This is a genomic window from Aequorivita sediminis (genome assembly GCF_032080575.2).
In the GTDB taxonomy this organism is placed as follows: Bacteria; Bacteroidota; Bacteroidia; order Flavobacteriales; family Flavobacteriaceae; genus Aequorivita; species Aequorivita sediminis.
Genome location: NZ_JAVLSO020000006.1, coordinates 1 through 57,671 on the forward strand (window position 1 = coordinate 1; position 57,671 = coordinate 57,671).

60 protein-coding genes, 1 tRNA gene and 2 pseudogenes (1 of these 63 running past the window's edge) are annotated in these 57,671 nt (G+C 34.1%); 29 read left to right on the forward strand and 34 right to left on the reverse strand.

Going from position 1 to position 57,671, the window contains the following annotated elements:
* On the forward strand, positions 1-1,199 hold a 1,199-nt coding region (locus RT250_RS10235; RefSeq protein WP_494337400.1), incomplete at its 5' end, for a TonB-dependent receptor.
* Here the strand turns inward: RT250_RS10235 and RT250_RS10240 are convergent.
* A complete protein-coding gene (locus tag RT250_RS10240) occupies positions 1,196-1,960 on the reverse strand; it encodes a lipopolysaccharide kinase InaA family protein (protein ID WP_313114597.1) in 765 nt (254 codons plus the stop codon). The two genes, RT250_RS10235 and RT250_RS10240, sit on opposite strands and share 4 nt — an antisense overlap.
* A gap of 156 nt (positions 1,961-2,116) precedes the next feature.
* Between RT250_RS10240 and RT250_RS10245 the strand changes: the two genes are divergently transcribed.
* Positions 2,117-3,190, forward strand: a complete 1,074-nt coding sequence (locus RT250_RS10245) for a glycosyltransferase family 9 protein (protein WP_313114599.1) — start codon at positions 2,117-2,119, stop codon at positions 3,188-3,190.
* Here the strand turns inward: RT250_RS10245 and RT250_RS10250 are convergent.
* Together RT250_RS10250 and RT250_RS10255 are read right to left on the reverse strand one after the other, a co-directional pair.
* Positions 3,187-4,035 (reverse strand): glycosyltransferase family 2 protein, encoded by an 849-nt coding sequence (locus RT250_RS10250; protein ID WP_313114750.1) that lies wholly within the window; start codon positions 4,033-4,035, stop codon positions 3,187-3,189. The genes RT250_RS10245 and RT250_RS10250 overlap by 4 nt on opposite strands.
* A gap of 18 nt (positions 4,036-4,053) precedes the next feature.
* A pseudogene (locus RT250_RS10255) lies at positions 4,054-4,872 on the reverse strand (glycosyltransferase family 2 protein); the annotation flags it as partial.
* A 150-nt stretch (positions 4,873-5,022) separates the two neighbouring features.
* On the opposite strand from RT250_RS10255, the gene RT250_RS10260 reads away from it, so the two are divergent.
* The 3 genes from RT250_RS10260 (at position 5,023) to RT250_RS10270 (ending at position 7,724) form a co-directional block, all read left to right on the forward strand.
* On the forward strand, positions 5,023-5,760 hold the full coding sequence (locus tag RT250_RS10260) for a glycosyltransferase family 2 protein (protein ID WP_313114600.1): 738 nt from the start codon (positions 5,023-5,025) through the stop codon (positions 5,758-5,760).
* Between the two features lie 62 nt (positions 5,761-5,822).
* On the forward strand, positions 5,823-6,584 hold the full coding sequence (locus RT250_RS10265; protein WP_313114602.1) for a glycosyltransferase family 2 protein: 762 nt from the start codon (positions 5,823-5,825) through the stop codon (positions 6,582-6,584).
* Between the two features lie 9 nt (positions 6,585-6,593).
* Positions 6,594-7,724, forward strand: coding sequence for a CDP-glycerol glycerophosphotransferase family protein (locus RT250_RS10270; protein WP_313114604.1), 1,131 nt, complete (start codon positions 6,594-6,596; stop codon positions 7,722-7,724).
* Here RT250_RS10270 and RT250_RS10275 read toward each other — a convergent pair.
* Positions 7,719-8,504, reverse strand: a complete 786-nt coding sequence (locus RT250_RS10275) for a glycosyltransferase family 2 protein (RefSeq protein WP_313114605.1) — start codon at positions 8,502-8,504, stop codon at positions 7,719-7,721. The two genes, RT250_RS10270 and RT250_RS10275, sit on opposite strands and share 6 nt — an antisense overlap.
* Before the next feature lie 123 nt (positions 8,505-8,627).
* Here RT250_RS10275 and RT250_RS10280 point away from each other — a divergent pair, with 123 nt between their 5' ends.
* The 5 genes from RT250_RS10280 (at position 8,628) to RT250_RS10300 (ending at position 13,469) form a co-directional block, all read left to right on the forward strand.
* Positions 8,628-9,194 (forward strand): L-threonylcarbamoyladenylate synthase, encoded by a 567-nt coding sequence (locus tag RT250_RS10280; RefSeq protein ID WP_313114607.1) that lies wholly within the window; start codon positions 8,628-8,630, stop codon positions 9,192-9,194.
* Between the two features lie 144 nt (positions 9,195-9,338).
* Positions 9,339-10,760 (forward strand): CCA tRNA nucleotidyltransferase, encoded by a 1,422-nt coding sequence (locus RT250_RS10285; protein ID WP_313114609.1) that lies wholly within the window; start codon positions 9,339-9,341, stop codon positions 10,758-10,760.
* A gap of 4 nt (positions 10,761-10,764) precedes the next feature.
* Positions 10,765-11,790, forward strand: a complete 1,026-nt coding sequence (locus tag RT250_RS10290) for a COX15/CtaA family protein (protein WP_313114610.1) — start codon at positions 10,765-10,767, stop codon at positions 11,788-11,790.
* Between the two features lie 29 nt (positions 11,791-11,819).
* Positions 11,820-12,341: an IS1096 element passenger TnpR family protein gene (locus RT250_RS10295; RefSeq protein WP_313114611.1), complete on the forward strand. Its 522-nt coding sequence runs from the start codon at positions 11,820-11,822 to the stop codon at positions 12,339-12,341.
* 69 nt (positions 12,342-12,410) lie between these two features.
* Positions 12,411-13,469, forward strand: coding sequence for a nucleoid-associated protein (locus tag RT250_RS10300; RefSeq protein WP_313114613.1), 1,059 nt, complete (start codon positions 12,411-12,413; stop codon positions 13,467-13,469).
* 119 nt (positions 13,470-13,588) lie between these two features.
* Here the strand turns inward: RT250_RS10300 and recQ are convergent, their stop codons facing one another.
* Positions 13,589-15,781, reverse strand: a complete 2,193-nt coding sequence (gene recQ / locus RT250_RS10305) for a DNA helicase RecQ (RefSeq protein ID WP_313114614.1) — start codon at positions 15,779-15,781, stop codon at positions 13,589-13,591.
* 197 nt (positions 15,782-15,978) lie between these two features.
* Between recQ and RT250_RS10310 the strand changes: the two genes are divergently transcribed.
* From RT250_RS10310 to RT250_RS10320, 3 genes are all read left to right on the forward strand, one after another.
* Positions 15,979-16,944, forward strand: a complete 966-nt coding sequence (locus RT250_RS10310) for a KpsF/GutQ family sugar-phosphate isomerase (protein ID WP_313114615.1) — start codon at positions 15,979-15,981, stop codon at positions 16,942-16,944.
* Positions 16,944-17,777: a twin-arginine translocase subunit TatC gene (gene tatC, locus RT250_RS10315; RefSeq protein ID WP_313114617.1), complete on the forward strand. Its 834-nt coding sequence runs from the start codon at positions 16,944-16,946 to the stop codon at positions 17,775-17,777. Before RT250_RS10310 ends, tatC begins: the two co-directional genes overlap by 1 nt.
* A 111-nt stretch (positions 17,778-17,888) precedes the next feature.
* Positions 17,889-18,236, forward strand: coding sequence for a carboxymuconolactone decarboxylase family protein (locus tag RT250_RS10320; RefSeq protein ID WP_313114618.1), 348 nt, complete (start codon positions 17,889-17,891; stop codon positions 18,234-18,236).
* A gap of 83 nt (positions 18,237-18,319) precedes the next feature.
* Here RT250_RS10320 and RT250_RS10325 read toward each other — a convergent pair whose 3' ends face one another.
* The gene (locus RT250_RS10325) at positions 18,320-19,165 is read right to left on the reverse strand and encodes a DUF2911 domain-containing protein (protein ID WP_313114620.1); all 846 of its coding nucleotides are present in this window, start codon (positions 19,163-19,165) and stop codon (positions 18,320-18,322) included.
* 325 nt (positions 19,166-19,490) lie between these two features.
* Between RT250_RS10325 and RT250_RS10330 the strand changes: the two genes are divergently transcribed.
* The 3 genes from RT250_RS10330 (at position 19,491) to RT250_RS10340 (ending at position 22,121) form a co-directional block, all read left to right on the forward strand.
* A complete protein-coding gene (locus tag RT250_RS10330; RefSeq protein ID WP_313114622.1) occupies positions 19,491-19,952 on the forward strand; it encodes an SRPBCC family protein in 462 nt (153 codons plus the stop codon).
* Between the two features lie 152 nt (positions 19,953-20,104).
* Positions 20,105-21,409, forward strand: a complete 1,305-nt coding sequence (locus RT250_RS10335) for a cryptochrome/photolyase family protein (RefSeq protein WP_313114623.1) — start codon at positions 20,105-20,107, stop codon at positions 21,407-21,409.
* A 124-nt stretch (positions 21,410-21,533) separates the two neighbouring features.
* A complete protein-coding gene (locus tag RT250_RS10340; protein WP_313114625.1) occupies positions 21,534-22,121 on the forward strand; it encodes a hypothetical protein in 588 nt (195 codons plus the stop codon).
* Here RT250_RS10340 and murA read toward each other — a convergent pair.
* From murA to RT250_RS10355, 3 genes are all read right to left on the reverse strand, one after another.
* Positions 22,118-23,434: a UDP-N-acetylglucosamine 1-carboxyvinyltransferase gene (murA, locus tag RT250_RS10345; protein ID WP_313114627.1), complete on the reverse strand. Its 1,317-nt coding sequence runs from the start codon at positions 23,432-23,434 to the stop codon at positions 22,118-22,120. The genes RT250_RS10340 and murA overlap by 4 nt on opposite strands.
* 17 nt (positions 23,435-23,451) lie before the next feature.
* Positions 23,452-24,111, reverse strand: coding sequence for a DUF4290 domain-containing protein (locus tag RT250_RS10350; protein WP_313114629.1), 660 nt, complete (start codon positions 24,109-24,111; stop codon positions 23,452-23,454).
* A 75-nt stretch (positions 24,112-24,186) separates the two neighbouring features.
* A complete protein-coding gene (locus tag RT250_RS10355; RefSeq protein ID WP_313114630.1) occupies positions 24,187-24,477 on the reverse strand; it encodes a DUF493 family protein in 291 nt (96 codons plus the stop codon).
* An 85-nt stretch (positions 24,478-24,562) separates the two neighbouring features.
* On the opposite strand from RT250_RS10355, the gene RT250_RS10360 reads away from it, so the two are divergent.
* From RT250_RS10360 to RT250_RS10380, 5 genes and pseudogenes are all read left to right on the forward strand, one after another.
* Positions 24,563-25,102 (forward strand): AAA family ATPase, encoded by a 540-nt coding sequence (locus RT250_RS10360; protein ID WP_313114631.1) that lies wholly within the window; start codon positions 24,563-24,565, stop codon positions 25,100-25,102.
* Between the two features lie 76 nt (positions 25,103-25,178).
* Positions 25,179-27,077: a RecQ family ATP-dependent DNA helicase gene (locus RT250_RS10365; RefSeq protein ID WP_313114633.1), complete on the forward strand. Its 1,899-nt coding sequence runs from the start codon at positions 25,179-25,181 to the stop codon at positions 27,075-27,077.
* Positions 27,078-27,183: 106 nt separating this feature from the next.
* Positions 27,184-28,134 carry a methionyl-tRNA formyltransferase gene (gene fmt / locus RT250_RS10370; RefSeq protein WP_313114635.1) on the forward strand — a complete coding sequence of 317 codons (951 nt, stop codon included), beginning with the start codon at positions 27,184-27,186 and terminating at the stop codon, positions 28,132-28,134.
* A 170-nt stretch (positions 28,135-28,304) separates the two neighbouring features.
* Positions 28,305-28,589 (forward strand): annotated as a pseudogene (locus tag RT250_RS10375) (HU family DNA-binding protein); the annotation flags it as partial.
* Between the two features lie 205 nt (positions 28,590-28,794).
* A complete protein-coding gene (locus RT250_RS10380) occupies positions 28,795-29,355 on the forward strand; it encodes a YqgE/AlgH family protein (protein WP_313114636.1) in 561 nt (186 codons plus the stop codon).
* Here RT250_RS10380 and RT250_RS10385 read toward each other — a convergent pair.
* Both RT250_RS10385 and RT250_RS10390 read right to left on the reverse strand, forming a co-directional pair.
* The gene (locus RT250_RS10385; protein WP_313114638.1) at positions 29,352-30,197 is read right to left on the reverse strand and encodes an aminotransferase class IV; all 846 of its coding nucleotides are present in this window, start codon (positions 30,195-30,197) and stop codon (positions 29,352-29,354) included. The two genes, RT250_RS10380 and RT250_RS10385, sit on opposite strands and share 4 nt — an antisense overlap.
* 55 nt (positions 30,198-30,252) lie before the next feature.
* Positions 30,253-30,639: an START-like domain-containing protein gene (locus RT250_RS10390; RefSeq protein ID WP_165148431.1), complete on the reverse strand. Its 387-nt coding sequence runs from the start codon at positions 30,637-30,639 to the stop codon at positions 30,253-30,255.
* A 289-nt stretch (positions 30,640-30,928) separates the two neighbouring features.
* On the opposite strand from RT250_RS10390, the gene RT250_RS10395 reads away from it, so the two are divergent.
* Both RT250_RS10395 and RT250_RS10400 read left to right on the forward strand, forming a co-directional pair.
* Positions 30,929-31,002 (forward strand) — tRNA-Met (locus tag RT250_RS10395).
* Between the two features lie 155 nt (positions 31,003-31,157).
* Positions 31,158-31,886 carry an SOS response-associated peptidase gene (locus RT250_RS10400; RefSeq protein ID WP_313114640.1) on the forward strand — a complete coding sequence of 243 codons (729 nt, stop codon included), beginning with the start codon at positions 31,158-31,160 and terminating at the stop codon, positions 31,884-31,886.
* Between the two features lie 22 nt (positions 31,887-31,908).
* Here RT250_RS10400 and RT250_RS10405 read toward each other — a convergent pair whose 3' ends face one another.
* A complete protein-coding gene (locus RT250_RS10405) occupies positions 31,909-32,643 on the reverse strand; it encodes a flavodoxin family protein (RefSeq protein ID WP_313114642.1) in 735 nt (244 codons plus the stop codon).
* Positions 32,644-32,946: 303 nt separating this feature from the next.
* A complete protein-coding gene (hisS, locus tag RT250_RS10410) occupies positions 32,947-34,314 on the reverse strand; it encodes a histidine--tRNA ligase (RefSeq protein ID WP_435373076.1) in 1,368 nt (455 codons plus the stop codon).
* 228 nt (positions 34,315-34,542) lie between these two features.
* Between hisS and RT250_RS10415 the strand changes: the two genes are divergently transcribed.
* Positions 34,543-35,784 carry an ABC transporter permease gene (locus tag RT250_RS10415; RefSeq protein WP_313114643.1) on the forward strand — a complete coding sequence of 414 codons (1,242 nt, stop codon included), beginning with the start codon at positions 34,543-34,545 and terminating at the stop codon, positions 35,782-35,784.
* Between the two features lie 75 nt (positions 35,785-35,859).
* Here the strand turns inward: RT250_RS10415 and RT250_RS10420 are convergent, their stop codons facing one another.
* The 8 genes from RT250_RS10420 to nadC form a co-directional block, all read right to left on the reverse strand.
* Positions 35,860-36,333, reverse strand: coding sequence for a DUF6495 family protein (locus RT250_RS10420; RefSeq protein WP_313114645.1), 474 nt, complete (start codon positions 36,331-36,333; stop codon positions 35,860-35,862).
* Positions 36,334-36,429: 96 nt separating this feature from the next.
* On the reverse strand, positions 36,430-36,882 hold the full coding sequence (gene rplI, locus RT250_RS10425; protein ID WP_139854929.1) for a 50S ribosomal protein L9: 453 nt from the start codon (positions 36,880-36,882) through the stop codon (positions 36,430-36,432).
* Positions 36,883-36,898: 16 nt separating this feature from the next.
* The gene (rpsR, locus tag RT250_RS10430) at positions 36,899-37,195 is read right to left on the reverse strand and encodes a 30S ribosomal protein S18 (protein ID WP_073216777.1); all 297 of its coding nucleotides are present in this window, start codon (positions 37,193-37,195) and stop codon (positions 36,899-36,901) included.
* A gap of 3 nt (positions 37,196-37,198) precedes the next feature.
* Positions 37,199-37,537, reverse strand: coding sequence for a 30S ribosomal protein S6 (gene rpsF / locus RT250_RS10435; protein ID WP_139854930.1), 339 nt, complete (start codon positions 37,535-37,537; stop codon positions 37,199-37,201).
* Between the two features lie 175 nt (positions 37,538-37,712).
* Entirely contained in the window at positions 37,713-40,163 is a 2,451-nt protein-coding gene (gene priA / locus RT250_RS10440; RefSeq protein WP_313114649.1) for a replication restart helicase PriA, read from the reverse strand.
* A gap of 88 nt (positions 40,164-40,251) precedes the next feature.
* The gene (locus tag RT250_RS10445; RefSeq protein WP_313114650.1) at positions 40,252-40,680 is read right to left on the reverse strand and encodes a DUF2147 domain-containing protein; all 429 of its coding nucleotides are present in this window, start codon (positions 40,678-40,680) and stop codon (positions 40,252-40,254) included.
* A gap of 18 nt (positions 40,681-40,698) precedes the next feature.
* The gene (locus RT250_RS10450) at positions 40,699-41,619 is read right to left on the reverse strand and encodes a YihY/virulence factor BrkB family protein (RefSeq protein WP_313114652.1); all 921 of its coding nucleotides are present in this window, start codon (positions 41,617-41,619) and stop codon (positions 40,699-40,701) included.
* On the reverse strand, positions 41,616-42,476 hold the full coding sequence (gene nadC / locus RT250_RS10455; protein WP_313114654.1) for a carboxylating nicotinate-nucleotide diphosphorylase: 861 nt from the start codon (positions 42,474-42,476) through the stop codon (positions 41,616-41,618). The genes RT250_RS10450 and nadC overlap by 4 nt, the downstream gene beginning before the upstream one ends.
* A 105-nt stretch (positions 42,477-42,581) precedes the next feature.
* Here nadC and rlmH point away from each other — a divergent pair, with 105 nt between their 5' ends.
* Positions 42,582-43,055 (forward strand): 23S rRNA (pseudouridine(1915)-N(3))-methyltransferase RlmH, encoded by a 474-nt coding sequence (rlmH, locus tag RT250_RS10460; RefSeq protein ID WP_313114655.1) that lies wholly within the window; start codon positions 42,582-42,584, stop codon positions 43,053-43,055.
* Between the two features lie 54 nt (positions 43,056-43,109).
* On the opposite strand, the gene RT250_RS10465 is transcribed toward rlmH, so the two are convergent.
* From RT250_RS10465 to udk, 6 genes are read right to left on the reverse strand one after another with little or no spacing between them, the layout of a single operon-like run.
* Entirely contained in the window at positions 43,110-43,418 is a 309-nt protein-coding gene (locus RT250_RS10465; RefSeq protein WP_313114657.1) for a DUF6122 family protein, read from the reverse strand.
* 21 nt (positions 43,419-43,439) lie between these two features.
* On the reverse strand, positions 43,440-43,793 hold the full coding sequence (locus tag RT250_RS10470; RefSeq protein ID WP_313114658.1) for a hypothetical protein: 354 nt from the start codon (positions 43,791-43,793) through the stop codon (positions 43,440-43,442).
* A gap of 44 nt (positions 43,794-43,837) precedes the next feature.
* Positions 43,838-45,976 carry a methylmalonyl-CoA mutase gene (gene scpA, locus RT250_RS10475; protein ID WP_313114660.1) on the reverse strand — a complete coding sequence of 713 codons (2,139 nt, stop codon included), beginning with the start codon at positions 45,974-45,976 and terminating at the stop codon, positions 43,838-43,840.
* Positions 45,969-47,378 carry a methylmalonyl-CoA mutase subunit beta gene (locus RT250_RS10480; protein ID WP_313114662.1) on the reverse strand — a complete coding sequence of 470 codons (1,410 nt, stop codon included), beginning with the start codon at positions 47,376-47,378 and terminating at the stop codon, positions 45,969-45,971. Before RT250_RS10480 ends, scpA begins: the two co-directional genes overlap by 8 nt.
* Entirely contained in the window at positions 47,375-47,707 is a 333-nt protein-coding gene (locus RT250_RS10485; RefSeq protein WP_313114663.1) for an FtsB family cell division protein, read from the reverse strand. The genes RT250_RS10480 and RT250_RS10485 overlap by 4 nt, the downstream gene beginning before the upstream one ends.
* Entirely contained in the window at positions 47,707-48,324 is a 618-nt protein-coding gene (gene udk / locus RT250_RS10490; RefSeq protein ID WP_313114664.1) for a uridine kinase, read from the reverse strand. Before udk ends, RT250_RS10485 begins: the two co-directional genes overlap by 1 nt.
* 203 nt (positions 48,325-48,527) lie before the next feature.
* Between udk and RT250_RS10495 the strand changes: the two genes are divergently transcribed.
* Positions 48,528-49,166, forward strand: coding sequence for a WbqC family protein (locus RT250_RS10495; RefSeq protein WP_313114665.1), 639 nt, complete (start codon positions 48,528-48,530; stop codon positions 49,164-49,166).
* A 4-nt stretch (positions 49,167-49,170) separates the two neighbouring features.
* Here the strand turns inward: RT250_RS10495 and RT250_RS10500 are convergent, their stop codons facing one another.
* From RT250_RS10500 to RT250_RS10530, 7 genes are all read right to left on the reverse strand, one after another.
* The gene (locus RT250_RS10500) at positions 49,171-50,187 is read right to left on the reverse strand and encodes an endonuclease/exonuclease/phosphatase family protein (protein WP_313114666.1); all 1,017 of its coding nucleotides are present in this window, start codon (positions 50,185-50,187) and stop codon (positions 49,171-49,173) included.
* A gap of 4 nt (positions 50,188-50,191) precedes the next feature.
* Positions 50,192-51,064: a rhomboid family intramembrane serine protease gene (locus tag RT250_RS10505; RefSeq protein WP_313114667.1), complete on the reverse strand. Its 873-nt coding sequence runs from the start codon at positions 51,062-51,064 to the stop codon at positions 50,192-50,194.
* Positions 51,065-51,066: 2 nt separating this feature from the next.
* Complete coding sequence (locus RT250_RS10510; protein WP_313114669.1) at positions 51,067-51,801, reverse strand: rhomboid family intramembrane serine protease; 735 nt, start codon at positions 51,799-51,801, stop codon at positions 51,067-51,069.
* Positions 51,802-51,893: 92 nt separating this feature from the next.
* Complete coding sequence (gene mutL / locus RT250_RS10515; protein WP_313114670.1) at positions 51,894-53,774, reverse strand: DNA mismatch repair endonuclease MutL; 1,881 nt, start codon at positions 53,772-53,774, stop codon at positions 51,894-51,896.
* Positions 53,775-53,780: 6 nt separating this feature from the next.
* A complete protein-coding gene (locus RT250_RS10520; RefSeq protein ID WP_139854947.1) occupies positions 53,781-54,065 on the reverse strand; it encodes a riboflavin synthase subunit beta in 285 nt (94 codons plus the stop codon).
* A 198-nt stretch (positions 54,066-54,263) separates the two neighbouring features.
* The gene (gene ribH, locus RT250_RS10525) at positions 54,264-54,761 is read right to left on the reverse strand and encodes a 6,7-dimethyl-8-ribityllumazine synthase (RefSeq protein WP_313114672.1); all 498 of its coding nucleotides are present in this window, start codon (positions 54,759-54,761) and stop codon (positions 54,264-54,266) included.
* Between the two features lie 3 nt (positions 54,762-54,764).
* Positions 54,765-55,529, reverse strand: coding sequence for a tetratricopeptide repeat protein (locus RT250_RS10530; protein ID WP_313114673.1), 765 nt, complete (start codon positions 55,527-55,529; stop codon positions 54,765-54,767).
* 289 nt (positions 55,530-55,818) lie between these two features.
* Here RT250_RS10530 and recF point away from each other — a divergent pair, with 289 nt between their 5' ends.
* The 3 genes in view from recF to RT250_RS10545 are tightly spaced (at most 58 nt apart) and all read left to right on the forward strand, a layout consistent with a single transcriptional unit that may run on beyond the window.
* Entirely contained in the window at positions 55,819-56,898 is a 1,080-nt protein-coding gene (gene recF, locus RT250_RS10535; RefSeq protein WP_313114674.1) for a DNA replication/repair protein RecF, read from the forward strand.
* Between the two features lie 12 nt (positions 56,899-56,910).
* The gene (locus RT250_RS10540) at positions 56,911-57,333 is read left to right on the forward strand and encodes a lipocalin-like domain-containing protein (protein ID WP_313114675.1); all 423 of its coding nucleotides are present in this window, start codon (positions 56,911-56,913) and stop codon (positions 57,331-57,333) included.
* 58 nt (positions 57,334-57,391) lie between these two features.
* Positions 57,392-57,671 carry the 5' portion of a DciA family protein gene (locus tag RT250_RS10545; RefSeq protein ID WP_313114676.1) on the forward strand. It continues 17 nt past the right edge of the window, so the window shows 280 of its 297 coding nt (coding positions 1-280); it begins with the start codon at positions 57,392-57,394; its stop codon lies off the right edge, out of view.

Here is a 57,671-nt window from a genome sequence, read left to right on the forward strand (position 1 = left end):
TGATCCTCAACTTTGAACACAAGGGAAATTTATCTATTGAAGATAACAATATTGAATACGGAATAAAATACACTCACGAAGATATACGCGACCGTGTAAATGAATACGAAATAATCGATTCGGCTGGGTTTTCAATTCGCCCACCTATCTTCCCTCCTAACAATCAACCATATTCTCCCGATACCTCGCCAATTGTTCCTTACACAAACGTAAGAGCAATGCATGAAACACAAATAGACCGCATCTCTGGTTATGCTCAATGGAGTAGAAAAACCACTCTCGGCAGCAGCGACCTTTGGTTAAATGCTGGAGTTCGTGCTCACAATTGGACGGTAAGCGGACAAAACATTACAAGCACTTCACAAACTGTATTTAGTCCGAGAGCACAAGTTTCCTTAAAACCAGATTGGGAAATGGATATGCTTTTCCGCCTTTCGGGAGGTATGTACCACCAACCGCCTTTTTATAGAGAGTTAAGAGATTCAACAGGAACAGTTCAGCCAGGAGTTAAGGCACAACAATCTATTCACATTGTATTTGGAAACGATTACAGTTTTAAAATGTGGGATCGTGCCTTCAGATTAAATTCTGAAGTATATTACAAGCATCTAGACAATGTTAATCCATATACGTTAGAAAACGTTCGTATTCGATATCGCGCAAACAACAGCGCTGTTGCTTATGCTTACGGTTTAGACCTACGTCTTGCAGGAGAATTTGTTCCTGGAACAGAAAGCTGGTTAAGTTTTGGATATTTAAAAACAGAAGAAAACATTAACGACAAAGGATATATTTTCCGTCCTACAGATCAACGTCTAAAGTTTGGTATGTTGTTTCAGGACTACGTAAAAGTTATTCCATCGCTAAAAATGTATCTTAACTTAACTTATAATACTGGACTCCCAGGAGGCTCTCCAAGTTATGCCGACCCTTATAACTATCAAACGCGATTACCAGATTATAAGCGTGCCGATATTGGGGTTAGCTACGTAATTGTAGATGACACAAAGTTAAGAGATAGCGGATGGTTAAGACCCTTCAAGGAGCTTTCGGTTGGAGCAGAAATTTTCAATATTTTCGATGTACAAAACTCAATTACAAATACTTTTGTGAGGGATGTCTATAGCAAACTTCAATACGCTATTCCGAATTACTTAACGCCGCGAATTTTTAATGTGAAGCTTTCAGCGAAGTTTTAAGCTCGAGAACGCTGCCCTTTACGCTTTCTCAGCTTTTTGCTGTTTTTCTTTTTCTGAAAATCACGACTGTACTTCAGCATAGATTCATAGGTTTCTGAAGTGCTTTTGTTGTAGAGTTTAGCATACTCGTAGGCCATAATCTTAACCATAGTTTTTGAAGGCCAGAGTCTGCGGAAGTTATTCATTCGCTTTTCAAAACTCATAGGTTCAAATCGCATTCTATTCAAATCAATTAAATAGAATTCGTATTTGTTATTTCCCACATCGGTAATTAAAGTATTCCCTGGGGAATGGTCTAAAAAGTTTACTCCGTTTTCGTGTAGTTTAAAAGTGAATTGGGTAAACTGTCGTAATATTTCTTCCCGATTTTCAAACTTTGGTTTATGAATTAAAACTCGAAAATCGAAATCGTAATCGAGGTGTTCACTTATGTAATAGCTCTGTTTTAATCCAAAAGAAAAAAACTCGATATATGCTACGGGTGTTGGCGTTCCAATTCCGAAGTTAGCTAGTTTAGAAGCGTATTCAAAAGAGCGTTTTGCTTTACTTTTTCTAAAGAATTGGTATATTATAGACTGAAAGAAATTAGGCGTTTTAAAACTCTTAATATTGAATACAACCCCATTTAATTCTATTTTTTTTATAACATTTCGCTCACCTTTGGTTACATACTCCCCTACTTTTTCAAAGTGATAGAGTGCGTCTTTCAACGCAGGTTGCAAGTGTGAATATTTTGGATTGATTACGAAATTCTCGCGCATTTTTAATATTTATACAGTCAAAAAAGGTATTTTGCGAAGGTAATTTAAAATCTTTATCCCTTGCTTATGCCGTGGGACTTTATACGAAAATACAAACTTTACTTTAAGACGATGTACAAAATTTAGCAAAGAAGAAGTCTAACAAAGTAATTCACTATGAAGAAAATTCTAATCATACAAAACAAACGAATTGGCGATGTGCTACTGAGCTCGGTAATTGCTAATAATATTAAAAAAGTATTTCCTGAAAGTGAAGTTTCCTTTTTGGCTTATGATTATACTATTGGCGTTCTTGAAAACAACCCAAATATCGATCGTATAATTTCAATTAACCAAAAAGAGCTGAAGCGTTTGCCAAAACTTTTTGAAACTGCTTTAAAAATTAGAGAGCAGAAATACGATATTATTTTCGATCCTTATGCTAAGTTTCAAAGTAGAATTATATGTTTAACAAGTAAAGCTCAGTACAGAGTTGGCTTTAAAAAAGCACATAAAAAACTAAAATTACCATTTTACACGCATCCAATAAATTTTAAAAAGAAAGCTACATTGCCTTGTGGAAGAGGGATTGAAGATAGAGTTAATTTAGTACATCAAGTTTTTCCATTGACAGAAACTGACTATATACCGAAAATACATTTAAGCGAAATAGAGAAATCTGAAAATAAATTACAAGATATTAAAGGACCTGTTATAATGATTGGTGTTTTAGGAAGCACGCCAAATAAATCTATGCCCTACGAGTATATGGTTGAGCTTATAGATTATGTTACCAAAAACTATAAGGCTACCATCCTTTTCAATTATGCACCCCATCAAAAAGAAGAAGCTTTAAAAATATATCAAATGTGTGCGAACAAGGAGAAGATAAATATGGAAATTTATGAACATAGCATACGTGGATTTGCCGTATTAATGAGCCAATGCGATATGCTCATTAGCAATGAAGGAGGCAGTGTTCATATAGCAAAAGCAGTAAAAAAACCAACTTTCACAATATATTCACCATATATAGATAAAGATGCTTGGAATAGTTTTGAAGATGAAGTATACCATCAATCTATTCATTTACTAGAAGAAGTTCCAGACCTATTTAAAAGCTTTACTCCAGAAGAAAGAAGGTCGATTGAGAAAGATCCTCAAGAGCTTTACAAGGAATTAAAACCTGAAATGATTCTCAAAAAGTTGAAGCCTTTTTTAGCGCATCACCTTTCTGATGTAAAAATCTAGTTAGTTTCTACTTTTTCTTTTAAAACGCTTTCAGGGGCATCAGTCTTTAGAATTCCGTATTTCGTCCAAACTCTTTTTTCTTGTTTTGTAATTCGTCTAATAGCTTTGTTTTTTACAAACATGTCTTTAGTAACATACCCTCGAGCGTGATCCAAATGTAAGGTTACTGTGCTATATCGAATTTGAAGAGGTTTTATTCCGTAGTTCATTAAGCGCTCGCCCATTTCACGGTCTTCTCCACCGTATTGCATACGCTCGTCGAATCCATTTACTGCAATTACATCCTTACGCCATCCAGAGGCATTATTCCCATCCCAAGTAGCGCTAGTAGGCGTAAATGTATTTAGAAAATCTTCTTTAAAACCGTATGAAGTAAGTTTATTTATTTTGAATGTTTTCTTCAGTCCTTGTTTTAACAACCATTTCGCATTAAAGCAACGCTGCAACTTTATGTCTTCACGGGTGATTTTTTTAGAAATACTCATGGTAAGTTTAAAGTAACCTGCAGATAGAAAACATCCTGGACGACTTAAGCCAAGGTGTGTAGAAACTAAATCGTTTCTTGGAATACAATCTCCATCCGTAAAAATTAGGTACTCCCCTTTTGAAGCTACAATTGCTTTATTGAGAATTTTTGTTTTTTGAAATCCGTGGTCTTCTTGCCAAACATGTTTAATTTTTAAAGGAGAATTCGCTTTAAAAGAATCTATCATTCTTTTGGTTTCTTCACCCGAACCATCGTCGGCAATAATTATTTCAAAATTCTTTTCTAGTTGCTGTTCAAATCCCCAAAGTGCTTTTTGTAACCAATCAGGCTGATTGTAGGTACTTACAATAACTGACACATAAGGCGAATCATCTTCATTTTTTACGATACCGTAATTTGTCCACCTTTTATTTTGATTACGTGTAACCTTACGTATTGCTAAATTCTTTTCAATTGATTCCTCATTTTTATACCCTCTTGGATGATCGAGATGTAAAACAACCGCATTGTAGCGAATCTGTTTACTTTTAATCCCGTAATTCATCAATCGCTCGCCAAGTTCACGATCCTGTCCGCCGTATTGCATACGTTCGTCAAAACCATTTATAGCAACTATATCTTTTTTCCACCCAGAAGCGTTATGTCCATTCCAACTAGCATTAGTAGGGGTTAAAGCATTTAAAACTTTAGCTTTTAAAGAACCAGAGTAAAGCTTATTGTTTTTAAACGAAGATTTTAATCCGTGTTTTTTAAGCCACTTAACATCAAAACATCTTTCCGTATAAATATCTTCTTTGGTAATTTTCTTTGAAATTTCCATTGGCAGCATAAAGTAACCACCCGATAGAAAATATCCCTCTTCGCGATATTTTACGTGTTGCTCTACAAAATCTTTCCGCGGAATACAGTCGCCGTCGCTCATAATAATATACTCCGTACTACATTGTTTAATGGCTTTATTGAGAATTTCAGATTTCTGAAAACCTTTGTCTTCATGCCAAACATGAACGATTGGATAGAAAACTTCTTCTTCCATTTTTTCTAGCAATAGACGCGTTTTATCATCTGAACCGTCATCTGCAATTACAACTTCAAACTGTCTATATGTTTGATTATTATAACCGTACAGCACTTTTGCCAACCATTCGGTAGAATTGTAAGTGCTAATTATTATGGAGGTGTTAAGCTGTTTCATTTATGCAAAGATAAAGTTATTTAGGAAGTTGGCGCACAAAACAAAAAGTAGTAATTTCGAAATGTATTTTAAATCTTTAGCTAAAATTAAAAAACAGCGATTTAACGAAGTATCAATTAATTATTTTTCGTGAAAATTTGCTTAAAAACTATGCCGAAATTAACTGTAATTATACCTACTTTCAATGAAGAAGCCTATCTTGAAGACGCTCTTTTTTCAGTAGCTTTTGCCGATGAAATAATTGTTGTAGATTCATATAGCACAGACAAAACTCCAGAAATAGCTAAGAAATATACTACTAAGTTTCTACAACGAAGGTTCGACAATTTTTCAAATCAGAAAAATTTCGCATTAAATGAAGCAACTGGAGATTGGGTTCTTTTTATTGATGCCGACGAGCGTGTAACACATTCTTTAGAAGCCGAAATTTTGGAAACTATAGAAAATCCAAAACACGGCGGATATAAAATTAATTTTCCGCATTTTTATATGAATCGTTTTCTCTATCATCACAGTGATGATGTATTGCGATTAGTAAAGCGGAAAGGAGCAAAATTTACAGGTTCGGTACACGAAAAATTACACTGTAGTGGAAGTGTAGGGAAATTAAAAAATAAAATGCTTCATTTTACCTACAAGGGACTGGATAATTATATTCAAAAAAAAGAATCGTACGCCTGGTTTCAGGCACAACAACTATTTGAAAAAGGGAAAAAAGCAACTTGGTTTCATCTCTTTATTAAACCTACTTATCGATTTTTTAGATCGTTTGTATTAAAGGGAGGCTTCCGAGACGGGGTGCCAGGACTTACCGTTGCTGCTGTAAATGCATACGGAGTTTTTGAAAGGTATGTAAAGTTAATGCTATTGCGAAAAGGAATACAATAATAGACATTGTAAGAAAGAAAGAAAGGTAAAAACATTATTTTTATACAAATTACATTTAGTTTTTGAAAAACACAGCAAAAATTTCAGCCATTGCCATAACGCTTAATGAAGCCCATAACATTGAAGCCTATTTAGATAGTCTTTGGTTTGCTGATGAAATCATTATTGTAGATTCATATAGTTCAGATGAAACAGTTTCTTTAGCGGAAAAACACCAGAAGGTTACAGTGTACCAAAGAAAATTTGATAACTTTTCGGCTCAAAAAAACTTTGCGATTTCAAAAGCAAAAAACGATTGGGTAACTTTTTTTGATTTAGACGAAGAGGTAACTCCAAAATTAGCTGACGAAATTGTTGAACTAGCGAAAAACCCAAAAGCAATAGCCTATTATGTAAAACGCGATTTCTATTTTATGGGAAAACGTATAAAGTACAGCGGTTTGCAAAACGATTATATCGTACGATTTTTCAACAAAAATCATTGTCAGTACAATTCCAATTTAGTTCACGAAACTTTAGAAACCGATGGTAGAACCGAAAATTTAAAACACAGCTTGCCACATCACACCTATAAATCCTTCGACGATTACACCGCAAAAATGCACAAATACAGTGCGTTACAAGCTAAAATGCTTTATAAAAAAGGAAAGAAACCTACTTACTATCACTTTCTTTTTAGGCCGTATTATCGTTTTTGGAATCAGTTTATATTTCGCTTGGGAATTCTCGACGGAAAAGAAGGGTTTATTTTAGCTTATGTGAGTGCATTTTCGGTATTTAAACGATATATTAATCTTTGGTTACTTTATAGAAAAATAGCTTAAAAAAAGCCTATGAGTCACAAAATAGCTATCATATTTCTAGATGAAATTCACCATGTTTATCATTTTGTAAGTGTAGCCGTAGAGCTTTCAAAAACCAATCAAGTACATATTCTCACCCATTCTGGAAAAAATACTTTTCTTCACGCTTCTCTTCAGAAACTTAATAATAAAAATGTAATAGTTGAAAAAATGCCAACTGCTGCCTTTAGAGAATTTACTGATAGGATAAAAGGCAGACAACTACCTAGAAAAGGCTTTTGGATAAAAAAACACAAAAAGTATATTCTCACTAATTTTGATGCTATAATCTTTACCGATTACTATCATAAATATCTCCTAAAAGCTAGAGAGGATCGCAATAAGCCAAAGTTTATATTTTTAGAGCACGGAACACCCGGAAGAGCTTACGCTTATAATAAAGACATCTTAGATTTTGATTTCCACTTACAATGTGGGAAATTTCACAATAAGTCTTTAAAAGAAAAGAAACTGCTTAATGATCAGTACAAAATTACAGGTTACCCAAAACTAGATGTGGTAAAATTGGATGACACCGAACGTATTTTTGCTAATAACAAACCGACAGTTTTATATAATCCACACTTTACTCCTCCCCTTTCGTCTTGGCATTTTATGGGACTCGAAATCTTGGAGTTTTTTTACAAATCGAAAGATTACAATTTAATTTTTGCGCCACATATTAATCTTTTCAATAAAGTTGGAGGTGATGATCCTGCCTTAATACCACAAAAATTCCGAACTGCAGAAAACATACATATAGATTTGGGAAGTGATAAAAGTGTAAACATGACCTACACAAAAACTGCCGACATTTACATGGGCGACGTCTCTAGTCAGGTGTACGAGTTTATGACTAATCCGCGCCCTTGTATATTTTTAAACCCTGATGACGTCGATTATAAAGATGATATTAATTATCGTTTTTGGCAGTGCGGTGATGTGATAAATTCTATTAATGAAATGAATGAAGCATTAAATAATTGCCATAAAATTCACCAGAAGAAATATAAGGCTGTACAAGAAACAATAAGTTCAGAAAACTACTACACAGAAGAAGGCTCTACTCCTTCAGAAAGAGCTGCTAGTGCGATTACAGAATTCTTAGACAAAACGTTATAAATACGAGTCTATCCCTTTTTCACACCATTTCACTTTATTTTCTTGTGTCTGTTTTTGTAGTGAATCATTTATTTCAAATCTACTTTGATCTTTAACTAAATGCCAAATGTGATAAACTATACCACCATACCTTAATCTTTTACCTAAAACGCCACTATTAAGCAATCTTATAGCCATTTCAGAATCTTCTCTTCCCCAGCCTTCAAAATTTTCATTATATCCATTAATTGCAATAAAATCTTTTCTCCAATAGGATAAATTACAACCTCTCAATTTTTTTGAAAGTATAGGGCTAGTTTTATAAAGCTCTGCTAAAACGGAAATTCGTAATGCTCGAGTTCGTTTTTTTATGCCTTTAGAAAAAAAGTTGAAATTTATTTTCTTCTCTTTAAAAAGTTTCTTTAAATATTTTTCCTGAATGTTTACCCGGCTTCCAAAGAGAAACTGTCCTCTTGCCGAGCGTGCAATGTGATCTTTAACAAAATCGGGATGCATTATACAGTCTCCATCAATTTGAATGATATAGTCTCCAGCAGCAGCAGCAATGGCCTTGTTCAAAATTTTGGATCTTCTAAAACCTTTATCCTCGTGCCAAACATGTTTAATTGTTGTTGCGGTTTTATTTTTATATGCCTCTATCAAATGCTTTGTTTCTTCTTTGGAGCCATCATCTGCTATCAAAATTTCAAAAGGTTGATAACTTTGCGCAGCAGCACTCTTTAAAACTAAATCCAATGCTTCGGGCCAGTTGTAGGTAGAAATAAGTAAGGAGGTTTTCATTTTTTGAGAGATTTCTTCAAAGATATATTTTTTACCAAAATTAGATAAGTTCAATTTTAATGAAATTAGACAAGGATAATGCTGCTTTTTTGAAGAACTTTGCAACCAAGCAAAATTTAGCAGATGAATATTAAAGATGAAACAAACAATGCCCTTTTAACGCTTAAAAAAGGAGGGCTTATTTTATATCCTACCGACACAGTTTGGGGAATAGGATGCGATGCTACAAATGCCGAGGCAGTAGAAAAAGTTTTTAAACTAAAGCAAAGAAATGATGATAAATCTTTGATTTGTTTAGTAAGCGATTTTAAAATGTTGAATGAATTTATAGAGGATGTTCCTGAAGTTGCTTACGATATTTTAAAATACGCTGCAAAGCCTACAACAATTATTTACGATGACCCTATTCGCATAGCTGAAAATATTATTGCTAAGGACAATACACTCGCCATACGAGTGGTTAAGGATGACTTTTGTAAAACCTTGATTAGAAAATTTCGCAAACCTATTGTATCTACTTCGGCAAATATTTCAGGAACCCCCACTCCTGGAACTTACTCCGAAATAGACCCTTTAATTTTGGAAGGCGTGGACTATGTTGTAAATTTACACCGCGAAAAAAAAACTGGAAAACCTTCGGCTATTATTAAGCTTGGAAATGATGGAAGTGTAAAGGTAATCCGTAAATAGAAATTGAAGTAAGACTAAAGAGAAACAAGAAAAAGAACAGCTAATCTAGCAAGGATTTATTACTTTGCTAGTTTAAACACTTAATTTTAAAAAATAGTATTTTTAAAAATGTTTACGCCTTTGCTTCTCTGCTAGATATAATAAATGGCAAAACAAACATACATATCGGCATTAGAGAATCCTATTTTTAGAACAATCTCTAAGGCTGCCTTAAATTTAAACCTTGAAACCTATGTTATTGGAGGTTACGTCCGCGATTTTATTTTAAAACGCGGTGAAGCCAAAGACATAGACATTGTAGCAGTTGGTAGTGGAATTGAACTAGCTGAAGAAGTAGCTAGACTCCTACCTGGTAAGCCCAAGGTATCGATATTTAAAACCTACGGTACTGCCATGTTAAAAAGTGGCGGAATAGAACTTGAATTTGTAGGAGCACGTAAAGAGTCTTATACAGAAGAAAGTAGAAATCCAGCAGTAGAAAACGGTACTCTTGAAGACGACCAAAACCGAAGGGATTTTACTATAAATGCCCTTGCGCTTAGCCTTGGCAATGAGAATTACGGTGAGCTTCTCGATCCTTTTAATGGAATTCAAGATCTTCAAAAAAAAATTATTAGAACTCCATTAAATCCCGATATTACATATAGCGACGATCCATTGCGAATGCTTCGTGCCATTCGATTTGCAACGCAATTAGATTTTGTTATTGAAAAAGAATCTTTGAATTCTATATCGAAAAATGCTGACCGGATTAAAATAATTTCTAAAGAGCGAGTGGTAGATGAAATTAATAAGATTTTACTTTCCGATGTACCTTCTAAAGGGTTTACGTTATTACATAAAACTGGGTTATTAAGCTATATTCTGCCTGAGCTAATGGCTTTACAAGGTATTGATGAGAAAGAAGGACAAACCCATAAAGACAACTTCTGGCATACCTTAGAAGTGGTAGATAACATTTCAAAAACCACAGACGATTTGTGGTTGCGTTGGGCTGCTTTACTACACGATATAGGGAAAGCCCCAACAAAAAAGTTTGACAAGAAAATAGGCTGGACCTTTCACGCACATGAATTTGTAGGTGCAAAAATGGTGTATAAACTTTTTAAACGCTTAAAAATGCCATTAAACGACAAGATGAAGTTTGTTCAGAAAATGGTTTTAATGAGTTCGCGTCCAATAGCTTTAGCAAGTGATGTTACCGATAGCGCTGTAAGAAGATTAATATTTGATGCTGGTGAATATGTGGAAGATTTAATGACGCTTTGCGAAGCAGATATTACCACCAAAAATCCTAAAAAGTTTAAGAAATACCACGCTAACTTTCAATTAGTTCGTGAAAAAATTGTGGAAGTTGAAGAGCGCGATCACGTTCGTAATTTTCAACCGCCCGTTTCTGGGGAAGAAATTATGGAGACTTTTAATTTAAAGCCTTCTCGTGAAATTGGAATTATAAAAGATGCAATTAAAGAAGCCATTCTAGAAGGTGAAATCCCTAATGAATATGAAGCTGCAAAAGCATTTATGCTAAAAAAAGGTGCAGATTTAGGCTTAAAAACAAGTTAAACTAATGTTCAGAAAATCGATTAAAGTTTCAATTGTACTAGTTTACCTAGTGATTATTGCTGGAGCAATGGTACGAATGACCGGCTCTGGAATGGGTTGCCCAGATTGGCCAAAATGTTTTGGGTATTATATTCCACCTACAGAAATTTCTGAATTAGAATGGGCACCCGAAAGAACATTTAAAAAAGGTCAGGTAATTATTCACAACGACGCCTTATACGTTGCAAAAGAAGATTTTACAACATCTAATCAATACACCGATTCTCATTGGGAATTATATACCAAGCACGACTATGCTACCTTTAACGTATGGCATACATGGATTGAATATGTAAACCGATTATTTGGAGCTTTATCCGGATTTGCAATTCTTGTAATGGCAATATTTTCACTTCGAAAATGGAAAACTAAAAAACAACTTACCATCTTATCCTGGGTTAGCGTTGGATTATTAATTTTTCAAGCCTGGTTAGGAGCTACAGTAGTTTACTCGGTACTCTCTCCAGTTAAAATTACCATTCATATGGTTATGGCCTTGGTTATTTTGGCAGTATTGCTTTATATCCTATATGCTTCTAAAGAAAAGCCTGTAAATTATTTCACTTCTAGAAGTTATAAATCACTTATTCTGTTTGCAGTAATCCTAACACTTATACAGGTAGTTTTAGGTACTCAGGTTCGTGAATTTGTTGATGAACGCGTAAAAGAAGTTGGATATAACGCTCCAGAATTGTGGTTGGAAAATCCGAGATTGGACTTTTATTTACATCGTTCGTTTTCAATATTAGTAGTTTTAATTAATCTATCATTGTGGTACTTTAATAGAAAAAGAAACTATGGATTAAAGTATTTGGATGCTCTAATATTATTAATTCTCGCTGAAGCATTTACTGGAATATTAATGTACTATTTTAACTTTCCTGTACTATCACAACCGCTACACCTAGTTATAGCAACATTACTCTTTGGAGTTCAATTTTATATTTTGTTGGAAGCATTTCTAACCAATAGAACGAGTAAAAGTTTGTAACTTTGCGCACTAATTTTTTTTTAGCTTAAATGGTTTACCGATTTAGAATTATACTAGACACCGAAGAAGATGTATTTAGAGACATCGAGATAGAAGCTTCTGCTACTTTAGAAGATTTCCACAATGCAATTACCCAATCTTTTGGATTTGACGGTCAAGAAATGGCTTCATTCTACACTAGCAATGAGTTTTGGGAAGAAGAAGAGGAAATTTCACTTTTTGATGTAAGTGACGAACCTGGCAGTATAAGAGTAATGGGCGATACTTATTTAGAAGATGTTGTAGATAAAGAGAACACTCGTTTGCTTTATGTTTACGACTTTCTAAATATGTGGACGTTTATGGTAGAATTAGCCGACATTGGAGAAGTTGAAACAGGACGAATTTATCCAAACCTAATGTACTCTCACGGTGAAGTACCAGCTGAGGCTCCTGAAAAAGAATTTACTTCTGAACCTATTGAAGGTGAAGATGACGATTTTTTTGACGACGATTTCGATTTAGATCCAGAAGACTACGACAGTCTGGATTTTGATGAAAACTGGAACTAGTTATTAGTAACAGCATATTACTCGTACAACACTTTTACATTCCTTAAATTTTAATATCTAATATTTTACATGATAAACCTTTTTTCTACTCATATTGCATCTCTTTCAATCCACCGAGTGGGTAACAAAAGCCGTGGAGAAGATATTTTTCTTTCTGACGAGCCTTATAAAATGGATGATGAAATTACCCCATTGTTAAAAGAGTTTTTCTTAAAGCCTTTTCGTGAAAAAGAAGAAAACTATTTTACGTTTTCGCACGAAGCCGATTTAGAGTTTCACGAATTGTATAACAACGCAAACAACATATTCAATAATCCAGAAAGCATACACGAAGAGAGTAAAAAAATTGCCACCTACTTATTTAATCAATCTGAGCATCCGCATATTAAAAGTGGTGAAGTTTACGTAGCTTATCTTGAAGGAGTACAGTTGGACAATGTGAAGATGGATGCTATTGGTGTTTTTAAAAGTGAATTGAAGCAAGATTTTCTTCAGTTTTTAGAAGAAGGAAATTCATTGGACGCAATGTTACAACAAGGTGTAAGTTTAAATAAACTTGACAAAGGTTGTATTATTTTCAATGCTAATAAGGAAGAAGGATACAAAATACTTTCAGTAGATAGCAACCGTTATGATGCGCGATATTGGTTAGAAAGTTTCCTAGGTGTAGAACCGCTAGCTGACGACAACTTCCACACAAAAAAATACTTGAAGTTCTGCCAAGACTTCGCCAAGGATGTTGTTTTACCAGCCGAAGATAAGAAGCAGGAAGTAATGTTTATGAACCGTGCGGTAAATCATTTTGCGAAAAATGACACTTTTGAAGAAACTGCTTTTATGAATGAAGTAATAGACAACCCTGATTTATTACCAGAATTCCGTCATTATAAATCTGAAAAAGCTCCTAAGTACAGTATCGAAGATTTAACAACCTTTCCTATTGCAAACACCGCTGTAACAGCAGCGAGAAAAAAAATTAAGAATATTATTAATCTCGATACCAACATACAAATAAAACTCGATTTCATAAACCCAGAAAGCGCAGATAAATTTGTTGAAAAAGGTTGGGATGAAGAAAAACAAATGTACTACTACTTAGTGTACTTTAATAAAGAACAGAAAGTATAGCTGTAGCTGAGCGATAAAATAAAAGAGCTTAACATTTAAATTTTAAATGTTAAGCTCTTTTTGCATTTAAACATTCCGTTAATACTGTTAACAAACGGAATGCTTTTATTCTAATTTGATTAGTTTCCTAACTCACTAATGAATTTTATACGATATAGTCTTAGTTCTTCTTCATCGTAATCTCCATCAAACTCATCCATAGCTGTTTTAATTTCATCGGTACTAGCTTCAAGGAAATAATCGTGGATTTCTTCTTGTTGATCTTCATCTAACACTTCATCAATCCAATAATCGATATTTAACTTTGTTCCACTATACACGATAGCCTCCATTTCTTTAATAAACTCAGGCATTTCAAGACCTTTTGCATCAGCAATATCTGGTAAAGAAAGTTTTCGATCTACGTTTTGAATGATATACAACTTAAGAGAGCTATTGCTACCTGTAGATTTTACAACGAAGTCTTCTGGTCTTATAATATCATTTTCTTCAACATAATCCTGAATTAGTTTTAAAAACGACTTCCCGTATTTCTTTGCCTTCCCTTCTCCTACCCCATGAACGTTGGATAATTCTTCTAATGTAATAGGATATTTTAAAGCCATATCTTCCAAAGATGGTTCTTGGAAAATTACAAATGGTGGCAACTCTAATTTATTAGCAACTTTTTTAAGTTCAGCCTTTAATAGTTTGAAAAGTGTATCATCTACTACATCTCCTCCTTGTTTAGCCGAAACTATAATATCGTCGTTAGCGTCTTTAAATGAATGATCTTCCGTCATCATAAAAGTTGTAGGAGACTTAATAAATTCCTTCCCGGCATCTGTAAGTTTGATTACACCGTAGGTTTCAATGTCTTTCTTTAGGTAACCAGCAACGAGTAGCTGACGCAATAACGCCATCCAATAAGCAGCGTCATGGTCTGCTCCCGATGCAAAATACTCTTGTGTATCTGTTCTATGCGATTTAATTAAGGCGTTTACTTTCCCAATCAAAACATTTACTACCTCTTTGCTCTTATACTGTTGATTAGATTTTAAAACAACCTCCAGAAGCTTTTTAGCTTCAGCCGTAGCTTCGTGTTTCTTTTTAGGATGACGCATATTATCATCCATCATTCCACCTTCCCCGGTTTCATTGTCAAATTCTTCTCCAAAGTAATGAAGTATAAATTTTCGTCTAGACATAGAAGTTTCGGCGAAACCTACTACTTCTTGTAGAAGTGCGTGTCCAATCTCCTGTTCGGCAACTGGTTTTCCACTCATAAACTTCTCTAGCTTTTCTATGTCTTTATAGCTATAGAAAGCTAAACAATGCCCTTCACCACCGTCGCGACCAGCGCGTCCAGTTTCTTGATAGTAGCTTTCGATACTCTTTGGTATATCGTTATGGATAACAAAGCGTACATCGGGTTTATCGATTCCCATTCCAAAAGCAATAGTCGCAACAACCACGTCTACATCTTCCATCAAGAACATATCTTGATGTTTTACACGTGTTTTTCCATCGAGTCCTGCGTGATATGGAACAGCTTTAATACCATTCACCTGTAAAGCTTGGGCGAGTTCCTCAACTCTTTTACGGCTTAAGCAGTAAATAATTCCACTTTTACCTTCGTTCTGTTTTACAAAACGAATAATATCCGCATCAACATTTTTCGTTTTTGGACGGATTTCATAGTATAAATTTGGACGGTTAAAAGAAGCTTTAAACGTATTCGCATCCTGCATCGATAAGTTCTTTAGAATGTCTTCTTGTACTTTTGGAGTAGCAGTTGCCGTAAGACCGATAATAGGAATATCGTTTCCTATACGAGTAATAATACTTTTAAGATTTCTATATTCAGGCCTAAAATCGTGTCCCCATTCACTTATACAATGCGCTTCATCAATAGCTAAAAATGAAATTTTTTGAGTTTGAAGAAAATCAACATATTCATCTTTAGTTAGCGATTCGGGAGCAACATAAAGCAGTTTAGTAATTCCACTTGCAATATCACTTTTAACTTGTTTTACTTCAGTTTTATTAAGCGATGAATTTAATACGTGCGCTATCCCATCTTCTGATGATAAGGCACGCAATGCATCAACTTGATTTTTCATAAGTGCTATAAGTGGGGAAACAACTATAGCTGTTCCTTCCTGCATAAGTGCTGGAAGTTGATAGCAGAGGGATTTACCTCCACCTGTTGGCATAATTACAAAAGTATTATTGCCTTCTAAGATGCTTTTAATAACATCTTCTTGCAAACCTTTAAATTGAGAAAATCCAAAATATTTCTTTAAGTCTGCGTAAATGTCATAATCTACCACGTCATAATAGTTTTAGGGAGTAATTCAGTTTTAATCAACATTTAGATTATATTATCAATAACAGTTGTAATTTTGTAACCAAAATAAGCAACTGTACCTTTTTTGTTAACTCAAGATTAAAAATACTAAATTAGATTTTTTTATATTTAAATATACTAATAATATGTACAGTTACAAACATTCAAAAGCATTAAGTTTTGAACAAAACAAGTAGAATAATTTCAATTGCGAAGAATACTATTGAAACTGAGAGCAAAGCAATTGCAAATCTCGCTCATTTAGTAAACGAAGAATTTGCCGGAGCTGTTGAATATATTTTTAATTCTGAAGGTAGGGTAATTGTTACCGGAATAGGCAAAAGTGCAAATATTGCAACAAAAATTGTTGCTACTTTAAACTCCACTGGTACACCTGCTATTTTTATGCATGCCGCCGATGCTATTCACGGCGATCTAGGTACAATTAAACACGACGATACTGTAATCTGTATTTCTAAAAGTGGAAACACTCCTGAAATAAAAGTTTTAGTACCTTTAATAAAGGCTGCACAAAATAGACTTATAGCCATTACAGGGAATCCAGAATCTTTTTTAGGACAGCAAGCAGACTTTATTTTGAATGCTTATGTAGAAAAAGAAGCTTGTCCTAACAACCTTGCTCCTACTACTAGCACTACTGCGCAATTGGTAATTGGGGATGCTTTAGCCATGTGTCTATTAGATTTAAAAGGATTTTCAAGCAAAGATTTTGCAAGATTTCACCCAGGTGGGTCCTTGGGCAAGCAGTTGTACTTACGAGTAAGCAATCTCACTTCACTAAACGAAAAGCCTCAAGTAGCTCCCGATACCGATGTAAAACAGGTGATTGTAGAAATATCTGAGAAAATGCTTGGTGTGACAGCAGTTATTGAAAACGATAAGATTGTAGGAATAATTACTGACGGAGATTTGCGTAGAATGTTAACTAAAGCAGATACCTTTGCAGGATTAACCGCAAAAGATATTATGACTAATAATCCTAAGGTAATAGACAATAATGCTATGGCAGTTGAAGCGATGGAAATGATGGAGAAATTTGGAATCACGCAAATTATCGCTGAAGAAGATGGAAAATATAGCGGGATCGTACATATTCATAATCTTACTAAAGAGGGTATTATTTAATGAAGAAAATAGCTTCCCCCGAAAAAGAAATGTCCTTTTTGGACCATCTAGAAGAATTACGTTGGCACCTAGTGCGCTCTACTATGGCAGTAGTCTTAGTTGGAATCCTTGCCTTTATTTTTAAGAATTTTATATTCGACACATTAATATTTGGACCTTCAAAGCCAAGTTTTTTTACCTATCGTATATTTTGTGATTTTTCTCAAAAGCTAGGAATGGACGCCTTTTGTTTTGATGAAATGCCTTTTAGAATTCAGAGTAGAACTATGGCTGGACAGTTCTCGGCTCATATGTGGACATCCATTTACGCCGGAATTATAATTGCCTTTCCATACATACTTTATGAATTTTGGAAGTTTATTAGCCCTGGTTTAAAAGAAAAGGAACGAAAGTCCAGTCGTGGGTTTATTGTAATTGCATCTATACTTTTCTTTATCGGTGTTTTGTTTGGTTACTACATTATTACACCGCTTTCAATTAATTTCTTAGGAAATTATCAAGTAAGTGATAGGGTTTTTAACGACTTCGATCTAGATAGTTATATCTCGTTGGTTCGTACTTCTGTATTGGCTTCAGGAATAGTATTTGAGTTGCCAATTATAATGTACATCTTAACAAAGATTGGCCTAGTAACTCCTGAAATTCTTCGCAAATACCGAAAATTCGCATTGGTCATTGTGTTAGTCCTTTCAGCGGTAATAACTCCTCCAGACATTGTTAGCCAGATTATTGTGGCTATCCCAATTCTAATACTCTATGAAGTTAGTATCTATATTTCAAAAATTGTAGTTAGAAATCAAGAAAGGGAATTGAAAAAAATGAAAAATGCTTAAATGCAAACCGAAAATGTTAAGTTGCAATAGTATAAATAGCTGCGTTTCAATTGACAACTAAACCGCATTTTGAGTATTAATAGAACTAAGTTTTAAATGAAAATAACAGCTATGGAAAAAAATATTGTTGAAGAGTTTAACGTCTACCGCGAAAAGATGAATCAAAAAATGCTTGAAGATAATAACAAAATCATCAAGCGTATTTTTAATTTGGATACCAATGCATTTGCAGAAGGTGCACTCCCAAAGAAAACAAAAGAACTCCTAGGCCTAGGAAACTCATTAGTACTGCGTTGCGATGACTGTGTACGGTATCATCTAGAAGAATGTCATAAACTCGGTCTTACAAAAGAAGAAGTTGTTGAAGGGATGAGCATTTCACTTTTAATTGGTGGAACTATAGTAATTCCTCATTTACGAAGAGCTTACGAATATTGGGAAGCTCTTGGGGCTAAATAAATACTAAACCAATTAAATATATACTAAAAGAGGCTGTCTAATATAGACAGCCTCTTTTAATAGGTTTAAGTAATTAAATAAGATTATTTACCTTCCCATTCCTTTATAGACTTTTCATTCATTTTTACATAATCGTCATTTCCAGCCGCTTTAGACATTTTAAGTGATTGTTTAGCAGCTTCAATCGCTCCCTTTTTATCACCTGCAGCTGCGTAAATAAGAGCTTTCTGACGGATTTGATAGTACTTAGGGTCTTTATTCATTTCAAACGACTTATCAATCCAATTTTTAGCTTTATTGATGTCTTTTCCTTCTGTTAAATAGTAAACAGCGGCAGCGTAATAATCATTAGAACTAGGACCGCTCATTGCGCGTTCAATATTTGCTGTAACAGCTTTATCAGTAAACAATTTAATTGGTACTCCTACATAAGTATCGGCCCAAAGAATTCCTAATACTACAGAATCATTTGTAAGATTGTCAAACGTCATTGTTAACGTTTCAATTTTTACAGGCATTGGATAAGCTGGAACTGAAACCTTTGCAGCTACTTTCTTATCATCCCATTTTTCAGGTAATCCCCAGTTGTTCGAATCGCTGTAGAAGTAAACCTCCCAATTTGTAGCACTTGGCTTTGCATATACTGCATACGAACCAGCATCAAGGTTTTTTCCTCCTATTTCAACAGCATCACTAAACGTAATTTTTGTATTTGTATTGGCTCCTACACGCCACATTTTATTGTGAGGCACCAAATCGCCAAAAATTGTTCTACCTCTCATAGAAGGTCTAGAATATTCTAATGTAATATCTGTAAGTCCTACTTTTTGTTCAATTTTTTGAAACGGACTCGGTTGTGGAGTTTCTATTTGTGCTTGAATACTTGCAGTTAGCATTAAAACAGAAAAAAGTAAAATTATCTTTTTCATCTCTATTGGTTTTTGGGTGTTTATTTACTTACGAAGGTACAGTTTGAATACCTTCTTTAAAGTTAATAAAAACTTAAAAAACCTAGAAACACAACACAGACAAATCTAAGTTATACAATAGACAACCACTAAGTGTTAAATTTTTGTTTAACCTTTTTATTACAATTTAAAACAAGGTAATTTTAAAGAAAAAATTGAGCTATGTTGAAAATATTAAGAAATAAAATAAAAGTTAAGTCGAAATATAAAGCTTTAGATGTGGACACTTACAGATTACTGTCAATGAATAAGAAACTTACAATCAAAAGAAGTAGATAAATCTTTGATGAAAATTTATACCCTTCGAGCAAAACAAAAGTTACCTATATCTGTCGATGAAGCCTGGGCGTTTCTTTCAAACCCTAGGAATTTAAAAGTTATTACCCCCGATTATATGGGCTTTTATATTCTGTCCGGATCGGAAAGACCTATGTTTGCCGGACAAATAATTGAGTATATAGTAACGCCTATTTTAAATATCAAAACTAAGTGGGTAACCGAGATTACACATGTAGTGGATCGCGAATATTTTGTAGATGAACAACGGTTTGGTCCGTATTCACTTTGGCATCATAAGCATTTTATTAAAGAAATTGAAGGCGGAATTGAAATGGAAGATTTACTTCATTATAAACTTCCTTTTGGATTTCTTGGACAACTAGCTCATCCACTGTTAATTAAACCGAAACTAGACGAAATATTCGAATATCGAAAAAATAAATTACACGAGCTTTTCGGTACCTTATAATACTGAAAATAAACATTTTGAAGGAAAGACAAGTATTAGGATATTTTTTAAAATTAATTAATTTAGTTAGTAAAAGTCAACTTTCAGACAATTTATATAGCTCTTTATTAAAACTTGACGAAAAAACTATAACCTTAAATACTAATTAAGATTTGACAGAAAAAGTAAATATATTTTGGTTTCGAAGAGATTTAAGGTTACAAGACAACACGGGTTTTCATAAAGCTCTAAACGGGAAGTTTCCAGTACTTCCAATCTTTATATTTGATTCAGAAATAATAAGCGAACTTCCAAAAAACGATGCCCGCATCACATTTATATTTCAAACCCTTCAAAGTTTGCGTGAGGAATTACAAAAGCACGGGAGTAGTTTAGCAATATATCACGGAAAAACCAAAGACGTTTTCCAAGAAATAATTTCAACATTTGAGATTCAAAATGTAATTACAAATCACGATTATGAACCCTACGCGAGAGCGCGCGACCAGCATATAGAAAAATTTCTAAACCATAACAAGATCGAATTTTACACTTTTAAAGATCAGGTGATTTTTGAAAAGAGTGAAATTGTTAAAAGTGACGGTACTCCTTACCTCGTTTATACGCCATATATGAAAAAATGGAAAGCGCAGTTTAATGTGGAGTTTAAAGGTGAAATATTAAATTCAAAAAAATACTTTAAAAATTTATACAAAAATTCACGTTTACCGAATCTATCTTTAGATGATATCGGATTTGAGAAGTCTACAATCAAACCCCCAGATTACTCCCTTACTCCTTTAACTATTCAGCAATATGAAAATAAAAGAGACTTCCCAGCCGAAGATGCTACTTCGCGTTTAGGAATCTATTTGCGATTTGGAACGGTTAGTATTAGAGAGGTAATGAAGAAAGCTACAGCTGAGAATAATGAAGTTTTTTGGCAAGAACTAATTTGGCGTGAATTTTTTATGCAAATTTTATGGCACTTTCCTGAAACGGTAGACAATGCCTTTAAAAAGAAATACGACAGAATCGAATGGAGAAACAATGAAGTTGAATTTCGAGTTTGGCAAGAAGGGAAGACTGGCTATCCCTTGGTAGATGCTGGCATGCGGCAGTTAAATACTACTGGTTATATGCACAACCGCGTAAGGATGGTGGTAGCGAGTTTTTTATGTAAACACCTCTTGATAGATTGGCGTTGGGGAGAAGCATATTTTGCCGAGAAATTATTGGATTACGAACTTTCTAGCAATGTGGGTAATTGGCAGTGGGCAGCGGGTTGCGGTGTAGATGCCGCACCTTACTTTAGAATTTTTAACCCTACAACACAAATTGAAAAATACGATAAGGATTACAAGTATATTAAAAAGTATATTTCCGAAATTGAAACTGCTAGATACCCTGAGAAAATAGTTGATCATAAGGAAGCTAGAGAAAGATGTTTAAAAGTGTATAAAGCCGCAATTTCCTAATTTTCACTCCCTAAAATTTTTTCATTTGTTAAAAAAAAGGTAAATCAAGCCTAATTTTGTGCAATTCTACACAATTTTGCTACTCTTGTGCAGTTATTGAAGGCAAGCAAACAAACTTAAAGACATGAAAAAAATTTTATTATTAACTATCCCTCTATTTCTATTTACCATAAGCGCTAATGCTCAGGATTCTGTACAAATTGAAAAAAACACCCTTAACAACCAAATGACTGATGCCTTTGATAAAAGTAATAGTTATCAAGAGTATAAGGTTATTAAAAAAACCCAACTAGCAACACTAAAGAGAAACATTTTAGATTCTGTTTCTACGTTAGAACAAAAAATCATAGGTTTAGAAAGTGAAATAAAAAATCAGAACAGTGAGATTGATTCCCTAACTCAAAACTTAAAACAAACACAAGAAAATTTAGCAGCTTCTAAAGAAAAGGAGGACGGTATCGAATTATTTGGAATACTTACTTCGAAAACTACTTATAATACCATTATGTGGTCTATTATAGGGATTTTGCTTTTAGTCTCAGGCTTTTTATTCTACAGATTCTTAAACAGCCACAAAATCACTAAGGCAGCTCAATTAAAAATGGCTGAAATAGAAATTGAATTAGAAGATAACCGTAGAAATAGCTTAGAACGCGAGCAAAAATTACGTAGAAAACTTCAAGACGAAATCAACAAGAACAGGAAAGTTTAATTACTTTCCGTTCTTGTTATTTTAGCTCCAATAGCTCTTAGCCTTTCATCAATATTTTCGTAACCTCGATCTATTTGTTCGATGTTGTGAATAATACTTGTGCCTTGTGCAGAAAGCGCGGCAATTAACAATGAGATTCCTGCGCGTATATCTGGCGAAACCATTGTAGTTGCCTTTAAATTAGACTGGAAGTTATGCCCAATTACTGTTGCACGATGTGGGTCGCAAAGAATAATTTTAGCCCCCATATCTATTAATTTATCTACAAAGAACAGACGGCTTTCAAACATCTTTTGATGAATAAGTACACTTCCTTTAGCCTGAGTACAAATTACAAGTACGATACTCAATAAATCTGGCGTAAATCCTGGCCAAGGCGCATCGGCTACTGTAAGTATAGAACCGTCTATATAGCCTTGAATTTCGTATTCTTCTTGCGATGGGATATGGATATCATCCCCTACTTTATTTAACGTAATACCAAGCTTGCGGAAGGTTTCAGGGATAAGCCCTAAATTTTCCCAACTTACATTTTTAATAGTAATTTCACTTCGTGTCATTGCCGCAAGACCAATCCAACTTCCTATCTCGATCATATCTGGTAAAACACGATGATTACATCCACCAAGTTTTTCAACCCCTTCAATTTCTAGTAAGTTTGAACCAACACCTTTAATCTTAGCTCCCATCGAGATAAGCATCTTACAAAGTTGTTGGATATAAGGTTCACAAGCAGCGTTGTAAATTGTAGTTGTCCCTTCAACCAAAACTGCAGCCATTATAATATTTGCAGTGCCAGTAACTGAAGCTTGGTCTAAAAGCATATAAGCTCCTTTTAAACCCTCTGGAGCTTCTACTCCATAAAAGCGCTCTTCTCTATTGTATCTAAATTTTGCGCCTAATTTAATAAACCCTTCAAAGTGGGTATCTAATCTTCTTCTTCCTATTTTATCGCCACCAGGTCGCGGAATATAGCCTTTTCCAAATCTAGCCAATAACGGACCTACAATCATAATAGAACCACGAAGAGAGCTCCCCTCTTGCTTAAAAAGTTCAGATTCTAGGTATTCAAGGTCAATTTCATCTGCAATAAATGAATATTTCCCTTCATCAAGTTTTTCAACTTTTACACCTAAATTCCCAAGTATTTGAATAAGCTTATTAACATCAAGAATATCTGGAATATTTTCAATAACTACCTTTTCAGGAGTTAATAATACTGCACAAAGAATTTGTAAGGCTTCATTTTTGGCACCTTGAGGGGTTATTTCGCCCTTTAGTTTATGCCCGCCTTCTATTTGGAAACTACCCATAAATAAAGATTGGAAATTTAGTGACGCTTTCGATTGCGATTGTTAGAATTGGATTTGTAGTTTTTCTTATTTGAACTTGAAGATGAATAGCGTTTTTTAACCTTAAGTAAGTTTGAAGCATCGCTTAAGTCTTCATCACTATTTTTGAGATTGATTTTCCCTCCTGATAGCTCAAAAAGGTGTCCGAAAATCACATCATCTTCAACAGTGTCTTTATTCCAATTAAGGAAACACTTTTTCATGTGGTTAGCGATGGTTAAAATTAAACCATCCTTTTTATCACCATCTTCCCAGCTATTGGCAACATCTATCATCCTTTTTATATTATTTCCATAAAAACGGTATTTTGGATGATTCTGTGGATAACTCAAAGGATCAGGTCTTTCCAATAATTCTTCTCTTGAAGGAATTGGATATGGAGAATCAACATCTAATTTAAAATCAGACATTATAAAAAGTTGATCCCACAGCATCGGTTGAAAGTCGGGAACATCGCGAAGGTGTGGGTTTAAATTACCCATAACAGCAATAATACTTTTTGCCATTTTATTGCGTTCATCTTTATCTTCAGTAGCAATAGCCTGATCGACCATTTTTTGTATATGGCGACCGTATTCAGGTATTATTAATTTTGGACGCTCTGTATTATACTCTATCTGTGAAACTTCTTGTATCAAATTTTTAATATTAGGGGAGAGAATTATTATACTTGGAAAGATTGAAAAATCATTTCACTTGCAAATTACTAAAAATTAAAGTGAAATTACACCTTCAACCTTAGAAACTTCAAGATATTTTTCTACAACTTCTTCTGGTGAAGACATTGTAACCCTTACCGATATACTTGTATAGGTGCCTTTTGAAGAATCTCTAGTGTTAATTACTGCATCAGTTTTATCAAAAACCGCACGTATTTCTGCTATCTTTTCAAGATCTGCAGGCACTACAAATTTATAGAGGTATGGAGAAGGCCAAGCAGTGTCTCCTTTAAGTTGGTCCTTTAAACGTTCGTAAAACTCTGTAGTCTTTTTATCTTGACTCATTTATATAGTAAGTAGTTGGGTGAACTGCAAAGATACACTTTCACCACAAATAATTATTTACTTACTTTGTATAAAATTATAACTTTTGAAAACAAGACGAATTGTAATTACTGGCGGGCCAGGGTCGGGAAAAACCTCTTTGATTAAGTATTTAGAAGATAAGGGGTATAAAGTAAAAGAGGAAATCTCCAGAGAAGTTACACTTCAAGCTCAAAAAGAGGGTATTGACCAACTTTTTTTGGAAAAACCGATACTATTTAGCCAAAAACTGCTAGAAGGAAGATTAAAGCAATATTTGGAAGGTAATATCTGTGTTGCCGAAATCCTTTTCTACGATCGCGGTATGCCAGATGTTACCGCCTATATGGATTTTGTAAATACCGAATATCCTGAATATTTCTCAAAAACCTGTATGGAACACAGATACGACGAAGTTTTTGTATTACCACCTTGGAAACAAATCTATAAACAAGACAACGAACGGTATGAGTCTTTTGACCAAGCCGAAAAAATATTTCATTTTCTAAAAAAAGGTTACACTAATTTCGGTTATAAAATCCATGAAGTACCAGTAGGGTCAATTGAAGATCGCGCTCACTACATACTTAGAAGTTTAAACGAATAGGTAAATATTCTAAACTTCTTATACCTTATATATATAAATAGTTTTTTTAACTTAGTAAATAATAATCTTCATCAATTTGACAAATGTCCACGACATCTTAAACAAATATTGGGGTTATACTTCCTTTAGACCAAAACAGGAAGATATAATTAATTCCGTAATTAACGGAAGGGATACTGTGGCTTTATTACCTACTGGCGGAGGAAAATCTATTTGCTTCCAAGCTCCCGCCATTGCCATGAGTGGCATATGCATAGTGGTTTCCCCATTGGTAGCACTAATAGGCGATCAAGTAAATTCACTAAAAAAACGCGGCATAAAAGCATTAAACCTAACTGGTGGAATTTCATTTTCTGAATTGAATACACTTTTGGATAATGCCTTATATGGAAAATATAAGTTTCTATACCTTTCTCCTGAAAGACTTCAACAGGAAGTAGTTCAAAATTACATTCGGCAAATGAATGTAAATCTTATTGCTATTGATGAAGCACACTGTATATCGCAATGGGGAAATGATTTTAGACCTGCTTACAAAAATATAACAATTCTACGTGAGATACATCCATTAACTCCAATCATTGCCCTTACTGCAACAGCAACAACCGAGGTTTTAGAAGACACTATAGCAGAACTAAAACTCGAACAGCCAGAAATTTTTAAAAACTCTTTTGTAAGAAAAAACCTTTCTTATCAGGTATATAAAGAAGAAGACAAACTCTACAAGGCCGAGCAGTTTTTAAAGGAAAATACTGGCTCCGCCATTGTATACGTAAGAAACCGAAAAGGCACCATTGAAATAAGCGAACAGCTAAACAGCTTAGGAATTTCTTCAACGTATTACCACGGTGGAGTTTCCACTAAAGAAAAAGCTAAAAAACTTCAATCTTGGCAAGGAGGTGAAATTTCTACTATGGTTGCCACCAATGCATTTGGAATGGGTATAGACCAACCTAATGTTCGCTTTGTAATACACTTACAAATCCCAGAAAGCATTGAAAGCTATTTTCAAGAAGCAGGTCGCGCGGGACGAGATGGTAAGCTTGCAACGGCAGTTTTACTCTATAATGATTCCGATAAAATTCAAGTACAAAAACAATTTATCGAATCGCTTCCTACGGCAACAGATTTAAAAAAGATATATCGAAAACTAAATAATTTTTTCCAGATTTCTTATGGAGAAGGCGAATTTACAAAGCACAACTTTGAGTTTTCGGAATTCTGTAAAACCTATGCTATCAATTCTCTTCTTGCGTATAATGCTCTTAACAATTTAGATCGATTAGGGGTTATTCAATTATCTCAAGAATTTGGACGAAAATCTACCATTCAGTTTTTAATTTCTTCAGAGCGTTTGTTAAGTTATTTTGAAAAAGACATCACGGCTTCAATAATAGGTAAAACGATTTTAAGGATTTACGGTGGAGTTTTTGAAATGCCCACTTCAATTAATTTAGAACTTATCTCTTCAAAAACAGGGCAATCTATTGAAACTATTATTTCTACTTTAAAAAAGTTAGAACGCGATCAAGTGGTAGAATTGTCTTTACAAATTACCGATGCTACCCTCACTTTCCTCGTTCCAAGAGAAGATGATAAAACCATTAATGTAATTTCACGGGATGTGGAATCATTAAATAGAAAAAAGACCGCTCAAGTAAATTCGATTTTAAGTTATATAAACAACACAAAAACCTGTAGGAGTGTTCAATTGGTAAAATACTTTGGAGAAACAACCTCAGAAGATTGTGGCATTTGTTCCAATTGTAATGTCTCATCGCCACAAGTATCTCACAAAGAATTAAAAAACATTGCTGTACAAATACTAGCCTTGCTTGAAGCAAATGATTTAAGTTCGCGTGAAATTACAGAAAAACTTAATTTTGCAGAAGACACCGTATTAAAAGTAATCCGAATCTTACTGGATGCTGAAAAAATAAAAGTGAGTATAAAAAACGAATTTTACATAGCTTAAGATTGATTTTATAATTAAAGTGTCTAGCGCGTCCGTATAACAGTTTTTTTTTAGAAAGCTCAACTAAATTTTATTACAATATTAAACTTATTATAAAGATTTAAAAATGCCAAAAGATTTAAGAATAGTATTTATGGGAACTCCCGATTTTGCTGTGGGAGTTCTAAAAGAAATGGTTGAAGCAGGAAGAAATATCGTGGGTGTAATTACCGCAGCAGATAAACCTGCCGGCAGAGGAAGAAAACTAATGGGGTCGGCAGTAAAAAATTATGCCGTTTCCAAAGGATTAAAAATTTTGCAACCAACTAACTTAAAAGACAAAGCCTTTTTAAACGAACTTGAAGGGTTACAAGCAAATCTTCAAGTGGTGGTTGCTTTCAGAATGCTTCCAAAAGTTGTATGGCAAATGCCTGAATTGGGCACTTTCAATCTACACGCATCACTTTTACCACAATACAGAGGAGCTGCACCAATTAACTGGGCAATTATTAATGGTGAGAAAAAAACAGGAGTAACCACCTTCTTTATAGATGAAAAAATCGACACTGGAGCAATAATAGCAAATACGGAAGTTGCTATTGTAGATGATGAAAACGCCGAATCCCTCCACGACAAATTAATGGAAGTAGGAGGCAAACTAGTTTTAGAAACGCTTACCTTAATAGCGAGTGGAAAAGTAGATCCAAAAATTCAATCCAACAATAGCAATCTTAGAGAGGCGCCAAAGCTCACACCAGAGAACACTCGAATAGATTGGAACAAACCAGGAAAAGAAATTGAAGCATTTATTAGAGGTCTTTCCCCCTATCCTGTTGCTTGGTCTGTATTACACAATAATAATGAAGAGCTAAAAGCTAAGATATACTCAGCCAAATACGAAAAAGCAGATCACAATCAAGAAGCCGGAGAAATTGAAACCACAAAAAAGGAAATAAAAGTTGCTTGTACTGATGGCTATATTTTAGTAACGGAATTACAACTTCCTGGAAAAAGAAAAATGGATAGTTCGGCACTTTTAAATGGTTATTCATTCGATGTAAACTCAAAACTGTTGTAAACCCTTGTAAACACTGAATTGATTAAATTTTACTTAAAAACAATCAAGTTTATTAACAATCAGTCAAAGTTATTAACAATATAGTGGATTTACTGCGTGGTTACTTGCTTGAACGGATAATCCTTTTAAATTTGTAGAGCAATTAATCGAAGTTTAACCAACAATTTAATTTAAAAAAAATTATGAATAAATCTGATTTAATCGATGCAATGGCAGAAGATGCCGGAATCACTAAAGCTGCTGCTAAGAAATCTTTAGAATCTTTCTTAGAAAATGTTCAAAACTCACTTAAGAAAGGTAACCGTGTATCTCTTGTAGGATTCGGTTCTTGGTCAGTTTCAAAAAGAGCTGCTAGAGAAGGAAGAAACCCTCAAACAGGAAAAACCATCAAAATTGCTGCTAAAAATGTAGTGAAATTTAAAGCTGGTTCTGATTTACAAAATAGCGTAAATTAATTGTAAAAAATACTTTACAAAATTGAAAACCTTCTTATCAATCAAATTGTTAAGAAGGTTTTTTTATTGGTCTGATTTATAGTTTATTACAAATTACTTCTATTTTAAGAATATCGATGAATTAATCGTAATTATACTTTGGTTTGATTAAATTTTTGGCATTCTTAAATTAATTACTTAGCTTTAATAATCCAAACAAGAACTAATGACCATACTTAAACCCGAAAAAGGCCATCTTTTAATTGCCGAACCATCTATAATTGGTGACGTTTCATTTAATCGTTCTGTCGTTTTATTGGCAGAGTACAATGAAACGGGTTCTGTAGGTTTTATTCTTAACAAACCATTAAAACATAAACTTAGAGACTTTATTCCAGAAGTTAAATCTAAACTAACAGTTTACAATGGCGGTCCAGTAGAACAAGACAACCTCTATTTTATTCATAGCATACCAGATATTATACCTGAAAGTATTGAGATTTCTAATGGTATTTATTGGGGTGGCGATTTTAATGCAATCTTAGATTTACTAAAAGAAGATAAATTAAACGAAAATCAAATACGTTTCTTTTTAGGATATTCAGGATGGGAAGCGGATCAATTAGACCAAGAATTAGAAGTGCATAGCTGGGTAGTAGTTCCAAATACGTATAACAATGAGATAATAGGAAAAACCAAAGCTAACTTTTGGAAACAAAAAATGATCGAACTTGGAGGCGATTATGTTTTATGGTCTAACGCTCCAGAAAACCCTACTTACAACTAACTATTTGTTACCAAAGCATTCAATTTTTGCAATAAAACTTTTGCAACTTTATCTTCAAAAATCTTTTCTTTATATCTAGATACAGGTACAACCCCCTGAATAACATTTGTTATAAAAATTTCGTCTGCGTTATGTAAATCCACGACCGAAATTGAAGTTTCTTTTATCAAATATTCTGTGTAGCTTTTTACAATAGCAATAATCTGCTTTCGCATTATTCCATTCAAACATCCTTCTTGAATTGGGGGAGTTATAATAATTTTCCCTAATACGATAAATAAATTACCATTTAAAGCCTCTACCACATTATTCTTTTCGTTTAGAAGAAAACAGTTATCAAAACCATTTTCCTTAGCAAAAATACTACCTAAAACATTAATTAACCTGTTATTCGATTTTAAAGTGGAAAGCTCTCCAGAAGAAACTAAGTGATTATCATAAGCCCCTATTTTATACGCTGCAATATTGGATGGATACGTTAGTGAAGCTAAAGTTTCAACCATAATTGCATATTCAACCTCATTGGTAAAAGGAGTGTATTTTCCTCCAGTCTTACGCCAAATTAATAGCTTTACTCTATACGAAGAATTTAAAGATGTCTGGGCAGTTATAGTTCTTAAAATTTCTCGTTTTAGAAAGTTGCTAGAAAAATTCTCTGAACTTTCCATTTTCAGAATTTTCAATGACGTTTTTAAACGTAAATAATGGTCTTCCCAAAAGTAAATTTTGCCGTTTCCATAACGCATAGTTTCAAAAACAGCGTCACCATAGTGCAAACCTCTATTATTTATTGTAATAGTTGCATTTTGCTCTTTTACTATTTGGCCATTTAAGTTTATCATATAAAAAACCGCCTTAGTTATAAGACGGTTCTAAAATAATATATTTATTGCGGTTTTAAGCAGATCCTAAAATCTGTTTAAGGTTTGACACCATATTTTCCCAAAGCATTTTCCCTTCTTCTATTTCATCTTCTTCAGCGTAATCTGTTATCATAAGCGAGACGTCTTTAGTGATTTCGTCAACTTGTATTCTAAGTTCGAAATAAAACTCCTCCCCTTCATCTTCCAACCATCTAAATTTGATGCGTTCTGGGCTTTTCTTGCTTAGTAACTTAGCTTTCTCCTCGCTACCTTCCCAAATAAAAGTATAGAATTCCCCACGTGAATTTACGTTATCTGCATACCATTCTGATAACCCAGATGGTGTTGAAATATATTGATATAATAAAGATGGAGATACCTGTATTGGGAATTCCATTTCATATTTAATTTTGTCATCCATAGCACTATATTTGTTGCTGCCCAATATATATATATTAATTATAATCCCGAAATATTCTGTTTAAAAATTTTATGAGATTAAGTTAGAAAAAAAATGAAATAAATTTAAGATAAAATTTGCGTCAGTTTATTTTGTTACTATCTTTGCAGCCGCTTAGCCCTTTTGGCTATAGCAAATTTAGATTAAGATTATAAAATGGCGAGGTAGCTCTCCCGATAGCTATCGGGAGGTAAGAGCGTCGAAAAGGAAAAGTTTTGATTGAAACTTACTTTAATTTTTTTTTAAAAATGGCGAGGTAGCTCAGCTGGTTAGAGCGTCGGATTCATAACCCGGAGGCCTCGGGTTCAAGTCCCGATCTCGCTACAGAGGTTAATTCTCAAATTAAAACGGTTAGGTTTATTCCTAACCGTTTTTTTATGCAATCAACTTTTAAATTTAGTACTTTAGAGCACAGAGTTAGATACGATTTGTAACAAACTAGCCTTAATGATAATCCTTAAAACCACACCTATCTATAAATGTGCTATGAAACCGCTCTCACCAAAAAGAAAAAGGAAGTAAAAGAGAACTTTAACAAAGACTTTGCTAATCCCGAACAATATGAGATTTACTACCATCGTTCTGGATTTACTCATCCCAATCTTCAAATCGTAAAAATGAATGAACCCAACACTATTTACCCGGCTGAATGGGGATATGTACCAAGTTGGGGAATGAGAGATATCACAGCGTTTAGAAAAAAATACAACACCTTAAATATAAAGTCTGAAACCCTATTTCAAGGGGTATCAAAAGAAGCAGCATTTGAAAACCGCTGCCTAATTATAGCCGATGGATTTTTTGAGCCGCACAAAACTGCAGGAAATTCTATTCCCTACTTCTGTTATATCCCAACCGACAAATATGCAGATAATCGTGATTTGTTTGTATTTGGAGGGATTTATTCTAGTATAGACGATGATACAAATCAATATACCTGCTCCATACTTACTATGGAAGCAAATTCCTTTTTTTCTGAGGTTCACAATATCAAAAAAAGACAACCGCTGGTACTTGATGAAGGATTGTACGACGAATGGTTTAATCCTGATTTAAATGAAGGAAATGTATTAGAATTAATCAAAAATGGCTTTACCTCAAAAGAATTTAAGGCTCATCCTATAAGCCCAGATCTTTATAAGCGGAATTTAAACACAAACAAACCCAATATTATCGAGGAGGTTCCGCCTCCAAATCTTTTGTTTTAATAAAATTTTATTTTTTATAATCCTAGCGATATTCAGGGTTCTCAAACTCCCAACGTGCTCCATCATCCCAATCATTTCTAGAATTCCCATAGTTTGAGTAACCGTTATTTGATTTTAACATTGAAGCTAAGTGAAGTATATTATAAGTCATAAAAGTAGTATTCCTATTGGTAAAATCGCTTTTAAAACCCACGGGGTGCTTTAATTCTTTTCCCTGCCATTCGGTATCTCCATAGCTAGGTCCAGGACCTACCTCCCCTATCCATCCACAGTCAGCTTGTGGCGGTATAGAATACCCTATATGCTGAAGTGAATACAATATTCCCATTGCACAATGTTTTATGCCATCTTCGTTACCAGTAACAACACACCCACCTACTTTTCCGTAAAACAAATATTGACCTTTATCGTTGGTTTGACCACTCATAGCGTAAAGTCTTTCAATAAGTTTTTGTGCAACTGAAGATTTTTCTCCCAACCATATTGGGGTACCTACGATAAGAATATCTGCATTAATAATTCTTTTAAATAATTTTGGCCAGTCATCTCTATCCCAATTATGTTCCGTCATATCGGGATATACTCCAGAAGCAACTTCAAAATCTACCAATCGAATTTCATCTATTTTTACCTTTTCTTTCGTCATGATTTGTTTAGAAACATTTAATAAAGAATCCGTATGGCTTGGTTCTGGAGATTTTTTTAGTGTACAATTTACATAAATTGCACTCAAATTGGTGAAGTCTGGAGATTTCATAAAACAGTTTTAATTAATTCTGTTATAAGTTACAACATGTTTTTCAAATTGGCGTGATATCGTAGAAATTCCGCTGTCTAAAATTATAGATGACATTCAAACTATAATAAAATATTGTTAAGAAATCCTACTAGCAAAAGTATTCGTCATAAAATATAAATTAGATAGTTATCAATGAGTTTTACTAGTAATTATTACACCTAACCTTCAACACTTTCAACTACTAAATTTATAAAAACCAAAAATCCCGCTGAATAAAATTTCAGAGGGATTTTTAATATATCTACATAAAGTAGTAGTAATCTATTCTGCTAAAAAACTTTCTAGCTCTGAATAATTCATCATAGTTTGTTCTCCAGTTTTCATATTTTTAAGCGTAAAGGCTTCGGCTTGCATTTCCTTTTCACCTGCTAAGATTGTAAATGGAATATTGCGCTTATCGGCGTAGCCCATCTGTTTCCCCATTTTTGCCGAATCTGGATACAGCTCAGCTTTTACATTAGCATCACGCAATTTTAAAATTGTTTTCATGGCGTACAACGCTTCTTTTTCACCGAAATTTAGGAAGAGCGCTCTACTATTTTCAGAAATGGTTTCTGGAAAAAGATTTAACTCTTCAAGCACAAGATAAGTTCTATCTAAACCAAAAGAAATTCCCATCCCACTCATATCTTTTAAGCCAAATATCCCGGTAAGATCGTCATATCTGCCGCCACCGCCTATACTTCCCATTTTCACTTCTTTGGGAGCAGCTACTTCTAAAATAGCACCTGTGTAATAGTTTAGACCACGCGCTAAGGTTACATCTATTTGCAATGAAGCAGACTTTAAACCAAGCGATTCTATATTTTTAGTGATAAACTGTAGTTCTTCCACCCCTTGCATTCCTGTTTTAGATTCAGAAAGCATTTCGCTTAAAGATTTTAAGTTATTATCATTATTTCCTGAGAATGAAAATAAAGGTTGCAATTTGTCTAAGGCTTCTTCCGTAATTCCTTTTTCACGCATTTCCTTTTTCACGCCTTCCTCGCCAATTTTGTCAAGTTTATCTAAAGCCACTGTGAAATCTATCAGTTTATCTTCTGCACCAATAGTTTCAGCGATTCCGCTTAAAACCTTACGATTGTTTATTTTTATGGTTACTCCCTTTAGTCCAAGTTTGGTATAAACAGCATCATACATCTGCACAAATTCCACTTCCTGCCAAAGCGATTTTGAACCTACAACATCTGCATCGCATTGGTAAAATTCGCGGAATCGTCCTTTTTGTGGTCTATCTGCACGCCATACAGGTTGAATTTGATAACGTTTAAAAGGAAAAGTAATTTCGTTTTGATGTTGAACCACATAGCGAGCAAAAGGAACTGTAAGATCATAACGCAGGGCTTTTTCAGAAATCTTAGCAGTCATTTTAGCACTATTTTTTTCAGTGTAAAGCGCGTCATCTACTTTGGAAAGATAATCTCCACTATTAAGAATTTTAAAAATTAAACGATCCCCTTCTTCTCCGTATTTCCCCATTAAGGTGTTACTGTTTTCAAATGAAGGGGTTTCAATAGGCTGAAAACCATAAAGAGAAAATGTTTCTTTTATAGTATTAAATATATAGTTACGTTTAGATACTTCTTCAGGAGAAAAATCGCGTGTACCTTTTGGAATAGTCGGTTTCAAAATAGATTTTAGATTTTAGATTTTAAAAAAAGAGAAGAGAGGAGAGATAAAAGAATAAAGAGAAAGATGCTGAGAATTTCAAACAGACAACCAAACTCATAACTTATAACTCATAACTCATAACTCATAACTCATAACTCATAACTCATAACTTAAAGAAGCAAATATCTTAAATAATAGTAACTTTATCCAACTTTTGCCGTCTAATGAGAAACTCAAACTAAAAATATGTTTTCACTCTTTTGGGAAAATGTTCGAATTGCACTTGGCTCTATTAAAGGGCAACTGCTTAGAACTATATTAACTATCGTAATTATCGGCATCGGGATTTGGGCTCTTGTAGGTATTTTAAGTGCCGTAAAAGCACTAGAAAATACTATATCGGGCAACTTCGCCTCTATGGGTGCCAATACTTTTAATATTCAACGATACGAATTTGAAGTACAAAGTAATAGAAGCGGCGAACGCGAAAAAGTAAATCCTATAATTAGCTATAACAATGTGCGTGAGTTTTTAAATAAATATGAATTCCCACAAACAAAAACTTCACTTTCATTTTTAGGTACTGCCGGCGCCGAGGTGAAATTTGGCTCAGAAAAAACTGATCCTGAAGTAAAGGTTTACGGTATAAATGAACATTATCTTGAAACCTCTGGTACTGAAATAGAAAAAGGAAGAAATTTCACATATTTTGATGTCGAAAACAATAATAAGGTGTGTATAATAGGCTCCGATTTTATGAAAAGTCTTTTTAAGAACGAAAACCCTATTAATAAAACAATAAGCATACGCGGGGTTAAGTTTAAAGTTATAGGGTTACTAGAATCTAAGGGATCTACCTTTGGTAATAATCAAGATTTAAGGGTTTTAATTCCCGTTCAAGTTGCTCGAAGTATGTACACTCAACCTAACATTAATTACAATATTAGTGTAATGGTTGGCGACAAACAGTATATGGAAGCGGCACAAGACGAAGCTATAATTACCTTCAGAAACATACGCGGACTTAGTCCGGTAGAAGAAAATAACTTCGGTCTTGAGCGCAGTGACGACTTAATAAATAGAATTGCAACTATGACCGGGTATTTAGAAATTGCCGCTTGGATAATTAGCATTATCACGATCTTAGGATCTTCAATAGCTCTTATGAATATTATGCTAGTATCTGTTACCGAGCGTACTCGAGAAATTGGTGTCCGCAAGGCATTAGGAGCAAAACGATCTACAATTTCTACACAGTTTTTTATGGAAACTATAGTAATTGGTCAGTTTGGAAGTATTCTCGGGATTATTCTCGGAATCCTAACGGGATATGGATTTGCAAAAGCTTTCGATTTCGATTTTACCTTACCTTGGACGGCAATGATTTGGGCTACAATAATAACTTTTATAGTAGCTGTTATTGCAGGCTCCTACCCTGCCACAAAAGCTGCACGTTTAGATCCTATTGAGAGTTTAAGGTATGAATAAGTAAAACCATAAAATAAGAAAAGCCCCAAATCTCAAAATTAAACTTTTGAAAGTTGGGGCTTTTTAATCTGAAAATTATTCTTTTAACAGATCGCTAAAATAAGTATAAAGTTCACCTTTTGTAATAACAGCACCTTGCTGAATTAGAATAAAAATATCTTTATTTCTATCTTCTTTAATTGCTTTAGTAGATGTGTACAAGCTTACAGCATCGTCGTGTAAATTTTGCTGAAGCCACTTGTAGCCGTAATCGGTTGTAATATCAATCTCTTCCTTATCAATTTTTATTGCGATAAGCTCCATAAAAGCTTCGGTAATATGAAAAAGCATTAATTGCTTAGGTGAAATGTGCTCTAGGTATTTAACTTTTTTAAGCACACCTTCCCATATTAAGTCGCTAAAAACATCTAACTCTTCTTCAGCTACTTCAGGTTTTTCAACTTTTAACTTAGCCCATTCGTCTGCAGTAATAGACTGAGTAGCTAGAAAGTTGATAAACTCTTGGTGTAATTCTTCAAATTGTTCTTTTGTTAATCTGGCGTATTTCATTTTTGGTGTCTGTTATCTTTTGTAATTGAAAACCTATTTCCAAATAAAAAGCCTTCCTCAAATTGAGAAAGGCTTTTTTTTATTCAATTGAATAAATTATTTTGCTTCCGCAACAACCTCAAATGCGAAGTTGCTAATCACATCTCTGTGGAAACGAATAGTTGCCTCGTAAGGTCCTGTACGCTTAATAGCTCCACCAGCAATCATGATGAATTTCTTCTCGATAGATACACCTGCTTTTTCAAGTGCTTCTGCAAGATCAGCATTGTTTACTGAACCGAATAATTTATCACCTTCCCCAGTTTTGGCAGAGATTTTAATTTCAAGTCCGTTTAATTTCTCAGCCTGTGTTTTTGCTTCATCAACTATTTTCTGTTCTTTAAAAGCGCGTTGCTTTAAAGTTTCAGCAAGTACTTTTTTAGCTGAAGGAGTAGCAAGTACTGCATGTCCTTGAGGTATCAAGTAGTTTCTTCCGTAGCCGTTCTTAACAGTTACAATATCATCTGCAAAACCCAGATTTTCTACGTCATTCTTTAATATAAGTTCCATAATACGTTCTGGTTTTTTATTTTAATAGATCGGTTACATATGGCATAAGTGCCAAGTGGCGTGCTCTTTTAACTGCAACTGCAACTTTTCTTTGGTACTTCAATGAAGTTCCAGTAAGTCTTCTTGGTAAAATTTTACCTTGTTCGTTTACAAATCTTAATAAGAAATCTGCATCTTTATAGTCAACGTATTTAATACCTGACCTTTTAAACATACAATACTTCTTAGTCTTGTTTGTTTCTATATTAAGCGGAGTAAGATATCTGATCTCTCCGTCTTTTTTTCCTTTTGCTTGTTGTTGTAATGTTGCCATAATTTAAGCTGATTTTTTATTGCGATTTCTTCTCTTTTCTGCCCAAGCAATTGCGTGCTTATCAAGGCTTACAGTAAGGTAACGCATAAAACGCTCATCCCTTTTGAATTCAGTTTCCAATTCGTTTACAGTATCACCTTCTACAGTGTACTCAAACAGGTGGTAAAACCCACTTTTTTTCTTTTGAATTGGGTAAGCAAGTTTCTTCAAGCCCCAATTTTCTTTGGATATCATCTTAGCACCTTTAGAAACAAGAAAATCTTCGTATTTCTTTACTGTCTCCTTTATCTGATCTTCAGATAAAACGGGATTTAAGATGAAAACAGTTTCGTAATGATTCATAAAAAATCTATTAAAATTATTATTAAAACTCCTTGACTTCCTGCCAAAGAGGGTGCAAAAGTAATACATTATTTGGTTTAATCAAACCTATTTTTAAATAGAATTTAAAGAAATGCTTAATAAATCCTCAAATGTTCAATACTAAAGTTTTTACACGCTCCACATATTTCACATTTTAATAATTATCTACATCTATATTAATACGTACACTTGAAAAATCCTTAATCGTATTAAAACTTCGCTGTACGTCACTAATATATTTCTTACTTCTATCTAAAGACTGGTCCTTCGGTATTTTAATAAGAATATTTATAATATACATATTCTTAATCCTACCAATTGGTGGGGGTTCAGGACCTAAAACATTTTCCTTAAACGGTACTTGTAACGCTTGAGCAAACCAAGCAGAAGCTTTTTGAACTTTTTTTAAATTCTTGTCTTTAAAAACAAGTTTTATAGTTCTATAATATGGAGGATATTTAAAATTGTATCGCTCTTCTAGTTGTTCCTTAAACATCCCGGCATAATCATTAACGCTAACTTGCTTTAAAATTTGATGATACGGATTGTACGTTTGTATTAAAACTTTACCTCTTTTTTGGGTGCGCCCTGCCCTACCCGACACTTGTTGAAGTAATTGAAAACTACGTTCATGAGCTCTAAAATCTGGGAAGTTTAAAAGATTATCTGCATTCATCACCCCTACCAAACCTATATTTCTAAAATCTAACCCTTTTGCCAGCATTTGAGTACCCACCAAAATATCTATTTCCTCGTTTTCTAGTGCTTCAATAAGTTTTGAATAAGCGTGTTTCCCCCTGGTAGTATCTTGATCCATCCGGGCGATTTTGTGTTTCGGGAAAAGTGGTTTTAATTCGTTTTCAACTTGTTCGGTTCCAAAACCTTTAGTATCTAGCGTTTCACTTCCACAAGCTATACAACTAAGCATCATCGCTATTTTGTATCCGCAATAATGGCAACGCAGCTGATTTTTATATTGATGAAACGTTAAACTTACATCGCAATTGGGGCATTGAGGAGAAACACCACAAGTTGTACACTCTACCACCGGGGAATAACCTCTTCTATTCTGAAAAAGAATAACCTGCTCCCCGTTTTCTAATGTTTCGCGCATTTCTTCTAGCATTCTATCACTAAAATGCCCCGTCATTTGCTTTTTACGGCCTTTCTCCTTTATATCTACCAATTCAATTTCAGGCATTAGCGCATTTCCAAAACGCTTTTTTAGAGTTACCAAACCGAATTTTCCTGTTTTAGCATTGTAATAGCTTTCCAATGACGGCGTTGCAGAACCCATCAAAACCTTTGCTTTGTGAAGTTTTGCTAATACTATAGAGCTGTCTCGAGCGTTGTACCGTGGTGAAGGGCTATATTGCTTAAATGATGGTTCGTGCTCCTCGTCTACTATTATGAATCCTAGATTTTTAAAAGGTAAAAATAAGGATGAACGTGCACCAATAACCACTTGTGCTTTTGGCTTTTCATTTATAACATTATTCCAAACCTCAACCCTTTCATTCACTGAAAATTTTGAATGGTAAACAGATATTTTCTCTCCGAAATATTTTTGAAGTCGAGTAATTAATTGAGTAGTCAAGGCAATTTCAGGTAGCATATATAAAACCTGCTTTCCCGTAGCTACCATTTGTTCAATTAAACGAACATAAATTTCAGTTTTCCCACTAGAAGTCACCCCGTGAAGTAATACAACATCTTTTTCAGTAAAAGTAGTTTTAATCTCCTGATAGGCTTTTGTTTGTGCTTTGTTTAACTCCTTAATATCTGTGGTTGCTTCACCAGAAAACTCTATCCTATCTTTTTGAATAAAATATTCCTCTAAAACTCCTTTATCGATAAGCGATTTTAAAGTGGAGGCCGAGGCATTACTTTTCTTTTGAAGCGCTGTAGTTGTAATTGGTTTTTTTGTCTGACTACTCAGTACAAATAAATTCATAAGCACTTCGCGTTGTTTTGGAGCACGATTCATCGAATCTAAAAGATGACGTAAATTCTCTTCAGAAGTATATTCAGGTGAAAGCTTTACATAGCGAACAAGCTTTGGGGTGTATTGCTCGTAAACGGTTTCTTCAACATCAACAACTTTTTTATCTATTAATTTATTAATAACAGAAACCACATTTTTCTTATCGAGTATAGCGCGGACTTCACTAATATGTAATGATGTTTGGTTCTGAAGGGCTTCAAACACTAAAAACTCGTTATCTGTTAGTGACTTTTCATTGACACTAATATCGGCAGAAAGTTTAATCATTGTTTCGCTTTCCAATAAAAAAGCACTTGGTAAAGCAGCCTTAATGACCTCCCCTATTGAACACATATAATATTTCGCAATCCACTCCCAGTGCTTTAATTGATAAGGTGTAATAATTGGAGTTTCATCTAAAATATGATCTATAGACTTGGTTTCGTAGCCTACTGGAGCTTGATCGTGAACTTGATAAACAATTCCCGTAAAAACTTTCGACTTTCCAAATGGGATTGCTACACGCATACCCGGTTGTAGAAAAGCCGCTTCATCCTTATTAACACTATAGGTGAAGGTTTGTTTTAAAGGAATAGGAAGAATGACATCTATATAAAACAAGTTGAAAAATTATTTGATTAATAATTGCTTTGAAGCCACAAAAAAGGCCACCAAAATGGTGGCCTAAAGATACTGTTTTTATGATTTTTTAATTTACTCTAGACCAAGTTTGTGTTCTTCCTAAAAGTGAAAAACCAACATAGCCACGTACGTCAAGCTTATTTGCTCCATTTAATTTAATATAACTTTTGTAAACTTTCCCATTTAATGGATCCATAATTGTTCCGTCGTTGTATTCATCACCATCTTTTTGAAGTCCTTTAAGTATTACCAATCCTTCAATTGGCTTTCCTTTATCAGCTCCCGGACATTTATCGCATACTGCATTTTTTTTAGCAGGATTTAAAATTTCTACTATCTTACCATAAACTTTGCCATTTTGCTTATAGATTTCCACAATAGATTTTGCTTCTCCTGTTTCGTCGTCAATAGTTTTCCATTTTCCAGTTACATCTTGAGCCGAAGCTGCAAAAACAGTCATTAAAGCTAATGAGAGTGTTAAAAATAGTTTATTCATAATTTTGAAGAGATTAAGTTATTTTTTAATTTTTTCTTTAAGCCGCTTAATTGATACATTTAACTCAAAACCTAGCAGCAAAAGGTTTGCGTTTATCCAAATATATAACATCAATATCAAAAGTGCACCAATAGAGCCATATAACTCGTTATAATTTGAAAAATTATTAATATATATTCCAAAAAAATATGTGGTTAACAAGAACAACACTGTGGTTACTACCGCTCCAATGGAAAAAAAGCTGGAAGACTTCCCTTCTTTGGTTCCAAAGTAATACAATGTTGCAATTACAACATAAATCATAATCAGGAATACAAGAAATTGAAAGAACTGTATCCAAAACAAATCGTTATCAATATAAGCTCTAGATTGGAAGTCGCGAATAATAAATTCTCCATAAAGGATAACCCCTACTGAAGTTAACAACAACAATGCCAAGAAAATAGCAACACTTAGCGCTACAAGGTATTGACGGAAAAAATTTCTATTTATTGATACGTGAAAAGAGTACTCGAAGGCACTAAATATAGCGTTCACCCCATTTGCAGATAAAAATAGGGATAGTATAAACACAAAAGACAGCAATCCGGAGCGTGGGTTTACCGCAATATCTGCAATAATGGGATAGAAAAACTGTGTGGTTTGCGGTGGTAATAAAGCTTCAATAAATATTAAAAACCGCGTTTGAAACCCATCAATACGGATGTAAGGAATAAGATTTAACAGTAACAGCAAAAAAGGAAATAAGGCTAAAAAGAAACTGTAAGCAATAGAACTAGCTCGAGGTGAAAAGGAACCTTTTAAAATACCATTTACGTAAATTTCTAATAAATGATATAGTGAAAACTGCCCTAATCCTGGGAGTTTAATTCTTTTTGTTACATTAACCAATTCCCGTATTACAGGAATTTTTATTTCCTTTTCTTGGTTTTCGCTCATTTAACCGCTTTTAGGCTAAGATCCATATTGTAAACCGAATGCGTTAACGCCCCACTTGAAATATAATCTACACCACATTCTGCATAATTTCTAACCGTTTCCAATGTAATTCCTCCACTAGACTCCGTTAAACACTTACCGTTAATTAGTTTTACAGCCTTACGCGTATCTTCGTAATTAAAGTTATCAATTAATATTCTATAAACTCCGTCACTTTGAAGGATTTCTTCAATTTCAGCAAGATTTCTTGCTTCCACAATTATTTTAAGATCAAAATGATTTTCTTTTAAATATGCTTGCGTTTTTTCAATAGCCTTAGTAATACTTCCACAGAAGTCTATGTGATTATCCTTTAGCATAATCATATCGTATAACGCAAAACGATGATTTTCTCCGCCTCCTATCTTTACAGCCCATTTTTCTAATGCACGAATTCCAGGTGTAGTTTTACGAGTATCTAGAATTTTGGTATTAGTGCCTTCCAATAGCTTAACATATTGATTTGTTTTAGTTGCAATTGCACTCATACGTTGCATAGCATTCAGAACCAATCTTTCAGCTTTTAAAATAGACTGTGAGAGTCCTGAAACATAAAAACAAACGTCTCCATATTTCACGGGAGAACCATCTTTTATTTTAACATCCACCTCAAGACCGGGATCTATAAATTCAAAAACTTGTTTTGCAAAATTTATCCCGGCAATAATACCTTCGTCTTTCACCAAAAGTTTAGCCGAACCGGTTGCATCTTCAGGAATGCAGGCTAATGAACTATGATCGCCATTTCCTACATCCTCACGAATTGCATTTGCGATTATGATATCTATTTCTTTGTTGAATTGTTTTTCTGAAATCATAGCTTAAAATTTTAGCTAAAATACTTTAAAAAGTTAGAAAGTCGAAGTGAGAAGTAGGAAGAGACACCTATTATCTTTGTATTTTTGAAATCTGAAAACTTTTAGATGAAAATTACACTACTCGCAATAGGTAAAACCGACAATAAACAGTTACAATCCCTAATGGATGATTACATTAGAAGGCTGGGGTTTTATATTTCTTTTGAAATGGAGGTAATTCCAGATATTAAAAATGCAAAAAACTTATCTGAAGCCCTTCAAAAACAAGCTGAAGGTGATGAGATTATAAAGCGAACAAATACGGCTGATGTTTTGATTCTTCTCGACGAAAAAGGAAAAACATATACTTCTGAAGGATTTTCTCAATTTTTACAAAAGAAAATGAATAGCGGCCTGAAAAATCTAATTTTTGTAATTGGCGGCCCTTATGGGTTTAGTGAGGAAGTTTACAAACGCGCAAACGGAAAAGTTTCACTTTCTTCAATGACTTTTTCTCATCAAATGGTAAGGTTATTTTTTATTGAGCAATTATATCGCGGGTTTACTATTTTAAGAAATGAACCGTATCACCATAAGTAGTGAGATTTGAGATGTGAGATTTGAGATTTGAGATTTTGTTTATGGTTTAGAATTTTAATTCCATTGACAGTCTATAAAGTCTGTAAGCATGTGGAATAGTAATCCTACTGCTATAATTCTTGTTTTCTTGAAGAATAACATCACCACATAAACCGCCATTGCCCAATAAGTGTGTAATGGGTGGAAATTAATACTACATCTACCTGGATCAAATATAGGAGTAGCCATAAGATGATCTAAATCTACTAGCATTGTAGCCAACATTATCAACCATGCTTTCTTCCAATTATTTCTGAAGAAAACATATGCTATTAGTCCAGGAACTAATAAATGTAATGTATAATGAATAAGCGTTTGAAGCATTAAATTTTTTATAGAAGTAAGTTAGTAGTTGAAAACAATGAATTCTATAATTAAAGCAAGAACTATCAAAACCACAATACTTATTGCAACCCAAGCATATACCTTATAAAACTTCTTGATATCGCGAAAATCTTGATTTGGTATAGTTTCAGTACTAGCAACTATATTATTTTCAATTAGCAATGAACCTACTTTTTGCCTATCAGTTTCAAGGATGAAATAATTAATTCCACCATCTAAAAATGCTTGTTCCTTTACTTTAGAATAAAATGGTAAATTTTTAAGTGTCATCGCATTCTCAAAGTTGATTTTATCTTTTAACAATACATTCAACTTTAAATGATTTTGATGTTTTATATAAAAATTGTCATTCATTAAGATATTTCATACAATAAACCAGTCAATGCACCCAAGTCCCACTACTCTATCGATTGAATCAATACTCCTAACATTTCAATTGCGGCATCACTAATTCGGGTGCCTGGGCCATAAACCGCTACGGCGCCGGCATCAAAAAGGTATTGATAATCTTGTGCAGGAATTACACCGCCAACAATAACCATAATATCCTCACGTCCGTAATTTTTTAAAGCTTCAATTACTTGAGGCACTAATGTTTTATGGCCTGCTGCCAAAGACGATACACCTAGAATGTGGACATCATTTTCTACAGCTTGTTTAGCAGCTTCGGCTGGAGTTTGGAATAGTGGACCTATATCCACATCAAAACCTACGTCGGCATAACCGGTAGCGACAACTTTAGCGCCGCGATCGTGCCCGTCTTGCCCCATTTTTGCAATCATGATACGTGGACGACGTCCTTCCAATGCTGCGAATTGGTCTGCCATCTCCCTAGCTTTCGCAAAGCTTTCATCTTGTTTAATTTCTTTACTATACACGCCGCTAAATGATCTTATTTGAGCTTTATACCTTCCGAATTCTTTTTCCATTGCGGTAGAGATTTCGCCAAGAGTTGCTCTATAACGAGCAGCTTCTACAGCTAAAGCTAATAAATTTCCTTCACCTGAACGGGCGCATTCGGTAATATTTGCAAGTGCTTTTTCAACTTTTGTATTATCTCGAGTAGATTTTATTTGATTTAAGCGTTCAATCTGTGAAGTTCTAACCTTTTTATTATCTACATCTAAGATTTGTAATGGGTCTTCTTTGGCCAATCGGTATTTATTAACCCCAACAATTACATCCTGACCACTATCTATTCGCGCTTGTTTTCTAGCCGAAGCTTCTTCAATACGCATTTTAGGAATACCCGCTTCTATAGCTTTTGTCATCCCTCCTAACTCTTCAACTTCTTCAATTAAAGCCCACGCTTTATTTGCGATTTCATTCGTTAGACTTTCCACATAATAACTTCCTGCCCACGGATCGACAGTTCTTGTGATTTGCGTTTCAGTTTGTAGATAAATTTGTGTGTTTCTGGCTATACGGGCAGAGAAATCTGTTGGTAAAGCAATAGCTTCATCTAATGCATTGGTGTGTAAAGACTGTGTGCCACCGAATGCTGCTGCGGCAGCTTCAATTGCAGTTCTAGCAACATTGTTAAACGGATCCTGCTCGGTAAGACTCCAACCGCTAGTTTGGCAATGCGTCCGCAACGAAAGTGATTTTTCGTTTTTAGCATTGAATTGCTTTACAATTTTAGCCCAAAGCATTCTAGCAGCTCGCATTTTTGCAATTTCCATAAAATGGTTCATCCCAATAGCCCAAAAGAAAGAAAGTCGGGGAGCAAAAGTGTCTATATCCATTCCTGCTTTAATTCCTGTTCGAATGTACTCCAATCCATCGGCCAACGTATATGCAAGTTCAATATCTGCCGTAGCTCCTGCTTCCTGCATATGATATCCAGAAATAGAAATACTGTTGAACTTAGGCATATTTTTAGAAGTGAATTCAAAAATATCACTGATAATCTTCATCGAAGGTGTAGGCGGATAGATATAAGTATTCCTCACCATAAACTCCTTTAAAATATCGTTTTGAATAGTTCCCGAAAGTTCCTTTGGCGCAACACCTTGTTCTTCGGCAGCGACAATGTAAAATGCCATAATTGGTAGAACAGCACCATTCATCGTCATCGAAACACTCATTTTATCTAAAGGAATTTGATCGAAAAGGATTTTCATATCCTCAACGCTATCAATAGCCACTCCTGCTTTACCAACATCACCCTCTACCCTTTCATGGTCGCTATCATATCCTCTATGTGTAGCAAGGTCGAAAGCTACTGAAAGTCCTTTCTGACCTGCAGCTAAATTTCTTCTATAAAAAGCATTACTGTCTTCTGCAGTAGAAAAACCTGCATATTGACGAATTGTCCAAGGACGACCCACATACATAGTAGAGTACGGCCCGCGAAGATTTGGAGTAATTCCCGCTACAAAGTTTAAATGCTGAAGTCTTTCAATATCCTCCTTGCTGTATTTCTTTTTTAATTCAATATTCTCCGCTGTGGAAGAAGTATCCTCATTTAATTCTGAATTCTGGATTTTGAATTCTGAATTATCCAGGCTAATATGTTGTATATCTCTTCTACTCATTGCTTAATCTTTCTTGTTCAACTTTTTCGGCCAAACGTTTTTGAATGATTGGAACTATCAAGGTTTTTACCGGATTGTGCTTTACAAACGGAAAAAGCTCAATATCCCCTTTCATTCTATCATTCTTATTAATGTGATAGTTCGTTCCCAATAGTTTTAATTCGCCACTCTCAAAAAGCTGCTGTTCCTTTTCAGCGCATTCTTTAATTTTTTTCTGAATTGTTTCTTCTTTTAACTGCTTCAGAAAACCACCGTTTTTCTCAATATCTTTAAACAGTTTTAATGCTTTTTCAGCTAATTCAGTTGTAAGTTGCTCGATATAATAAGTTCCATCAGCAGGATTACTTACACTTTCAAAATAACTTTCGTGTTTTAAAATCAGTAATTGATTTCGCGAAATGCGTTCACCAAACTCATTGCTTTTATGATAAATTTCATCGTAAGGCAAGTTACAAACTGTATCTGCACCGCCTAAAACAGCACTCATACATTCGGTGGTACTTCGCAATAAATTTACGTTGTAATCGTAAAGCGTTTTATTGCGTTTTGAAGGTGTAGAAACAATGTGGCAGGTTTCTTTAACTCCGTATTCGTTAGCTAAAACTTTATAAAGCTTTCTTAAAGCTCGGACTTTTGCAATTTCAAAGAAATAATTGGCTCCTGTAGCTAATTGAAAAGTTATATTTAAGTTTTGAGCCTCTTCCTTGTTTAAAATCTCAGAATTAGCTTCAGAATTTTCTGAAATACTTAAGTGATTTAGATATTCATTTGCGTGAGACAAGGCGTAAGCCAATTGCTGAACGATATTAGCACCAGCATTTTGGTAAACAGCTGTATCTACAGACAAGAGGTTTAATGAAGAATTTTTCTTAATAACACTCTCTAAAATTTCGTGATCTTTCTTTAAGTTATGAAACCAATTCCCAGTACGCGTTAAATTTCCAATAATATCAATATTGTAATATACTGCAGCTTCTTTATTTGCAAAAAACTTGAAAAGTTTGGTGTAAAATGTTTCTGAAAGAAATTTCAAGTTGAAATAAACAGAGACATTCTCAAGTGGAAAATCTTTAAAAACAACTTTAATATCAAAATCTTCATTTGCAGTGAAAATTATGGCATTTGCACCTCTCTTAATTGCGTCAATAGCAATATTATTAGCTATTTGCTCGTCATCGATAAATATTTTTTGGGCAATCTTCCATAATTTGGGTTGCCCTGGAATTGGAGAAAACTCATTATCAAAATCATCTTGGTGATAAAAAGGTTTTACGTGTACTCCTTCAGGACTTTGCCAAACTAATATTTCGTTATAATCGGCGCCCTTTAAGTCAAATTGAATTTGCTGTTTCCACTGTTTAGCTGAAACTTCGTCAAATTCTTCAAATAGAAACTCACTCATCGCTTTTCTTCTTTTTTAATACTATCTGGATTTTCGATAATATAAATATCTTCGTTTTCTTTTTTCAAATAATACTTTTCTCGAGCAAATTTTTCCATTTCCTCTTTGTCTTGCATCTTCTTTATAAATGCTTTATCATTTTCTATCTCTTTTTGATAGAATTCAGCATTGTCTTCAAGCGCATTAATTTCACTGTCTAATTCGTGATGAGTTAGATAGGAATTCGCATCGAAAAACAACATCCAAATAATGAACACAACAAGAATTAGTACGTATTTGTTAATTACAAACCGCACGAATTTATTATTCCTAAGTTCTGAAATACCCACTATTCTTTAAGTCTTATTTTATGATCTATTATACTTCTTATCACTTCTACAGCTACCGTATTGTATTTGTTTGTTGGTATAATTATATCAGCATATTCTTTTGTAGGCTCGATAAATTGCTGATGCATCGGTTTTAGTGTGGTTTGATACCTGTTTAAAACTTCTTCTAAGTCACGACCACGAGTAGCAATATCGCGTTTTAATCTGCGTATTAATCGTTCGTCGCTATCGGCATGTACAAATATTTTAATATCAAACATATCTCGTATATCCGGATCTGATAATATTAGAATTCCTTCTACAATTATAACCTTTTTTGGGTAGGTAGTAATTGTATCTCCTGTACGATTATGTTCTATAAACGAATAAACTGGTTGCTCAAACGAATTTCCTGCGCGAAGTTCTTTTAAATGACTAGCTAGCAATTCAAAATCAATAGCTTGTGGATGATCAAAGTTTATTTTAGTTCGTTCGTCTAATGTTAAATGACTTGTGTCGTGATAATACGAATCTTGCGATATTATACATACTTCATCTTCTGGAAGTTCTGAAACAATTTGATCGACTACTGTAGTTTTACCACAACCGGTTCCTCCGGCAATGCCAATTATGAGCATATTTAAAAGATTTTTACAAAGGTAGGGAAAATGGTTTCAAGTTCCACCCTTAGATAACACTCCGGTTGTTAGTTTAGGTTTATTTTTTATTACTTCAAATTATAGTGAAAGCCTAAAAGCTTTACACTATTTAAAACTATGTCAATCAATTTTGTTTTGAGTATGGTTTTCTTTTTTAATTTTGAAACGCTCAATTATTTAAAATGAAAACAATCCTCTTATACCCATCATATTTTCCTACTATCGAACAAATGGCTGCGGTAGCGCAAGTTGAAAAAGTAGTTTTTGAAGTGGAGGATAACTACCAAAAGCAAACCTACCGAAATCGGACATATATTGCGCATAGCAACGGGAAATTACTGCTGAACATTCCAGTTAAGCACAGCAAAAACGGGAATCGTCAAAAAACTAAGGATATTTTAGTAGAAAACGATTTTCCTTGGCAAGAACATCATTGGAAGAGTTTGCAAAGCGCTTATCGCACCTCTCCTTTTTTCGAGTTTTATGAAGACGACCTAGAACCTATATTTACCGAAAAGGTGAAAAGCTTAATGGAGTTCAATCTAAATATATTTGATATCCTCTGTGAAATAATAGGAATAGATGTGGAAGTTTCAAAGACTATAGAATTTGAAAAGGAACCCGAAATTAATGACCTACGTATATTAGTTAACGCAAAGAGAAAGTCGGCATTTAAATGTGAAAAATACACGCAAGTTCACGAAGCAAATCATGCATTTTTACCAAATTTATCGGTATTAGATTTACTGTTTAATGAAGGACCAAACACACTTACGTATTTAGAGAATGCCGAAGTTTTTGAGAATTACATCAAAAGCTAAAAGACTACCAACCCACAGTAGAGCGGATAGCGTAATGATCGGAGAAGGTTTTCTTCATTGTATCAAACGACAGAACTTCCAATTCTTCTGAAGCAAAAATATAATCAATACGCATTGGAAATTTTTCAAAGTTAAAGGTTGTACCTAAACCATTCCCACGTTTTCTAAAGCTATCGTGCATACCTTCCTTTAATTTTCTATATGTATAAGAAAAAGGTGTGTTATTGAAATCGCCTGCTATAATAATAGGATAAGAAACTTTAGCTTTATGTGCCCTGATTTCTTCTATTTGTGATTGCTGTTTTCTAAATGCATAAGAGACCCGCTTCATCAACTTCTCATTATCATTTTTTTGTAAAAAACTAACACGAGGTACAATCCCTAAAGATTGTAAATGTAAATTATAAACTCTAAGGGTATCTTTACCTTTAACGATATCCACATATAATGCATTATTATAAGTTTCCGAAAAATCAAAATATCCTCTTTTTACTATTGGATATTTTGATAAAATAGCGTGACCCAAAGCTGCTTTGTTGTGTTTAAAATGAACGAATTTATGCGGGTATGCTGAAAAGTCAATTTTATTGTCTTTATAAAATTCCTGAATACAAACTATATCGGGATCTTCTTCAGAGAGGATTTCGGTCATTATATCAATGGCTTCATCGTCTAGATTCTTCTCGTAGGCATTAAAAAGTCGTACGTTATACGACAAAACACTCAAACTATTTTCATACTGTGAAGCATCAACTTGCGATGAAACTTCATAAAACACATTGAAATAGAAATATGAAATAAAAAGAACGATAAACGACACAAAAAATCTTCTTCTAAACTGTATTGCCCAATAAATAGCAAAAATAATATTAACTATAATTAGCAACGAAACCACCAAGCTTAGTAAAGAAAGTATTGGAAAATCCTTGGGAGGCAGGTAGGGTAAAACAAAAGATACCAATAATAGAAATGCCGCAAGCAAGTTGCCCCAAAAAATCATTTTATTGATAAATCTTCGCATGGAATTAGTCTTCTTTCCCGGCTTTAAAAAGAAAGTCTTTTTCTTCTTTTGTTAGACTTTCATAACCGCTTTTACCTATTTTATCCAAAATCTCATCAATCTTTTTTTGATAATCAGACTTTGATTCTTTAGGCTTAGAACGCTTAGATTTTGGTTGTGTTGTACGGTGAACTTTTCGAAACGGTTTTTTCGTTCTTGGCTTAAAAAGATTAGCTATCCAATCCATAAAATTCTCAAACCATTTCCCAATATCATTCCCTTTCGCAAGCTGAGCTGTATAAATATAACCAAATACCGCTCCTCCTACATGAGCTAAAATCCCTCCTGCATTTCCAGCTGGAATTCTAACTAAATCTAGCACAAAAAGAAATAGGGCAATATGCCAAAGTTTGATTGTAAAACTAAATAATCGGAATGCAGTATTTGGAGTGTAAGTAGCTATAAATATCATTACAGCAGTAACCGCTCCAGATGCCCCAATCAAGTAGCCTCTACTTTCATTAAAAACGGGAAAAAGATTATAAGCTATTACAAATAGAAGACCACCAAAAAGTGCTCCTAACAAATATACCGTGAGCAATCTTTTACCTGTAAACAGGTTCAGCACAAATTGTCCAAACCAGTACAACCATATCATATTAAATAAAATATGTAAAAACCCGAAATGCAAAAAAGCATAAGTGATTAAAGTCCAAGGCTTAGTTAAAAGACTTCCAATATCATCACCTAAAACAAACCAACGAGAAAAATAAAATTGACTAGTGTTTAAAAAGAAAGAGCCAAGATAAACTGCAAAAAATGCAATTGCATTAATCACGATAAGCTTCACCAGTATATTGGCCGACTTGTATTTATCTATAAGATTGTTTGCTGCCATAATTAATTCCAGCGATGGTTATCAAAACTATTTTTCTTCCAGTACCAAGCCATTATAAACCCGAATAACGCTCCTCCAATATGTGCGAAGTGTGCAATACCTGTTTGAGTTCCTGTAATTCCAAATATTAAATCTAAAACAATAATACCTGGGATAAAATATTTTGCTTTTATGGGTATAGGTAGGAAAATCATCATCAGCTCTACTGTTGGGAACATCATTCCGAAAGCCACTAACACTCCATATACTGCTCCAGAAGCACCCAATGCAATTCCGTTATATATATTGTACATACTCTGAATTGTGTCCTGAGACACATACTCTAAAATTGCAGTGTTATACTTTCCAGTTTCCAAGATATCCATGATTTGCTGCTGACTTAGCCCCGCACTTAACAAATCATCCATGCCACTATGAAGTTGGAAGTAATTTACAAGGGTATAAATTAACGCCGAACCTATTCCTGCAGAAAAGTAGAAAAACAGAAATTTCTTCTGCCCCCAACGCATTTCCAAAGGAGAGCCAAAAGCCCATAAGGCATACATATTAAAAAGAATGTGGAAAAAGCTACCGTGCATAAACATTGATGTAACCGGCTGCCAAAATTGAAAATTAGAGTTTTCGAAATAATATAATGCGAATAATCTCTCCGCTATTCCTCCCGTAAACTGTGTTCCTATAAAAAAGATCACATTCAGGATTAATAGAAATTTTACTGTATCTGTTATTCTTCCCATAATTATTACTACCTATAATTATAACATTGTGTTTTAAAACACCGCATCTTAATATACCTCGGTAAAATTATTTAAACCTCTAAAGGTTAATTCTACATAAACTTCTTATCCAGTTCATTTACACCTAAAGTAATGAAAACTGGCTTATTGGTTGGACTTACAGACGGTTCCTTACATGCAAACAATTGGTTTATTAAATGTTCACGCTCCTCGCTATTTAAAGAAACCCCCGTTTTAATTGCCATACTTGCTGCCATCGATTTAGACAACATATCGTTCTGACTGAAACCACTATCCGGCACTTCCTCTTTTATATCATCAATAAGCTGACTTAGCAAATTTACAACATGGCTTTCTAGTATCAATATCGGAATTCCGCTAATCTCAATAGTTTCATCTTTTAACTCTGAAAAAATAAAACCTGTGTTCTCCAACTGTTCCCGTATTTTTTGAATAATAGCTACGTCAGGTTTAGAAAAACTAAGCTGAAGTGGAAACAATAATTGCTGACTAACCGCTTCTTTAACGGTTATATTCTTCAGCAATTCCTCATAAAGAATTCGTTGATGCGCAAGGTTTTGATGAATTACCATCATTCCGCTTTTTAACGGACTTATTATGTATTTATTCTGTAGTTGAAACGTTGTTTGTCCGCGTTCAGTTTCTTTTTCAGTAAAAAGACTTCCCGTCACTTCTTCACTTTCAAACTCCATTTCTACGGCACTCAACGATCTCTCTTCGCCTTGTTGCGTGGTGCCGAAACTAGAGGTTGCATTTTCACCTTTTAGTCCGACATATAACGACTCCCAAGAAGATTCTTTACCTCTGCTAAACGGGAATTTTATATTTGCTTGTTTAGGTTTCTCTTTAAAGGGATTAAAATCTCTATCAACCTCTATAGTGGGTGCTGTTGGTGCTTTTTTACTGTATTCATAAGGGGTGTCGAACCCTTTATCTCTTTCAAAATCGAGCACAGGAGCAATATTAAACTGTCCTAAACTGTGTTTTACAGTTGCGCGAAGCATTGCATAAATAGAATGCTCATCGTCGAACTTAATTTCGGTTTTCGTAGGATGAATATTGATATCTATAGAATGTGGATCTACTTCTAAAAACAAAAAGTACCCTGGATGAACATCGTTTTTCATCAAGCCTTCAAATGCTGAATTTACCGCGTGATGCAAATATGGACTTTTTATAAAACGGTCGTTTACAAAGAAAAACTGCTCTCCTCTACTTTTCTTTCCGTATTCAGGTTTCATTACAAAACCTTCTATTTTAAGAATCTCCGTTTCTTCACTTACCGGTACAAGTTTTTCATTCGTCTTACTTCCAAAGATATTTACAATTCGTTGACGCGAATTTGACGAGGGAAGATTAAAAACATCGCTTCCATTGTGAAGCATATGAAAAGAAACGCTAGGATGTGCCAAAGCTACACGGTGAAATTCGTCGATTATATGGCGCGTTTCAACAGTATTACTTTTAAGAAAATTTCGTCTGGCTGGTATATTATAAAATAAATTTTTCACCGAAATAGTTGTGCCTTTTGGGACAACAGCTGGTTCCTGTGAAATTACTTTGCTACCTTCAATGGTTAAATGCGTTCCAATTTCTGAATCTGCAGTCTTCGTTTTTAATTCAACGTGTGCAATTGCAGCAATAGAAGCTAAAGCTTCTCCGCGAAATCCTTTTGTATTTAAGTTAAATAAATCTTCAGCCGATTTAATTTTTGAAGTCGCGTGGCGTTCAAAACTCAATCGCGCATCGGTAACACTCATCCCTACCCCATTATCAGTAACTTGTACAAGTGTTTTTCCTGCATCTTTAACAACAAGTGTTATAGCAGTAGCTTTCGCGTCAATGGCGTTTTCTAATAACTCTTTTACTACCGAAGCAGGGCGTTGAACAACTTCCCCAGCTGCAATTTGGTTAGCAACGTGATCTGGTAATAACTGAATAATGTCTGACATTAAAATCTATGCGTAGAAAATGGATAAATCGAAATCAATAATAAATAGGAAAATAAGCACAAGAATTGCGATTATAGCCAAAAGTCTCAAATTGGTTTTTCTATCTGAAGACTGTCTTAAATCTGCCCAAGCAGTTCTAAATTTAGCTTTTATCCCTGTGTTTTCACCGACAGTAGTCCTGTATTGATCAAACTTATGACCTATTGAAAAAGGGCTACCTTCTCCGTCATATTCAAAATGACGTGGTTTATAACTATACTTCTTATTTTTTCTTCTACCTATTAGTCCCATAATTGTCGTGCCTCAAAGTTACTCAATTCAATTCTGAATTTAAATGTTTTTTGAACAATTACTGTACCAATGGTATATTACGTGCTCATTGGCAGTGCGTAGTACATTACACACTTCGCTTGCTTTTAGCCTGACAAAATTAAATTTGGAATCTTAAATTTTGAGAATTGAGCGAATTCGAAGTATAATTACTAAATATTAAAATTTAGAATCTTTGCGAAGTTGCGCCATTTTAATTGCTGCAATAGCTGCTTCAGTTCCTTTGTTCCCGTGCTTTCCGCCGCTACGATCTATGGCTTGTTGCATAGTATTATCTGTAAGAACACAGAAAATAACAGGTATATTTCCCTGAACATTTAAGTCTTTAATTCCTTGTGCTACGCCTTCACAAACGTAATCAAAATGTTTAGTTTCTCCTTGAATCACGCTACCTATTGCAATTACTGCATCAAGCATATCATAACTCTGAGTCATACGTTTACAGCCGTAAATTAACTCAAAGCTTCCCGGAACATCCCAACGAACTATATTCTCGTTTATAGCACCACAGTCTTTCAAAGCATCGAAAGCGCCCTGAAACATTCCTTCTGTTATTTTGTGATTCCATTCTGAAACAACAATCCCAAATCGAAAGTCCTTCGCATTTGGGATTGTTGTTTTATCGTAAGCCGATAAATTTGTATTTTCTGTTGCCATTTTTTATTTCATTGCTTCTGCACGTCCGGTATAAATTTCGGCTTTTGCAGCTTCAGTTGAATTCGGATACTCATCCGCTATTTGTTTAAAGTGCTTTAATGCTTTGTCATTCTGATTTAAAGCTATCGCTACAATTCCAGCTTTTAGTAGGAAACGAGGCGTAGTAAATTCATTAGAGCGCATTTTTGCAGCTTCTTCGTAATATTTTAAAGCGTCTTCATTCTGATTTAGTTGAGCGAACGCATCACCAATTGCACCTTTAGCTAAAGGAGCTAAAACATCGTCCTTGCTGCTAAATTTATCTAGCTGAGCAATAGCATCTTGATATTTATTAGTGTTAAGGTAAGCCATTCCTGCGTAATAATGTGCAAGGTTTGCCGCTTTTGTTCCACTATAGTTTTCAATTATATCTATAAAACCATATTTACCCTCACCTCCTTGAAGTGAAAGATTGTACAGCGAGTCTTTAGCCGGAGCAGTTAAAGCTTGTTCCCAATAGTTTTGTGCTTGAAACAATTCGTTCATCGCTTCTGCCTCCTTAGGAGCTTTTATATACTGGTCGTAAGCAAAATATCCTAAAACACATACAGCTACTACGATAATGAAACCTAAAATACCTTTTTGGTTCTTTTCAATCCACGCTTCCGTTTTAGATGCGCCTTCGTCAAGGGTATTAAATACTTCTGCAGTTGTGCTGCCGTCTTCTAATTGTTCTTCTTTTTCAACCTTAGTTCTAGGTTTGCCTCCGCGTTTTTTGTACGTTGCCATAGTTATTGATTATAGTGGCGCAAAAATAAAATTTTTAATGGAATTTAAAAGGAATAATATTTCTTATTTTTTATTAATACTAAATCCTACTATTAATAGACCTCCAAGCGCCATGAACGAGCAATAATAAACCTTTTAGAATAGATTTTAAACAAAAGAACACTAGTCTTTAGACAAAATCACGTCAAACCTTGTATTTTTACATCTTTATTAAAAATCACCTCTGTAATAGTTCTAAAAAGCACTAAAAACATCGTGTAGGCCTAAATATCCTAAGTCAATTTTTTATATGAATTTACAAAAACTATCCTTACTTAACTATAAAAATTTTGAAGCCAAATCCTTCGAATTTGATCCTAAAATCAATTGCTTTGTAGGTAATAATGGTGTAGGAAAAACTAACGTTCTAGATGCTATTTATCACCTTTCCTTTGGAAAAAGTTATTTCAATCCTATTACAATTCAAAATATTAAACACGGAGAGGAGTTTTTTGTAGTTGAAGGGTTTTACGACAGAAAAGAAAGTCAGGAAAAAATTGTTGTAAGTGCCAAGAAAGGACAAAAAAAGATCATTAAAAGAAATGGAAAGGCATACGAGAAATTAAGTGAGCATATTGGATTTCTACCCTTAGTGATCATCTCACCCGCTGATAGAGATTTAATTATTGAAGGAAGCGACACACGTAGAAAGTTTATTGACGGTGTTATTTCGCAAAGAGATCCAGATTACTTACAAACTCTATTGAAGTACAACAAAGTATTATCACAACGTAACTCCCTATTAAAGTATTTTGCCGCCAACAACACCTTTAATCAAGATACCATTGACATTTACAATGAGCAACTTCACAATTACGGAACATCAATCTTCGGAAAAAGAACCGCATTTTTAGAAGAATTTTTTCCAATATTTCAGAACAGATACAAGTCGATTAGCAGTGGCGACGAATCCATAAATTTAGTCTATCAAAGTCAATTACAGGAAAATGATTTACTAACGCTTCTTCAAACAAATATTGTAAAAGACAAAATAACACAGTACACCAACTTTGGAATTCATAAAGACGATTTAATTTTTGAAATTGACGAACATCCTATCAAGAAGTTTGGCTCACAAGGGCAACAAAAATCGTATCTAATAGCATTAAAGCTTGCGCAATTCGATTTTATAAAAAACCACACTAAAACTAATCCTATTTTACTTTTAGATGATATTTTTGACAAACTGGATGAAACCCGTGTAGAACATTTAATTACTTTAGTGGACAAGGAAAACTTCGGGCAGCTTTTCATCAGTGATACACATGCCGAACGCACAGAGGAGGTAATAAAAAAAGTACATCAGTCGTATAAAATGTTTCAGCTTTAAACTTAAGAAAAAATGAATTTTAGAATAATACTGTTAATACTAACTACCGTTTTATTTTCTTGTGAAAAACCAAATCCAAAGGAACAAAAGCAAAATCTTAGCGGTTATTGGGAAATAAACACGGTAGAAATGCCAGACGGAGAAGTTAAAAACTTTGGTGTAAACACCATAATAGACTATATTGAGATAAATGGCGATAGCGGAACTCGCACAAAGGTTTCTCCAAAAATCGATGGAACCTTTAACACAAATGGTGTGACAGAGGACTTTACTTTAAATATTAAAGAAAACCAATTAATCATGCACTACAAAACTTCATTCGACGAGTGGAAAGAAACAGTAGTTGAAGCAAAAGATAGCACCTTGGTTTTAAAAAACAGAGATAATAAAACTTACACCTATAATAGGTTTAAAAAATTTGACATTGTAGATTGATTACAAAAGTTGAATAGTAAATGATATACCTAAAAATTCACATTTCTAAAATTGAAAAATGGCTAAACGATACGCAGAAAATATATCACTTGGAGATGCTTTAAAAGAGTTTATTGGTAAAAACAAGCTTGATAAAGGCTTGGACAAGGTAAACGCTAAAGAAGCTTGGGTAGCTGTTATGGGGCACGCAATTGTAAAATACACTTCCGACGTTAAATTAGATCGTGAGACATTATACGTGCAACTTTCTTCTTCAGTATTGCGTGAGGAGCTCAGTTACGGAAAAGACAAAATTGTTAAACTTCTCAATGAAGAGCTGGGAAGAGAATTAATTAAAA

Bases quoted from the DNA above. Each gene is read 5' to 3' on its own strand.
- RT250_RS10520 (WP_139854947.1), bottom strand. From the start codon at position 54,065: ATGGGACTAATAGGTAGAAGAAAAAATAAGAAGTATAGTTATAAACCA.
- RT250_RS10540 (WP_313114675.1), top strand. From the start codon at position 56,911: ATGAATTTTAGAATAATACTGTTAATACTAACTACCGTTTTATTTTCT.
- RT250_RS10340 (WP_313114625.1), top strand. From the start codon at position 21,534: ATGAAAAAAATTTTATTATTAACTATCCCTCTATTTCTATTTACCATA.
- RT250_RS10470 (WP_313114658.1), bottom strand. From the start codon at position 43,793: ATGAATGACAATTTTTATATAAAACATCAAAATCATTTAAAGTTGAAT.
- RT250_RS10330 (WP_313114622.1), top strand. From the start codon at position 19,491: ATGAAAATTTATACCCTTCGAGCAAAACAAAAGTTACCTATATCTGTC.
- RT250_RS10295 (WP_313114611.1), top strand. From the start codon at position 11,820: ATGGTTTACCGATTTAGAATTATACTAGACACCGAAGAAGATGTATTT.
- rplI (WP_139854929.1), bottom strand. From the start codon at position 36,882: ATGGAACTTATATTAAAGAATGACGTAGAAAATCTGGGTTTTGCAGAT.
- RT250_RS10355 (WP_313114630.1), bottom strand. From the start codon at position 24,477: ATGAGTCAAGATAAAAAGACTACAGAGTTTTACGAACGTTTAAAGGAC.
- udk (WP_313114664.1), bottom strand. From the start codon at position 48,324: ATGCTCATAATTGGCATTGCCGGAGGAACCGGTTGTGGTAAAACTACA.
- RT250_RS10380 (WP_313114636.1), top strand. From the start codon at position 28,795: ATGACCATACTTAAACCCGAAAAAGGCCATCTTTTAATTGCCGAACCA.
- RT250_RS10500 (WP_313114666.1), bottom strand. From the start codon at position 50,187: ATGCGAAGATTTATCAATAAAATGATTTTTTGGGGCAACTTGCTTGCG.
- RT250_RS10465 (WP_313114657.1), bottom strand. From the start codon at position 43,418: ATGCTTCAAACGCTTATTCATTATACATTACATTTATTAGTTCCTGGA.
- recF (WP_313114674.1), top strand. From the start codon at position 55,819: ATGAATTTACAAAAACTATCCTTACTTAACTATAAAAATTTTGAAGCC.
- RT250_RS10290 (WP_313114610.1), top strand. From the start codon at position 10,765: ATGTTCAGAAAATCGATTAAAGTTTCAATTGTACTAGTTTACCTAGTG.
- nadC (WP_313114654.1), bottom strand. From the start codon at position 42,476: ATGATTTCAGAAAAACAATTCAACAAAGAAATAGATATCATAATCGCA.
- scpA (WP_313114660.1), bottom strand. From the start codon at position 45,976: ATGAGTAGAAGAGATATACAACATATTAGCCTGGATAATTCAGAATTC.
- tatC (WP_313114617.1), top strand. From the start codon at position 16,944: ATGAAGAAAATAGCTTCCCCCGAAAAAGAAATGTCCTTTTTGGACCAT.
- rlmH (WP_313114655.1), top strand. From the start codon at position 42,582: ATGAAAATTACACTACTCGCAATAGGTAAAACCGACAATAAACAGTTA.
- RT250_RS10390 (WP_165148431.1), bottom strand. From the start codon at position 30,639: ATGGATGACAAAATTAAATATGAAATGGAATTCCCAATACAGGTATCT.
- murA (WP_313114627.1), bottom strand. From the start codon at position 23,434: ATGGGTAGTTTCCAAATAGAAGGCGGGCATAAACTAAAGGGCGAAATA.
- RT250_RS10445 (WP_313114650.1), bottom strand. From the start codon at position 40,680: ATGAATAAACTATTTTTAACACTCTCATTAGCTTTAATGACTGTTTTT.
- ribH (WP_313114672.1), bottom strand. From the start codon at position 54,761: ATGGCAACAGAAAATACAAATTTATCGGCTTACGATAAAACAACAATC.
- rpsF (WP_139854930.1), bottom strand. From the start codon at position 37,537: ATGAATCATTACGAAACTGTTTTCATCTTAAATCCCGTTTTATCTGAA.
- RT250_RS10405 (WP_313114642.1), bottom strand. From the start codon at position 32,643: ATGAAATCTCCAGACTTCACCAATTTGAGTGCAATTTATGTAAATTGT.
- RT250_RS10280 (WP_313114607.1), top strand. From the start codon at position 8,628: ATGAATATTAAAGATGAAACAAACAATGCCCTTTTAACGCTTAAAAAA.
- RT250_RS10495 (WP_313114665.1), top strand. From the start codon at position 48,528: ATGAAAACAATCCTCTTATACCCATCATATTTTCCTACTATCGAACAA.
- fmt (WP_313114635.1), top strand. From the start codon at position 27,184: ATGCCAAAAGATTTAAGAATAGTATTTATGGGAACTCCCGATTTTGCT.
- RT250_RS10530 (WP_313114673.1), bottom strand. From the start codon at position 55,529: ATGGCAACGTACAAAAAACGCGGAGGCAAACCTAGAACTAAGGTTGAA.
- RT250_RS10505 (WP_313114667.1), bottom strand. From the start codon at position 51,064: ATGGCAGCAAACAATCTTATAGATAAATACAAGTCGGCCAATATACTG.
- RT250_RS10285 (WP_313114609.1), top strand. From the start codon at position 9,339: ATGGCAAAACAAACATACATATCGGCATTAGAGAATCCTATTTTTAGA.
- RT250_RS10415 (WP_313114643.1), top strand. From the start codon at position 34,543: ATGTTTTCACTCTTTTGGGAAAATGTTCGAATTGCACTTGGCTCTATT.
- RT250_RS10400 (WP_313114640.1), top strand. From the start codon at position 31,158: ATGTGCTATGAAACCGCTCTCACCAAAAAGAAAAAGGAAGTAAAAGAG.
- mutL (WP_313114670.1), bottom strand. From the start codon at position 53,774: ATGTCAGACATTATTCAGTTATTACCAGATCACGTTGCTAACCAAATT.
- RT250_RS10270 (WP_313114604.1), top strand. From the start codon at position 6,594: ATGAGTCACAAAATAGCTATCATATTTCTAGATGAAATTCACCATGTT.
- RT250_RS10300 (WP_313114613.1), top strand. From the start codon at position 12,411: ATGATAAACCTTTTTTCTACTCATATTGCATCTCTTTCAATCCACCGA.
- RT250_RS10480 (WP_313114662.1), bottom strand. From the start codon at position 47,378: ATGAGTGAGTTTCTATTTGAAGAATTTGACGAAGTTTCAGCTAAACAG.
- RT250_RS10320 (WP_313114618.1), top strand. From the start codon at position 17,889: ATGGAAAAAAATATTGTTGAAGAGTTTAACGTCTACCGCGAAAAGATG.
- RT250_RS10385 (WP_313114638.1), bottom strand. From the start codon at position 30,197: ATGATAAACTTAAATGGCCAAATAGTAAAAGAGCAAAATGCAACTATT.
- RT250_RS10245 (WP_313114599.1), top strand. From the start codon at position 2,117: ATGAAGAAAATTCTAATCATACAAAACAAACGAATTGGCGATGTGCTA.
- RT250_RS10260 (WP_313114600.1), top strand. From the start codon at position 5,023: ATGCCGAAATTAACTGTAATTATACCTACTTTCAATGAAGAAGCCTAT.
- RT250_RS10325 (WP_313114620.1), bottom strand. From the start codon at position 19,165: ATGAAAAAGATAATTTTACTTTTTTCTGTTTTAATGCTAACTGCAAGT.
- RT250_RS10275 (WP_313114605.1), bottom strand. From the start codon at position 8,504: ATGAAAACCTCCTTACTTATTTCTACCTACAACTGGCCCGAAGCATTG.
- RT250_RS10510 (WP_313114669.1), bottom strand. From the start codon at position 51,801: ATGGGAAGAATAACAGATACAGTAAAATTTCTATTAATCCTGAATGTG.
- RT250_RS10240 (WP_313114597.1), bottom strand. From the start codon at position 1,960: ATGCGCGAGAATTTCGTAATCAATCCAAAATATTCACACTTGCAACCT.
- RT250_RS10420 (WP_313114645.1), bottom strand. From the start codon at position 36,333: ATGAAATACGCCAGATTAACAAAAGAACAATTTGAAGAATTACACCAA.
- rpsR (WP_073216777.1), bottom strand. From the start codon at position 37,195: ATGGCAACATTACAACAACAAGCAAAAGGAAAAAAAGACGGAGAGATC.
- RT250_RS10450 (WP_313114652.1), bottom strand. From the start codon at position 41,619: ATGAGCGAAAACCAAGAAAAGGAAATAAAAATTCCTGTAATACGGGAA.